Here is a 46,516-nt window from a genome sequence, read left to right on the forward strand (position 1 = left end):
TCAAGGCGATCGACCGTTTCGAGCTGAGCCGGGGTGTGGAGTTCCCCACCTTCGCGATGCCAACCATCATCGGCGAGATCAAACGTTTCTTCCGTGACACCTCGTGGTCCGTGCGCGTCCCGCGCCGGCTCCAGGAACTCCGCCTCGACCTGGCCAAGGCCGGGGACGAACTGGCCCAGAAGCTCGACCGCGCCCCCACCGTGGCCGAGCTGGCGGAACGTCTCGGCATCTCCAACGACGAGGTCGTCGAGGGCATGGCCGCCTCGAACGCGTACACCGCCTCCTCGCTGGACGCCCAGCCCGAGGACGACGACGCCGAGGGCGCCCTCGCCGACCGCATCGGCTACGAGGACCACGGGCTGGAGGGCATCGAGTACGTCGAGTCCCTGAAGCCGCTGATCGCCGAGCTCCCGCACCGGGACCGGAAGATCCTCTCCCTGCGTTTCGTCGCCGGTCTGACCCAGTCGGAGATCGGCGACGAACTCGGCATCTCCCAGATGCACGTCTCACGACTGCTGTCGCGGACCCTGGTGCGGCTGCGCAAGGGTCTGACGCTGGAGGAGTGAGACCCGCCTGCATCGGGAGACCGGAGTCCAGTGCGGTCCGCGCCCGGGTGAGCAGCACGGTCTGCCCGCCCGGGCGCGGGCGTGCCCCGGCACGGAGGCGGGTCGATGTACGGGTCCTCGCCTTGAGCATTCGGGGTCTTCAACCTGAGCGCGCGGGCCCTCACCCTGAGCGCGCGGGCCCTCACCCTGAGCGCGCGGGCCCTCATCCTGGGACGGGCCGCTGTCCCGGCCCGCTGTCGCCGCTTACGCTGAGCCGGTCCTCCGGCCCGCGGTGGGCGCACCGCCGACCGCCGCGAGGAGCACGATGCCCGCCGCCACCCCCGCCCGTCCCGGCCGGCTCGCCGACCTGCCCGTGCTGCTGGTCGCCGTGGTGTGGGGCTCCAGTTATCTCGCCGCCAAGGGGATCACCACGGCGGACACGGTCCTCGCGGTGCTGGTGCTGCGGTTCGCCGTCGCGCTGCCGGTGCTGGCCGTCGTGGGGTGGCGGCGGCTGCGCGCGCTGAGCGGGGCGCAGGTGCGCGGCGCGGGGCTGCTCGGGCTGATCCTCGCCGGGATCTTCCTGCTGGAGACGTACGGGGTGGTGCACACCTCGGCGACGAACGCCGGTCTGATCATCAGCCTGACGATGGTGTTCACGCCGCTCGCGGAGAGCCGGGTGCGCGGGGTGCGGCTGCCGGGGTCGTTCCTGGCGGCGGCCGGTGTGTCGGTGCTCGGCGTGGCGCTGCTGACGCAGGGAGCCGGGTTCACCGCCCCGTCGGGGGGTGATCTGCTGATGCTGGGGGCCGCGGTCGCGCGGACGGTGCATGTGCTGGCCATGGCGCAGATGGAGTCGGTACGGGGTGCGGACGCGCTGTCGCTGACGACCCTTCAGCTGGGCGGCGCGGTGGCCGTGTTCGCGGTGCTGGTGGCGGTGCCGGGGACGGGCGCCTCGCCGTGGGCGGCCGCGGGGGCGTTCGACGCCGGGGACTGGCTGGGGCTGGCCTACCTGGCGGTGTTCTGCACGTTGTTCGCGTTCTTCGTGCAGATGTGGGCGGTCCGCCGCACCTCCCCGTCGCGGGTCAGCCTGCTGCTGGGCACGGAACCGGTGTGGGCGGCGGCCGTGGGCATCGCCCTGGCGGGGGACCGGCCCGGTCCGCTCGGGTTCCTGGGCGCGGTGCTGGTGCTGGTGGGGACCGGGTGGGGGCGGACGGTGGCGGACCGGGGGCGCGCGGTGCCGGAGGCGGGCGCTCAGACCACGCGTACGCCGCGCCGCCACACCTGTGACACCAGCGGCACGCCCGGCCGGTAGGCCAGGTGGACGTGGCTCGGGGCGTCCAGGAGGGTCAGGTCGGCGTGGGCGCCCGGGGTGAGGCGGCCGATGTCCGTGCGGCGCAGGGCGGCCGCTCCGCCGGCCGTGGCGGACCAGACGGCCTCGTCGGGGGTCATGCGCATGTCCCGCACGGCGAGCGCGATGCAGAACGGCACGGAGGACGTGAAGGACGAGCCCGGGTTGCAGTCGGTGGACAGGGCCACGGTGACGCCCGCGTCGAGGAGGCGGCGGGCGTCGGGCCACTCGGCGCGGGTGGAGAACTCCGCGCCGGGGAGCAGGGTGGCGACGGTGTTCCCGCCGGCGAGGGCGTCGACGTCGGCGTCGGTGAGGTGGGTGCAGTGGTCGGCGCTGGCGGCGTCCAGTTCGACCGCGAGTTGCACGCCGGGGCCGTAGGAGAGCTGGTTGGCGTGGACGCGGGGGTGCAGGCCCCTGGCCCGGCCCGCGGTGAGGATCGCGCGGGCCTGGTCGCCGTCGAAGGCGCCCTCCTCGCAGAAGACGTCGATCCAGCGGGCGTGCGGGGCGCAGGCGTCGAGCATCTCGCCGGTGACGAGGGCGACGTAGGCGGCGGGGTCGCCGGCGTGGTCCGGCGGGACGATGTGGGCGCCGAGGTAGGTGACCTCGTCGGTGTGGCGGGCGGCGATGCGCAGGGCGCGGGCCTCGTCGGCGACCGTCAGGCCGTAGCCGGACTTGGTCTCGAAGGTGGTGGTGCCCTGGTGCAGCGCCTCGCGGAGGTAACGGGTGAGGTTGGCCTCGAGTTCCTCGTCGCTCGCCGCCCGGGTGGCCGCGACGGTGGTGCGGATGCCGCCCGCGCCGTACGGCCGCCCGGACATCCGGGCGTTGAACTCCTGTGTCCGGTCGCCCGCGAAGACGAGGTGGGAGTGGGAGTCGACGAAGCCGGGGACGACCGCCCGGCCTCCCGCGTCGACCCGATTGTCAGTGGCGGGTGCTTTGCTGTGGTCACCGGTCCACACGACGCGGTCGCCTTCGATGACGACGGCCGCGTCCGGGATCAGTCCGAGGGGGGATCCGTCACCTAGGGAGGGGTCGTTGGTGACCAGGGCGGCGATGTTGGTGATGAGCGTGCTCGCGGTGCTCGCGGAGTGGGCGGGGCTGACGGTCGTCGCGTTGCTCATGGCGTCCTTGCTGGCCTGGTCGGCGGTGGGGTCGGGTTCGGGGGCGGGGGCGGGCCGTGCGGGTGGGGGGCCCGCGGTCATCCGCGCAGGGCTGCGACGGCGTCCGCGAGGGCCTTCGGCACATCCGGCACGAGGGAGTGGACCCCGTCCCGGACCACGTGCCGGCCTCCCACGACCGTGTGCGACACGTCCGCTGCCGACGCGGCGAATACGGCCGTCTCGGCCCCGAGCCGCGGAAGCGGCCCTGCCGTCCTGACCGAGTCGAGCACGATCGTCGTGAGGTCGGCGCGCGCGCCGGGCTCGATGGTGCCCGTGTCGTCCCAGCCGAGGGCCGCGTGACCGTCGGCCGAGGCCGCCCGCAGGAGGGCCGCCGCCGTCCAGTGGCCTCGCGTGCGGCTGCGCAGGCGCTCGTTGAGCTCCATGGCGCGCGCCTCCTCGAACAGGTCGATGACGGCGTGGCTGTCGGAGCCGAGGGAGAGCGGGGAGCCTTCCCTTTGCAGGGCGACGGCCGGTCCGATGCCGTCGGCGAGGTCCCGTTCGGTGGTCGGGCACATGCAGGTGCCGGTGCCGGTGCCGCCGATGAGGGCGATGTCCCCGGCGGTGAGGTGGGTGTTGTGGACGCCGGTGGTGCGCGGTCCGAGGACGCCGTGCTCGGCGAGGAGCTGGGTCGGTGTGCACCCGTGGGCCTCGCGGCAGGCGTCGTTCTCGGCGGTCTGCTCGGACAGGTGCACGTGCAGCGGCGCCCCGCGCTCCTCAACCCACCGCGCCACGGTGGCCAACTGCCCGGCGGGCACGGCCCGTACGGAGTGGACGGCCGCTCCGATCCGCGCGTGATCCCGTTCCTTGAGAAGTGAACAGCGTTCGGCCCAGGCGTCCGCGCTGCCGTCGGAGAAGCGGATCTGGTGGGTGTCGGGCGGCTGTCCGAAGCCGGAGGAGAGATAGGCGGTGTCGAGGAGGGTGATGCGGATACCGGCTTCGGCGGCGGCCTCGACCAGGGCCTCGCCCATCGCGTTCGGGTCGGCGTAGGGGGTGCCGCCGGGGGCGTGGTGCACGTAGTGGAACTCGCCGACCGCGGTGATGCCGGCCAGTGCCATCTCGGCGTACACCGCGCGGGCGAGCGCGTGGTAGGTCTCCGGGGTCAGCCGGTCGGCGACCGCGTACATGACCTCGCGCCAGGTCCAGAAGGTGCCGGAGCCGATCTGGACGGTGGAGCGCAGGGCGCGGTGGAAGGCGTGGCTGTGGGCGTTGGCCAGGCCGGGGAGGGTGAGGCCGCGCAGCACCTCCGCGCCGGGCGGCGGGGCGGGCGTGCCGGTGCGGACGGCGGTGATCCGGCCTGCCGCCGTCTCCACCACGACGCCCGGCTCGACGCGGGTGCCGAGCCAGGCGTGCTCCAGCCAGTACGTCCGTGTCGACTGCGTGGGGGTCACGTGCAGGCCAGTCCTTCCAGTACGTCGGCGAGTGCGCGCACCCCGGCCAGGCAGTCGTCCTCGGCCGCGAACTCGGCCGGGGAGTGCGAGACGCCCGTGGGGTTGCGCACGAACAGCATGGCGGTCGGGACGCTCCCGGAGAGGATCCCGGCGTCGTGTCCGGCGCCGGTGCCCAGGACCGGGACCTTCAGGCCGGTGTCGTGGCCCAGGATGCGGGCGAGTTCGTCGCGCAGGGCGTGGTCGAACTCGACGACGGGGGTGAAGGACTCGCGGACGACGTCGAGGTCGACGCCGTGGGCGTCGGCGTACTCGCGGGCGGCCTTCTCGATGCCGACGACGACGGTGCCGAGGCTCTCCTGGTCGGCGGCGCGGGAGTCGAGCCAGCCGCGCACCAGGGAGGGGACGGCGTTGACGCCGTTCGGCTCGACGGAGATCTTGCCGAAGGTGGCGACGGCGTCGGCGAGGCGTGCCTCGCGCCGGGCGGCGAGCACGGTCTGCGCGTACGGCAGCATGGGGTCCCGCCGGTCCGCGAGCCGGGTGGTGCCGGCGTGGTTGGCCTCGCCCCGGAAGTCGAACCGCCAGCGTCCGTGCGGCCAGATGGCGCTGGCGACGCCCACCCGGTCGCCGCTGAGGTCGAGGGCCCGCCCCTGTTCGACGTGCAGTTCGACGAAGGCGCCGATGCGGGCCAGCCGCTCCGGGTCGGGTCCGATGGCGTCGGGGTCGTAGCCGGCGGCCTCCATGGCCCGCGGGAGGGTGACGCCGTCGGCGTCGGTCAGCCGGTGGGCCTGTTCGACGGTGAGCCGGCCGGCGGTGAGCCGGGAGCCCACGCAGGCGAGGCCGAAGCGGGCGCCTTCCTCGTCGCCGAAGTTGACGACGGCGAGGGGCCGGGTGAACGTCGCCCCCCGGGCGCGCAGTTCGTCGAGGGCGGCGAAGGAGGACACCACTCCGAGGGGCCCGTCGAAGGCGCCTCCGTCGGGCACGGAGTCGAGGTGGGACCCGGTGACGACGGCGTCGCCGGCGGTGGGATCCCCGAGCCAGGCCCACTGGTTGCCGTTGCGGTCGACCTCGTGGGTCAGCCCGCGGGCCTCGGCCTGCCGGGTGAACCAGGCCCGGCACTCGGCGTCGGCACCGCTCCAGGCGAAGCGCCGGTAGCCGCGGGACTCGGGGTGCCGGCCGATGGGCAGCAGCTCACACCACATCCGGTGGAACGACCCGCCGGCCGGCCCGGGCCACGGGTCGTCGTTCCGCGGGGCGGTGGGGGTGCCTGCGGCCGGGCGGGACCGGAGGGAGGGGCCGGGCCGGGAGGCGGGGCGGGTGGGCTCGGCCGGACCGGCAGCCGACGGCGACGGCGACGACGGCGACGGCGACGGCGACGGCGACGGTCCGGAACCCACCGGGCGGTCGCCTCCGTTCCCGCTCTCGGGCCGGCTCACGCGTCGCCACCTTCACGCCCCTGGTGCACCTCACGGCCCCCGCGACCCGCACCGTCCGAACCACCCTCGCCGCCCTCGCCGCCCGGACCGCCCTCGCGCATGGGAACGCGTACGCCCCGCTCGTCGGCGACCGACTCGGCGATGTCGTAGCCTGCGTCGACGTGCCGGATGACGCCCATGCCGGGGTCGTTGGTCAGCACCCGCCGGATCTTCTCGCCGCCCAGCTGGGTGCCGTCGGCCACCGTGACCTGGCCGGCGTGCAGGGAACGGCCCATGCCGACGCCGCCGCCGTGGTGCAGGGACACCCACGACGCGCCCGAGGCCACGTTGACCATGGCGTTGAGCAGCGGCCAGTCGGCGATGGCGTCGGAACCGTCGAGCATGGCCTCGGTCTCGCGGTAGGGGGAGGCGACGGAGCCGCAGTCGAGGTGGTCGCGGCCGATGGCCAGCGGGGCGGCCAGCTCCCCGCTCGCCACCATGTCGTTGAACCGCTCGCCGGCCTTGTCGCGCTCGCCGTAGCCGAGCCAGCAGATCCGGGCGGGCAGGCCCTGGAAGTGGACCCGCTCCCCCGCCAGCCTGATCCAGCGGGCCAGGGACTCGTTCTCCGGGAAGAGGTCGAGGATCGCCTTGTCGGTCTTCGCGATGTCGGCCGGGTCGCCGGACAGCGCCGCCCAGCGGAAGGGGCCCTTGCCCTCGCAGAAGAGGGGGCGGATGTAGGCGGGGACGAAGCCGGGGAAGGCGAACGCCCGGTCGTATCCGGCCAGTCGGGCCTCGCCGCGGATCGAGTTGCCGTAGTCGAAGACCTCGGCGCCGGCGTCGAGGAAGCCGACCATCGCCTCGACGTGCCGGGCCATGGACTCACGGGCGCGGGTGGTGAAGCCCGCCGGGTCCTTGGCCGCGTACCCGGCCATGTCGTCGAAGTCCACGCCGGTGGGCAGGTAGGCCAGCGGGTCGTGGGCCGAGGTCTGGTCGGTGACGATGTCGATGGGCGCCCCCGTAGCAAGAAACTGCGGGACGAGGTCGGCGGCGTTGCCCAGGACGCCGATCGAGAGCGGGCGGCGCGCGTCACGGGCCTCGACGGCCAGGCGCAGCGCGTGCTCGGGCGAGTCGGCCCGCACGTCGAGGTACCGGTGCTCGATACGGCGTTCGATGGCGCGCGGGTCGCAGTCGACGCAGATCGCCACGCCGTCGTTCATGGTCACGGCGAGCGGCTGGGCGCCGCCCATGCCGCCGAGGCCGGCGGTGAGGGTGATCGTGCCGGCGAGGGTGCCGCCGAACTTCTTGGCGGCGACGGCGGCGAAGGTCTCGTAGGTGCCCTGGAGGATGCCCTGGGTGCCGATGTAGATCCAGGAACCGGCCGTCATCTGGCCGTACATGGTCAGTCCCAGCTGTTCCAGCCGGCGGAACTCCTCCCAGGTGGCCCAGTCGCCGACGAGGTTGGAGTTGGCGATCAGGACGCGCGGGGCCCACTCGTGGGTCTGGAGGACGCCGACGGGGCGGCCGGACTGGACGAGCATGGTCTCGTCCTGCTTCAGGGTGCGCAGGGTGCGGACCATCGCGTCGAAGGAGCGCCAATCGCGCGCCGCCTTGCCGGTCCCGCCGTAGACGACGAGCTTGTCGGGGTGTTCGGCGACCTCGGGGTCGAGGTTGTTCTGGAGCATCCGCAGGGCGGCCTCCTGCTGCCACCCCAGGGCGCTCAGTTCCGTGCCGCGCGGCGCTCGTACGGGGCGGGGTCCTGACATGGTCTGCCTCCTCGTGGCGGGACGGGCCCGACGGATGTTACTTCCGTTATTCACATCCTGACTTTATGAATAGAGCTAGTCAATACGAGGGTGCGGCAGGAGAGGCGGCGGACGCGCCGCCATGGGTTCCACTGTTCACGGGTTCCGGACCGGGGAGTGCACCGAGAGGGGGCGCACGGCAGCACCCTCACCACACCCCCCACACCCCCACTCCCTTGCCACGCTCCCGCGCACGCTGGTGAAACAGGAGGGACGACAGGGACAGAAAATGAGGGCAGTCGACCCACCCTAGTCACGCGGCGCATGTTCCGCTGGAAAATGCCAATTCCCTCACCCCCTCGTGCCTACGTTGCGTAGCGTCTCCCTCACTCAGCCGAACCGCAGGCGGGAGGGGAGCCAACGGTGCCCGGAATCGACGAGTGCCTACTGGAGGCCATGCGGCTGCCCGGGGCCCGGGGAGCCGCACTGGTCGACTGGACCAGCGGACTGGCCCTGGGCACGGTCGGGGAGTTCCCGGGCGGAGACCACGAGGCCGCGGCCGCCGAGGCCGCGGAGGTCGCGCGGCTCACGGCCGAACAACGGGCGTTCACGCCCGACGACCAGGACGCGGCCGGGGCCGCCGACCCCCCGGTCGAGGACCTGATCATCAGCAACCGGGACAGCTACCACGTCCTGCGGTTCGTACCGACGTCCTTCGACAGCAGCGTGTTCCTGCACGTGTGGCTGGCCCGGCCGGACGGCAATCTCGCGCTGGCCCGCATACGGCTGGGCGAGATGGCCGGACGGCTGGTGCTGGGATGACCGTCGTGGGGACGACTCCGCCTCCCCGGCTGCCGCTGCGGGACAGAGCGGCGGCCCGGGACCACGCCGGCGGCGGGGTGTCGCCGATGCTGACGCGGCTCGCCGCCGAACGGGCCACCGGTGTCCTGGAACGCGAGCACGGCGCCCTCCACCTCGTCGAGGGTCGCGTGACGCACGCCGAGAGCCCCTACGCCCCGGGCCTCGACGTGCTCCTGCCGGCCCACGGCACGCTCGCCGCCGCCGTCTGGCGGGAGGCGGTGGAGCGGGCCGACGAGCGCAACGGCGCCGCCCGGCTGCTGCTCGACGCCGGGCGCATCGGGCAGGGCGCGCTGGAGGTGTGCCACCTGGGGGCGCTGTACGACGCGGCGTACTTCGCCCTCGCCCCCAGCAGCGCGCCGGGCCGGTTCCACTACGGCACCGGGCACTGGTTCGGGGTGCTGCGGCCGGTCACGGTCGACGCCCTGGAGCGGGAGACGCTGCGCCGCCGTGAGCTGCTGCACCGGCTGTGGCCCGACCCGCTGCCGGACACCGCGCCGCTGCTGCGCACCGAGCCGGTCGCCGCACCGGGGCTCACCGCCCGGCAACGGGCGGTGCTGGCGCTGGTGGACGGGGTGCGCACCGCGTCGGACATCGCCCGGGCGCTGGGCCGGCAGGCGTTCGCCACGCTGGTGGACGCCCGTCGGCTGGCGGCCGCCGGCCTGGTGACCGCGCGGTTCCCGCCACCCGCCCCCCTGGCCCCGCCCGGCCTGGACCTGCCCCGTGTCGACGACGCCGACATCACCTTGCTGAAGAGGCTCAGGGATGCGCTGGAGGCCCTTTGAACGGCAGCGACCGCGTGCCGAGAGGAGGGCGCTGATGGCGGCCGAGCCGGAGATACGCGCCGAGCTGCGGCGGCTGCGGGCCCGGGTGCCCCAGCTGACCGGAGCGCTCGCGGCGGGCGTGGACGGCCTCGTCCTCGCCCACGACACCACCGGCGTGGAGCCGGAGGGCATGGCCGCGCTCACCTCCACCGCCCTCGCCGTCGCCACGCGCATGGCGGACGCGACCGGCCGGGGCGCCTTCCGCGAGCTGCTCGTCCGCGGGGTGCACGGCTACGTCGCGACGTACGCGGCCGGGGAGGGCGCCGTGCTGACGGTGCTCGCCCAGGACCGCGTCAACGTCGGCCGGCTGCACCTGGAGGGGCGCCGGTCGGGAGCCCGCATCGGGGAGCTCGTCGACGCCGCGGCGCCACCCACGGCCGCCCCGGCCAAGCCCGCCCCCCGCACACGGAGAACCACCGGCGCCACCGACACCAGCGACACCGGCGACACCACCGGCACCACCGGCACGGCCAGCACCACCGACACGGCCGCCGCGCGTCCGAGGGGCACGCGCACGGCACGCACCACCACCGCCAACACCCCCACCACCACAGAGAGTTGAGAGGAACCAGTCATGGCCAACACCGAAACCGCACTCAAGGAAGCGCTCGCCTCCATCGAGGGCGCCACCGGCGTCGCCCTCGTCGACTACACCAGCGGCATGGCGCTGGGCACGATGGGCGGCGGCAAGAGCTTCGACCTCAACGTCGCCGCGGCGGGCAACACCGACGTGGTGCGCGCCAAGATGCGCACCATGGAACACCTCGGGCTCAAGGCGCAGATCGAGGACATCCTGATCACGCTCTCCGACCAGTACCACCTGATCCGCCTGATCAGCGGCCGCGGCGGCAACGGGCTCTTCCTCTACCTGGTGCTGGACGCCAAGCGGGCCAATCTCGCGATGGCCCGCCACCAGCTGAAGAAGATCGAGGAGGACCTGGAGGTCTGAGCCGGCAGGCCCGTCCCCCCAGGTCCGAAGAGCCCGTCCCCCGGGTCCGAAAAGCCCGTCCCCCAGGTCCGAAGATCCCGTCCGCCCGAAGGGGCCTACACGAGTGCCGCGGTGCGGCGGCGCGCCCCGCCCGGGGCCGCGTCGCCCGCCGCGATACCCGTACTGCGGTAGGCCTTGACCTGCTTGCCGGCCGGACGGCCGCCGTTCCCGGCGAGCCAGTCGACCCGCACCCACAGCAGCGCGTCCTCGGCCCGCTCCAGCCGGCCCAGCCAGGCCGCCTTCAGCCGCAGCCCCGTGCCGCACCCGGCGAGCAGCAGGCCGGCCGCGGCCGGCACCACGAACGCGCTGCCCAGCGCGGCGGCGAACGCCAGCAGCAGCCACCAGCGGTGACCGCGCCGCCAGACCCGCACGGTCACCCCACGATCCTGCAACACGTCGTGCCGGCCCGCGCGGGCGGCCCCCCGGGCGAGGGCGGCGTACCGCTTGCGGCGCGGCAGTGCCACGGCCACCACCGCGACGACGAACAGCGCTGCGCCCGCCATCACCCCGATCCTCCGGCCCGTCACGCCCGGAACCAGCAGGCCGATGCCCGCCGCGAACGCACCGAGCCACCACATCGGCGCGGCTCCGGCCCGCACGACGACGGCCACCCGAGCCAGTCCCTGACCTCCACGTGCCACGTTCCGCCTCCTCGTCGCCCCGACGACACACCTGGAATCTCTGGTCGAGGAGAGTAGCGAGCGAACGTGAGACCAGTCTGAGAACGCGTCATCTTCCGTGAGAACGCGCGAACCCGCTCCCGTGAGAACGCGCATGCCCGCTTTCGCAAGAACGCGCGTTTCGTGCGGCCGCCACGGCCTGCGGCGGCCGTCACTCCACGAACAGCCCCCGTGCCGCCGCCCTGCTGTCGAACTCCTCCAGCCGTGCCTGGGCGTCCGGCAGGTCGTCGCACATCGCCTCCAGCAGCACGCGTCCGAGCAGCATCGGCGCGCACGCGGTGTCGAAGGCGAGCCCCGTGCCGACGGCGGCGGGCAGCAGCAGGTCGGAGACCTTGGCGACCGGCGCGAACGCCGAGTCGGCGACCGTCACCACGGTCAGCCCGGCCTCCTTGGCGTAGGAGAGGGTGTCGAGGACCTCGCGGGGGTGGCGGGGCAGCGCGAAGCAGAGCAGGGCGGAGGCTCCGGCGCGTACGGCGGCGTCGACCCGGTCGTGCACCATCGACCCGCCCTCGTGCAGCAGCCGCACGTCGGGGTGGACCTTGGCGGCGAAGTACGCGAAGCCGTACGCCTGGGAGGCGGCGGCCCGCAGGCCGAGCACGGGGAGCGGCCGCGAGGCCGCCAGCAGCTGTCCCGCCCGCCGCACGGGACGGGGGTCGGCGAGGAGCTCCGCCAGGTGCCGGAGGTTCTCGATCTCGGCCTCGACGGCCTGCTGGTACTCGTTGTACGACCCCGCGTCCGCCGTCTGCTCGGCGGGCGCGACCTCGCGCAGGTGCTTGCGCAGGGCCGGGTAGCCGTCGAAGCCGAGCGCGACGGCGAACCGGGTGACGGAGGGCTGGCTGACCCCGGCCAGCTCGGCCAGTTCGACGCTGGAGAGGAACGGCACGTCGGCGGCGCGCCGCACCATGCTGTGTGCGATGCGCCGCTGGGTCGGCGTGAGCCGGTGCCCCTCGAAGAGCGCTTGCAGCCGTGCGGCCGGGCTGTCCGTCCCGCCGGTCGCCGCGTCCTTGTCCACGCTCACGCCTCGCTCCCCCTCCGCCCCGCGCCCGTCCGGCCGCGCCTATTCAGTCAGCAAGAACTGTGCATGACGCTATACAGCGAGGCAAGCCGTCCCCTGGCACCCCGCCCCGGCCGCCCGCGCGGCCCCCCACACCGGCACCCGCCGTCCGCCGCAGCCACCACCCCGCCACCCCGCCGCCCCTGCACCTTTCTGCCCCGCCGCCCCTCCGCCCCTCCGCCCCTCCGCCCCTGCACCCTTCTGCCCCGCCGCCCCTCCACCCCGACCGGCCGAACACGGGGGCTATCCCCAGTGCCTCCCCCGCGCTCCGTCCCTAGCGTGGACGGTACGACGTGACGGGAGATCACCATGGACACGCGGGACGCCGAGCTGAAGAAGGAACTCAACGCCACCCTGCACGCCCGCAGGGAGCTGGGCGAGGAGTACGAGTCCGCGCTGGTGGACTCCTTCCTGGAGAAGGTCGACCAGCGTATCGACGGCGCGGTGGAGCGCCGGGTGCGCCGGCAGTTCGCGGAGCAGCAGATGGTCGCCGCACGCGACGGCCGCTCGCCCGGGGCGACGGACTCCTGGGGCGAGCGCTTCGGCTTCGGCATCGTCTCGCTGGTGCTGGCCGTCCCGCTGTCCGCGATCGGCGTGGGCGCGGCGGACCTGCCGGGGCTGCTGGTCTCCTGGGCCGGCATCGTCGGCGTCAACGTGGTCCAGGCCGCCCGCACGCAGCCCGGTCTGTTCGGCGGGCTGCGCCGCCGGTCCTCCGGGGACGGTGACTGGAAGGCCTGAGGCACGGGCCGGGGAGCGCCGGGACGGAGACGCGGCAGATGGGTGGGGAAAAGGCTGTGCGCGGGGACCGCCGCACCCCCGTCACCGGGGGGCGGGACGACGGCGGTCCCCGCGAGGGACGCGGGCCGGGCGGAGCCGGGCTTGCGCGTCCTGGCGTCTGTGGAGGTCCGGGAGCCGCTCCGGAGGTCCGTGACGCCGTTTCGGTGCCGGCCGGGGCGGGGAGCCGCTCCCGCCCTGCCGACACCCACTAATGTGCCGGACCCGTGTTAAGCGTGTGCTGCGCGGACGTGACGCGCGCGTACCACTTCCGCGAAGTCCACCTCTTCGGTAGACAAACGGAAGTTCACCGCCGCCGGGCCCGGTTCACCGCAGGTTTGCCCGGAGTCGGCCCGCGCGACCCGTGGAAGCTACTTCCCGCCCTTGGCCAGGAACGCCAGCAGGTCCTGGCGGCTGACCACCCCGCTGGGCTTGCCCTCGACGAGGACGATCGCCGCGTCCGCCGCGCCCAGGACGGACATCAGGTCGCCGACCGGTTCGCCGGAGCCGACCTGCGGCAGCGGGGCGGACATGTGCTTCTCCAGCGGGTCCTCCAGCGAGGCCTTCTTGCTGAAGAGGGCGTCGAGCAGTTCGCGTTCGACGACGGAGCCGACGACCTCGGCGGCCATCACGTCCGGGTGGCCGGCGCCCGGCTTCACCACCGGCATCTGGGAGACGCCGTACTCGCGCAGGACCTCGATGGCCTGGCCGACGGTTTCCTCGGGGTGCATGTGGACCAGGGACGGCATGGCGCCGGCGGCCTTGTCGCTGAGGACGTCGGCGACGCGGGCGCTGGGGCCCTCGTCCTCCAGGAAGCCGTAGTCGGCCATCCACTCGTCGTTGAAGATCTTGCTGAGGTAGCCGCGGCCGCTGTCGGGCAGCAGAACGACCACGACGTCGTCCGGGCCGAGCCGCTCGGCGACCCGCAGCGCGGCGACGACGGCCATCCCGCAGGAGCCGCCGACCAGCAGCCCCTCCTCCTTGGCCAGCCGCCGGGTCATCTGGAAGGAGTCCTTGTCGGACACGGCCACGATCTCGTCGGCGACGGTCCGGTCGTAGGCGGTGGGCCAGAAGTCCTCACCGACGCCCTCGACGAGGTACGGCCGCCCGGATCCGCCGGAGTAGACGGACCCCTCGGGGTCGGCGCCGACGACCCGCACCCGGCCGTCGCTGGCCTCCTTCAGATAGCGGCCGGTGCCGGAGATGGTGCCGCCGGTGCCCACGCCCGCCACGAAGTGGGTGATCCGGCCCTCCGTCTGCTCCCACAGCTCGGGGCCGGTGGAGTGGTAGTGGGAGAGCGGGTTGTGGGGGTTGGAGTACTGGTCGGGCTTCCACGCGCCCGGCGTCTCGCGCACCAGCCGGTCGGAGACGTTGTAGTAGGAGTCCGGGTGCTCCGGGTCCACGGCGGTCGGGCAGACGACGACTTCGGCGCCGTACGCCCGCAGCACGTTGATCTTGTCGGTGCTCACCTTGTCGGGGCACACGAAGATGCACTTGTACCCCTTCTGCTGCGCCACGATGGCGAGCCCGACGCCGGTGTTGCCGCTGGTCGGCTCGACGATGGTGCCGCCGGGCTTCAGCTCCCCGCTCCGCTCCGCCGCCTCGATCATGCGCAGGGCGATGCGGTCCTTCACGGAGCCGCCCGGGTTGAAGTACTCCACCTTGGCCAGAACGGTCGCCTGGATGCCCTTGGTCACGCTGTTGAGCTTCACCAACGGGGTGTTGCCGACGAGGCTGATCATCGAGTCGTGGAATCGCACCGTTGTCTCCGGTCGCTTGCAAAAACAGTGGTCTTGGTGGTGCCGCCAGCGTACGGCGCGGACCGCGGACAGGACGCATGTTCACTCGCCGTGAAGATTGGACGACGGTCAGTACGGGGCAAGGAGTGGGTGTACGGACTCGAGGAGGTGGCGTCGAGGCATGACGAGCATGTCCAGGGCACGAGTGGCCCGACGCATCGCGGCCGGCGCGGCCTACGGCGGCGGCGGGATCGGACTGGCCGGCGCGGCGGTGGCCGGACTGCTGCTGGCGGAGGCGCAACTGGCCCGGCGCCACGTCAACGGCAACGGCTCCCCTCCCCGCGTCCCGCAGGCGGACGGCCTGTACGGCCGGAGCTTCACCGCCCCGGGCGTGGAGGCCCTGCGGCTGACCCTGCTCGGCGACTCCACGGCGGCGGGGCAGGGCGTCCACCGGTCGGGGCAGACCCCGGGGGCCCTGCTGGCCTCCGGTCTGGCGGCGGTGGCGGAGCGCCCGGTGAAGCTGCGGAACGTGGCGCTGCCGGGCGCCCAGTCCGACGACCTCGACCGGCAGGTCGCGCTGGTCCTCGGCAACACCGGCCGGGTGCCCGACGTCTGCGTGATCATGATCGGCGCGAACGACGTCACCCGCCGCATGCCCCCGACCCGTTCGGTGCGCCACCTCGCGGCGGCGGTACGGCGGCTGCGCACGGCCGGCGCGGAGGTCGTCGTCGGCACCTGCCCCGACCTGGGCACGATCGAGCCGGTCGGCCAGCCCCTGCGCTGGCTGGCCAGACGCGCCTCCCGCCAGCTGGCGGCCGCCCAGACGATCGGCGTCGTCGAGCAGGGCGGCCGCACGGTGTCGCTGGGCGATCTGCTGGGGCCGGAGTTCGAGGCGAACCCGCGCGAGCTGTTCGGGCCCGACCACTACCACCCCTCGGCGGAGGGGTACGCCACGGCGGCGATGGCGGTGCTGCCGACCGTGTGCGCGGCGCTGGGCCTGTGGCCGGCCGAGGAGGAGCGCCCGGACGCCTCCCGCCGCGAGGGGTTCCTGCCGGTGGCGCGGGCGGCGGCGGAGGCCGCGTCCGAGGCCGGTACGGAGGTCACGGCGGCGATGCCGACGGGGCCGCGGGGCCCGTGGGCGCTGCTGAAGAGGCGCAGGCGGCGCCGGGTGGCCGAGCCGGAGACGGCCACGGCGTCGCCCGGCAGCCGGTCGGGGATCTGAGCCGGGGATCCGAGCCGGGGAGCTGAGGGGACGCACGCCGGGCGGGTTCCCGCCGGGTACCCTCCGAGCGACCCAAGCAAGCGCTTAGAAAGTGCGGCCAGGGTCACACCGCCGCGCCCGTGACCCTGACCATACGTACAGGTAACTTCCCAGACAGCCGTGCCGGAAGTTCTCCGTACCCTCGACGTCCCTGGAGCCGTGATGCCCGAAGCCGTCATCGTCTCGACCGCCCGCTCCCCCATCGGCCGCGCCGGCAAGGGCTCCCTCAAGGACCTGCGCCCGGACGACCTGACCGCCACGATCATCCAGGCCGCCCTCGCCAAGGTCCCCGAGCTGGACCCGAGGGACATCGACGACCTGATGCTCGGCTGCGGCCTCCCCGGCGGCGAGCAGGGCCACAACCTCGGCAGGATCGTCGCCGTACAGATGGGCATGGACCACCTGCCCGGCTGTACCGTCACCCGCTACTGCTCCTCGTCCCTCCAGACCAGCCGCATGGCCCTGCACGCGATCAAGGCCGGCGAGGGCGACGTCTTCATCTCGGCCGGCGTGGAGACGGTCTCCCGGTTCGGCAAGGGCAGCTCCGACGGCCTCCCGGACACGCACAACCCGCTCTTCGCCGAGGCCGAGGCCCGCACGGCCGCCGTCGCCCAGCAGGAGGGCACCACCTGGCACGACCCGCGCGAGGACGGCCTCGTCCCGGACGCGTACATCGCGATGGGCCAGACCGCCGAGAACCTCGCCCGCCTCAAGGGCGTCACCCGCCAGGACATGGACGAGTTCGGCGTCCGCTCCCAGAACCTCGCCGAGGAAGCCCTCAAGAACGGCTTCTGGGAGCGCGAGATCACCCCGGTCACGACGCCCGACGGCACGGTCGTCAGCAAGGACGACGGCCCGCGCGCCGGCGTCACCCTGGAGGGCGTGGCGGGCCTCAAGCCGGTCTTCCGGCCCGACGGCATGGTCACCGCCGGCAACTGCTGCCCGCTCAACGACGGCGCCGCCGCGCTCGTCATCATGAGCGACACCAAGGCCCGCGAGCTCGGTCTGACCCCGCTGGCCCGGATCGTGTCGACCGGCGTCTCCGGCCTCTCCCCCGAGATCATGGGCCTCGGCCCGGTCGAGGCGAGCAAGCAGGCCCTGCGGCGCGCCGGCCTCACCGTCGACGACATCGACCTGGTCGAGATCAACGAGGCGTTCGCCGCGCAGGTGATCCCCTCCTACCGCGACCTCGGCATCGACCTCGACAAGCTGAACGTCAACGGCGGCGCCATCGCCGTCGGCCACCCCTTCGGCATGACCGGCGCCCGGATCACCGGCACGCTCATCAACTCCCTCCAGTTCCACGACAAGCAGTTCGGCCTGGAGACGATGTGCGTCGGCGGCGGCCAGGGCATGGCGATGGTGATCGAGCGCCTCAGCTGATCCGCCCGGCGGCCGAGCCGTTGACCCCTGGGTAGCCGCCGGGGCACGCGCCGTGAGCCGTTGGCCCGGAGTCCGGGACCCACCCGGACTCCGGGCCGTTTCGTGATCCAATCTCCCCCAGGATGTGACCTATCTCCCCCGCGGTGGGGATTCGCCCAGGTCAGAGCCGATCCGCCGACACACCCCGACCCGAAAATTCTGTCCGTTTCGTGACGTTACGCACTGACAGCTCGATAGTCCGCCCTTCAAGCTGATGTAGGAAGTCGGGGGTCGACCTTGAACCGGGAGTACGTCAGTGAGCGCCATGCCGATCGCCCTGCTGGTCACCACGGCCGCCACCGGTGCCGTGGGCGTCGCCGTCCTGCGCACCCTCGTGCAGTTGCGCCGCCAGATCGCAGGTCTGCGCGCCGAGCTCACCGGGACCCGCGCCGTCGGGACGCCCGTGTTCGTCCCGGCCGCCCGCACCACGGCCGACACCGACGAGATACGTGCCGCGGTGGCCGCGGCGCTGGCCGAGGAGCGGGAGCGGGAGCTGGCCGAGGCGCGCGCCTTCTGGGCGGCCCAGGAGTCCCGTGACGCCGCCGACGCGCCGTCCCTGCTGGGCCTGTCGGACAGCGAGCTGTTCCTGCCCCGCCCGGCCGACTTCGCGGGCCTGGAACCGCTGGAGCCGGTGACCGAGCCGCCCGCGGACACCGAGGAGTTCGCCGGGGAGTCCGCCGAACTGGCCGCGGCCCGCCGACGCCACCCCTCGCACCCGGACTTCGTCCCCGTCCAGTCCCCGGTCGTCGACGACCACGAACGCACGGTGACCGCCCTGGAGGAGCTCGCCGCCTCCCGTACCGGACTGACCGACGTCCGCCCGGGCCCGCTGGGCACCCTGGACGTCTATGTCTTCGCCGACGGCACCACCTTGTGCATGACCCCGGGCCACCGCGAGACCGCCGAGCGCCTGGCCGCGGCCCTGACCGCCGGTGAGACCCCGTACCTGCTGGGTGGATCGGGCATCTCGGGCGCCTACACGCTGACCTTCGCCTGCGGCGAGGAGAACGTCTACATCCTGGCGGACCGGGTCATCGCGAGCCTGTAGGGGCCGGGCGTCAGACGCCCGCGCGCTTCTGCGCCTCCTCGACGAGGGCGACCGCCTCGGCGACCTCGTCCGCGCTCCGCAGGACGACCTCCAGGTCGTGCCCGGCGACGGTGATCTGGTCGGCGGCCGCGAACATCCCGGCGTCGGGCATCTGCCGGGGCTCGGTTCCGGGCTCCTCGATGCGCTGCGCCCACCGGGCCAGCTCCCGGGCCAGTTCCAGGGCCTCGGCGGCGGCCCCTCGCTGGAGCCGGCTCTGGGGCGCCGCCCGCAGACGGTCGGCGAAGTGGTCCACCGCACGGGAGAGAGACGTCGTATCCACCACGCGGTGAGCGTACGCGCCGTACCCGCACTGTTGCCAACGGGCGAACGCTCAGGCACGGTGACCTGAAGGACCGGCTTACAGCCCATTGCGTTCGGAGGCGCCGATGTCCCAAGTCTTCTCCGCGGAGACCCATCGCAACCTGCTGGCTCGTATCCCCCACTGCACCGGTCGTGAGGTCTCCGACTGGCTGCGCACCGTCGACGAAGGCCCCGCTCTCCGCTTCGAGGAGAAGGTCAGCTGGCTGCGCCACGAGTACGACCTCGCGTACGGCCACGCCAAGGCGATCATCCACGAGTACGACCTGAGGAGGGCCGCGCGCAAGTTGCGCTAGCGCGCCCACGGCACCCCGTCCCGGACAGGACACGGACACACGCGGCACACGGCGAAGGGCCCCGGGAAGACCCGGGGCCCTTGTGCCGGCGGCGAGCCGGTCGCGTCAGCGTCGGTCGCTGCTGTGCGCGTCAGTCGCTGCTGTTCAGGATGGACAGGAGTCGCAGGAACTCCATGTAGATCCACACCAGCGTCAGGGTGAGGCCGAAGGCGGCGAGCCAGGCCTCCTCGCGGGGCGCGCCGTAGGCCACGCCGTCCTCGACCTGCTTGAAGTCCAGGGCGAGGAAGCAGGCACCGAGGATGATGCCGATGACCCCGAAGACGATGCCGAGGGCGCCGCTGCGGAAGCCGAGGCCGTCGCCGCCGCCGAAGACGGTGAACAGCAGGTTCACGGCCATCAGCAGGACGAAGCCGAGCGCGGCCGCCATGACGAAGCCGTAGAAGCGGCGGTTGACGCGGATCCAGCCCGCCTTGTACGCCACGAGCACGCCGGCGAAGACCGCCATGGTGCCGAGGACGGCCTGGGCGACGACCCCGTCCGCGATGTACGTGGACACCGCGCTGGAGATGACGCCGAGGAAGACGCCCTCGAGGGCGGCGTACGCCAGGATCAGCGCGGGCGACGGGCGGCGCTTGAAGGACTGGACGAGCGCCAGCACCATCGCGACCAGACCGGCACCGACCGCGATGCCGTACGACTTGTTGAGGTTGGCCTCGTCGACGGGCAGCAGCAGCCACGACAGGACGGCGGTCAGGACCACGGTGCCGAGCGTCGTCGCGGTGCGCGCGACCACGTCGTCCATGGTCATCGCACCGGCGGTGGTGACCGGGGCCTGCGGGGCGCCGTACTGCACGTCCTGCTGGGCGTAAGGGTTCTGCGCGTAAGGGTTGCCGGCCGGCTGGGCGTAAGGGTTGCCCTGCTGCGTGCCGACAGCGGGTCCCCCGGCCTGCGGCGCGGCGTTGAAGCCCGCGTAGCCGTTGTCGCGGCTGAACCCCCGTCGCGAGAAGACCGGGTTTCTGCTCCTCATTTCACTCCTCCATGGCCACACAGCGCGGCCTTGGCATCAAGAGTAATAGGTAGGCAAAGGATTGACCCTAGTGCTTGGGGAGGATCTTTCCCTCGTCGTGCTGCGCAACACGCTACGTGGATCGCTGATTCCCGGCACCGGGCGGATCCATTCATGACCGACCCGGTACACGCCCGGAACCTGCCGGAGATCACCCGCCCGCGTCAGCCCGGAGATCACCCGCCCGCGTCAGCCGATCGGGAAGCCCGTGTACGCCTCGGCCAGGTCGGTCCCGGCGGCCCGGGAGGAGGCGATCCGCTCCGGGCGGGCGACCTGGAGGGGGGCTCCGATGCGCACCACCGTCGGACCGCATCGCCCTCCGGTCGCGGAGGGCGTGCCCCGGAGGCAACGGGAGAGCGTGCCCCGGAGGCAAGGAGGGGGGCGAGGAGGGAGGCGTGGGAGGTGCCCGGAACCGGACTCGAACCGGTACGCCCGCGAGGGGCAGCGAGGTTTAAGCTCGCCGTGTCTGCATTCCACCATCCGGGCAGGCCATGGGCCCCGCATCGAAGTCCTGAGCCTATCGGGACGCGTCCCCCGAACAGCGGAAGAGCAGCCCGATGTTGTCTTATTTTATTGGCGTCTGAGGGTGCATCAGGCCAGGGAGCAGGCCATCCGCACTTGCCAGTAGGCTCGCGCGCGGCGGGTGGCCGCGCATGCGGAATGACGGAATTTCACCGCCCGAACGAGGGTGCTCCACCGGTTCTCGACGTTTTCACCACCGGACGGCGTCTCAGGGACGGGTCTCATCCCCTGGTATGACACGGGCACTCCGCGGTCCGACCCCAGTCTGTCCCCGGAACCGGAACAACGGCTGACTACACGGCGGCGGACCGCCGGGACGATGGTTCACGTCCCCCAGTGCAACGACGTCCCCCCGACAGGAGTCACCCCGTGCCCACCACCTCCCTCGCCGACCGGACCACCGCCGTGGCCGCACGCGCCACGGACCTGTCCAAGATCTACGGACAGGGCGAGACCCAGGTGGTCGCCCTCGACCGGGTCTCCGTCGACTTCCGGCAGGCCGAGTTCACCGCGATCATGGGCCCGTCCGGCTCCGGCAAGTCGACGCTGATGCACTGCGTCGCCGGCCTGGACACCTTCTCCTCCGGCTCCGTGCGGATCGGCGACACCGAGCTGGGCTCCCTGAAGGACAAGCAGCTCACCAAGTTGCGCCGCGACAAGATCGGCTTCATCTTCCAGGCGTTCAACCTGCTGCCCACGCTGACCGCCCTGGAGAACATCACCCTCCCGATGGACATCGCCGGCCGCAAGGCGGACAAGGAGTGGCTGGACACCGTGATCGGGATGGTCGGGCTGGCCGGCCGGCTCGGCCACCGGCCCTCGCAGCTCTCCGGCGGCCAGCAGCAGCGCGTCGCCGTCGCCCGCGCGCTGGCGTCCCGGCCGGACATCATCTTCGGCGACGAGCCGACCGGCAACCTCGACTCCCGCTCGGGCGCCGAGGTGCTGGGCTTCCTGCGCAACTCCGTACGGGAACTGGGGCAGACGGTGGTGATGGTGACCCACGACCCGGTGGCCGCCGCCTACGCGGACCGGGTGGTGTTCCTCGCGGACGGCCGGATCGTCGACGAGCTGAACGGGCCGACCGCGGAGACGGTGCTGGACCGCATGAAGCAGTTCGACGCCAAGGGCCGCACCAGCTGATCCCCCGTCAGGACCACCGGCCCCACACACCGGACCGACAAGACCGGTCCGAGAAGACCGGGCTGAGAAGACCGGACCGAGAAGAGAAGAACCCCATGTTCCGCACTGCCTTGCGCAACGTCCTCGCGCACAAGGCCCGGCTCCTGATGACCGTGCTCGCCGTGATGCTCGGCGTGGCCTTCGTGTCGGGGACCCTGGTCTTCACCAACACCCTCTCCAACGCCCTCCAGAACAGCTCCGCCAAGGGCTTCGACCAGGTCGACGTCGCCGTGACCGCCGAGACCCCCGAGGACACCGGCGACCGCATCGGCCGGACGCCCGAGCTGACCGAGGACCTGCGCGAGCGGAGCGCCGAGGTGCCGGGCGCCGCGTCCGCCGTGGGCGTCGTCACCGGCTTCACCGCCCTCGCCGACAAGGACGGCAAGCTCGTCGGCGGCGGCTTCCAGTCCCAGGGCGGCAACTACTGGGGGACCGAGGACCCCCGGTACCCGCTGGAGGAGGGCAGCGCCCCGCACGGCGCGAACGAGGTCGCCATCGACTCCGAGACCGCCCGGCGGGCCGGCTACGAGGTCGGCGACACCGTGCGCCTGTCGGTGGACGGTCCCGTACTGACCCCGAAGATCACCGGCATCTTCACCACCGACGACGGCAACGTCGCCGCCGGTGGCAGCCTCGCCCTGTTCGACACCGCCACCGCCCAGCAGCTGTTCGGCAAGACCGGCGCGTACGACGAGATCGACGTGAAGGCCGCCGCCGGCACCTCGCAGGCCGCGCTGAAGGCCGCGCTGGACAAGGCGCTGTCCGAGGACCGCGTCGAGACCACCACCGGCACGCAGCTCGCCGACGACCAGGCGGAGACGATCGCCGCCTCGACGAGCGGGCTGAAGCAGGTCCTGCTGGTCTTCGCCGGCATCGCGCTGTTCGTCGGCACCTTCATCATCGCCAACACCTTCACCATGCTGGTCGCCCAGCGCACCAAGGAACTGGCGCTGCTGCGCGCGGTCGGCGCCTCCCGCCGGCAGGTCACCCGGTCGGTGCTGATCGAGGCGTTCGCGGTCGGCGCGGTCGCCGGGGTGGCCGGTCTGGTCGCGGGCATCGGCATCGGCGCCGGGCTGCGCGCCCTGGTGGGCACCCTGGGAGCGACGATCCCGGACGGGCCGCTGGTGGTCTCGCCCGGCACGGTCGCGGCCGCCCTCCTCGTCGGCGTCGTCATCACCGTGCTGGCGGCCTGGCTGCCGGGCCGCCGGGCCGCGAAGATCCCGCCGGTCGCCGCGATGAGCAGCGTGCACGCCACGGCGTCCACCAGGTCGATGGTCCTGCGCAACACCCTCGGCGCCCTGTTCTCGGCCGCCGGTGTCGCGGTCGTCCTGACCGCCACGACGATGGACGGCTCCGACGGCCAGGCCCCCATGGGGCTCGGCGCGGTCCTGCTCATCATCGGCGTGTTCGTGCTGACCCCGCTGCTGTCCCGCCCGCTGATCGCGGCCGCCGCGCCCGTGCTGCGCGTCTTCGGGGTGTCCGGCAAGCTGGCCCGGCAGAACTCGGTGCGCAACCCGCGCCGTACGGCGGCCACGGCCTCCGCGCTGATGATCGGCCTGACCCTGATCACCGGCATGACGGTGATGGCGGGCAGCCTCCAGACGTCCATCGACAAGATGGCGTCCGCGGCGATCGAGGCCGACTACGTGGTGTCGATGGCCAACGGCAACGCCCTCTCCCCCGACGTCGAGAAGAAGCTGAGCTCCACCGCCGGGGTGACCGCCTCCAGCCCGCTGCGCAACGCCCCCGCGCGCATCGACGGGAAGACCGAGTACCTCACCGGCGTCACCGGCTCCGCCATCGGCGAGCTGACCGACCTCACGGTCGACGACGGTTCCTTCGAGGTCGGCGGCGCGCGGGTCGTCGTGGACGGCGACACCGCCGCGTCGCACGGCTGGAAGGCCGGCTCCGCGTTCACGGTGACGTACGAGGACGGGCAGAAGCAGCGGCTGACCGTCGCCGGGGTCTACCAGGGCAACCAGATGATCCGGGGCATCATGCTCGACAACACGGCCCTCGCCCCGCACCAGGACGACCCGGCCGACATGCAGGTCATGGTCAAGACGTCCGGCGGTGTGTCGGACGCGACGCAGGACGAGCTGGAGAAGGCCCTCGGCTCCAACCCGGCCATCAGGGTCCAGAGCAAGCAGGACCTCTCCGACCAGATCTCGCAGATCTTCACGCTGATGCTGAACATGCTCTACGGCCTGCTCGCGATGGCGGTGATCGTCGCGGTGCTCGGGGTCATCAACACCCTGGCGATGTCGGTGTTCGAGCGCTCCCAGGAGATCGGCATGCTGCGGGCCATCGGCCTGGACCGCAGGGCGGTCAAGCGGATGGTGCGCCTGGAGTCGCTGGTGATCTCCCTCTTCGGCGGGGTGCTCGGCATCGGGCTCGGCGTGTTCTTCGGCTGGGCGGCCGGCGAACTGCTCGGCACGAAGATGGCGACGTACGAACTCGTCGTGCCGTGGGGGCGGATGGCGCTGTTCCTGGTGCTGGCCGCCGGGGTGGGCGTGCTCGCGGCGCTGTGGCCGGCGCGGCGGGCGGCCCGGCTGAACATGCTGGCGGCGATCAAGTCCGAGTGACCGCAGGGCGGCGGGGCCCCGGTGCGCGGTGGCGTGCCGGGGCCCTTCGTCGTCGGGGCCGGTTCAGTTCCAGGTGCGGGCGCGCAGCGGCAGCCCGGAGGTGCCGGTGTCCGGGGTGCGGACGGCCAGGACCTGGTTGACGCCGATGCGGTTGCGTTCGAAGGCGAGGGCGGAGGCCGCCATGTACAGGCGCCAGACCCGGGCGCGGCCGGGCGAGGTGAGCCGCGCCGCCCGCGCCCGGTCGGCCTCCAGACGGTCGACCCACCGGCGCAGGGTGAGGGCGTAGTGCTCGCGGATCGACTCCACGTCGCGGACCTCGAAGCCCGCGCGCTCCAGCTGGGTGACCGTGGTGCCCACGGGGGCGAGTTCGCCGTCCGGGAAGACGTACGCGTCGATGAACTCGTCCACGTGGTAGTCGGACTCGTCGCGCTGGGGGCGGCGGGCGATCTGGTGGTTGAGCAGCCGGCCGCCCGGCCGGAGCAGGGCGTACAGGGCGTTCGCGTACTCCAGGTAGCGTTCGGCGCCGACGTGCTCGGCCATGCCGATGGACGAGATCGCGTCGTAGGGCCCGTCGGTGACGTCGCGGTAGTCCTGGACGCGGATCTCGACCCGGTCGGTGAGGCCGGCGTCCGCGACCCGCTTGCGGGCGTACGTCGCCTGCTCCTGGGAGAGCGTGATGCCGACGACGTGCACGCCGTGCTCGCGGGCCGCGTGGACGGCCATCGAGCCCCAGCCGCAGCCGACGTCCAGCAGGCGCTGCCCCGGGGCCAGGGCGAGCTTGCGGCAGACCAGTTCGAGCTTGTCGCGCTGGGCGGCCTCCAGGGTGCTGTCGGGGGACTCCCAGTAGGCGCAGGAGTACACCATGGACGGGCCCAGGACGAGTTCGTAGAAGTCGTTGCCGACGTCGTAGTGGTGGCTGATGGCGCGTCTGTCGGTGCGGCGGGTGTGCAGATGGCGGGCGCGGCGGACCTCCTCGCGGGGCGGGGCGGGAGGCAGCGGCGGGCCGGCGAGCTTCAGCAGACCGCGGACCGCCGAGCGGAAGCGGGGGTCGCGCAGCGCCTCGGAGAGGGTACGGGCGTCGTCGCCGCGTTCCCAGATGAGGCCGGAGAGGAGGCCGAGGGTGGTGTAGAGGTCGCCCTCGATGTCCAGGTCGCCGGCCACCCAGGCGCGGGCCAGGCCCAGTTCGCCGGGTTTGAACAGGAGGCGGCGCAGGGCCCGGCGGTTGCGTACGACCAGGGTCGGCGCGTCGGGCGGACCCGCCTGCGAACCGTCCCAGGCCCGGACGCGGACCGGGAAGGGGGCGGCCAGCAACTGTTCGACGAGGGCATGGAGCCGCGACGCGGCGTCAGCCATGGTGCACACCTCCGTGGGAGTGATCCCGGAAAGTCCTGACACCACGTAAACACCTGAGGGGGCCCGTCGCAGTCCCCCACGCGTGTCATGACTGGGCAAACCATCCGGGGGAACGCCGAAGGGGCCGCCCGCACCACGGATGGCGGGCGGCCCCTTCGGGGCGTTCGGTGAGCGGAGGTCAGGAGGCCTTCGCCTTCTCCTCCGTCTTGCCGGAGACCGGCTTGGCGGCGACCGGGGCCGGCTTGGCGGCCTCGTAGAACTCCTCGCGCGGGGACTCCAGGGCGCCGAGGGCGACGACCTCACGCTTGAGGAACATGCCGAGCGTCCAGTCGGCGAAGACGCGGATCTTGCGGTTCCACGTCGGCATCGCCAGGCCGTGGTAGCCGCGGTGCATGTACCACGCCAGCCGGCCCTTGAGCTTGATCTTCATCTTGCCCATGACGATCATCGCGACGCCCTTGTGGAGGCCGAGGCCGGCCACCGCGCCCTTGTTGGCGTGCGCGTACTCCTTCTGCGGGAAGCCCCGCATGCCGGAGATCACGTTGTCGCCGAGGACCTTGGCCTGACGCAGCGCGTGCTGCGCGTTCGGCGGGCACCAGGCGTTCTCCACACCGGCCTTGCGGGCGGCGAGGTCGGGGACCTGCGCGTTGTCGCCGGCGGCCCAGATGTAGTCCGTGCCCTGGACCTGGAGGGTCGGGGCGCAGTCGATGTGGCCGCGCGGGCCGAGGGGCAGGCCGTAACGGGCGAGGGCCGGGTTCGGCTTGACGCCCGCCGTCCAGACGATCGTGTTGGAGTCGACCTCGAGGCCGTTCTTCAGCACGACGTGGCCGTCGACGCAGGAGTCCATGGAGGTGGAGAGGTAGATCTCCACGCCGCGGCTCTCCAGGTGCTGCTTGCCGTACTGGCCCAGCTTGGGGCCGACCTCGGGGAGGATCTTGTCGGCGGCGTCGACCAGGATGAAGCGCATGTCCTCGCGGGACACGTTCTTGTAGTACTTGGCCGCGTCGCGGGCCAGGTCCTCGACCTCGCCGATGGTCTCCGCGCCCGCGAAGCCGCCACCGATGAAGACGAAGGTGAGCGCCTTGCGGCGGATCTCCTCGTCGGTGGTGGAGTCGGCCTTGTCGAGCTGCTCGAGGACGTGGTTGCGCAGACCGATGGCCTCCTCGATGCCCTTCATGCCGATGCCCTGTTCGGCGAGGCCGGGGATCGGGAAGGTGCGGGAGACCGCGCCGAGCGCGACGACCAGGTAGTCGAAGGGCAGCTCGTACGCCTCGCCGACCAGCGGGGCGATCGTGGCGACCTTGCGGTCCTGGTCGATGGTGGTGACCCGGCCGGTGAGGACCTCCGCCTTGGGCAGCACGCGTCGCAGCGGGACGACGACGTGGCGCGGGGAGATGTTGCCGGCGGCGGTTTCGGGGAGGAAGGGCTGGTAGGTCATGTACGACCGGGGGTCGACGACCGTGACGGTCGCCTCGCCGTAGCGCATCTTCTTCTGGATGCGCCGAGCCGCGTACAGGCCTACGTACCCACCGCCTACTACGAGGATCCTGGGACGCTCCGTGGTGCTCATGCCATCGAGTATCCACCCGCCTCAGGGGGGTCGCTCGTGCGCCCCTTCACAAGCAACAACATAGGGTGTGCTATCCTCCGCGATCCGCGTGACCCAGGTCATGGCGCGAAAGGGGAACCCGCGTGTAGGGCGGGGCGTTGTCAATGCCGCGTGAGCTGCCTCTCCGGGCCGCGCGGGCTCGCGTGAGGCCTTCGAAACACCTCCGCCCCGGGCTCCGCGAAACGTCCGCGCGCGCCTCTTTTGAACACGTTCACACGGGCTCAGGGGCCCCAGAAGGGTCAACTGGGGGGCGCGTGTCCTCCGACGGGGCCGAATTCCTTGTGAAGAACTTCACGAAGTTTTCCGACGGGGTGTCGCCGAAGGGCCCCGGACGGCCCTTCCGACGCGCTCATACGGTGTTCGTACTGCTCAGGAGAGTGCCGGGAAGGGCCGTCGCGGGGTCGGCGCGGGGTCGGCGCGGGGTCGCGCGGGGTCGTCGCGGGGGCCGGGCGAGGGGGTCAGGCCACCGACCACGCTATGCCGTCGAGGATGTCGTGCTCGCTCACGACGACCTCCTCGGCGCCCGTCCGCTCCATGATCGAGAGCAGGACGAGGGCGCCCGCGGCGATCACGTCCACCCGGCCCGGGTGCATCGAGGGCACCGCGGCGCGCTCTGCGTGCGTGGAGCGCAGCAGCCACTCTGTGATCTCGCGGACCCGCTCCCGGGAGACACGGGAGTGGTGGATGGCCGCGGAGTCGTACTCCGGCAGTTCCTGCGCGATCGCCGAGACCGTGGTCACCGAGCCCGCCAGGCCGACCAGCGTGTGTGCCTCGCGCAGCGGCACGGTCCGCTCCGCGACGTCCAGGGCGTGCTCGATGTCGGCGCGCATCGCCGCGATCTGCTCCGCCGTGGGCGGGTCGCTCACCGTGCCCTCGTGCACCAGGTGGCGCTCGGTCATCCGGACGCAGCCGACGTCGACCGAGCGGGCCGCGCGGACGTGGTCGTCGCCGACGACGAACTCCGTGGAGCCGCCCCCGATGTCCACGACCAGGTAGGGGCGGGCGAGGTCGTCCCGGCCCGACAGTTCCTTGGTCGCGCCGGTGAAGGAGAACTCCGCCTCCTGGTCGCCGGAGATGACCTCCGGTTCCACGCCCAGGATGTCCAGCACCCCGCGGACGAAGTCGTCCCGGTTCTCGGCGTCCCGGGAGGCGGAGGTGGCGACGAAGCGCAGCCGTTCGGCGCCGTACCGCTTGATGACGGCCGCGTACTCCCGGCAGGCCGCGAAGGTCCGCTCCAGTGCCTCGGGCGCGAGCCGCCCGGTGCGGTCGACGCCCTGGCCCAGGCGGACGATCGTCATCCGGCGGTCCAGCTCGACCAGTTCACCGGTCGACGGGTCCGCGTCGGCGACGAGGAGACGGATGGAGTTCGTGCCGCAGTCGACGGCGGCGACCCGGGTCACTTCTCGTCCTCCTCGGACTCGACGGACTCCACGGACTCGGCGGGCTCTACGGGCTCGTCGGACTCGGCGGGCTTGACGGGCTCGTCGGACTCGGCGGACTCTGCGGGCTTGAAGGCGAACCAGCCGGAGTCGCCGGCCTCCACCTGCCACCCCTCCCCGGAGGGCGGTCCCGACGGCACCACGCACGGCCCCTTGCGCCACCACTCCGGCAGCATCTCCAGCGCCTCGTCGCCCAGGGGGTTGACCCCGGGGCCGGCCGCCAGGGAGTGGGCGACCAGGACGTGCAGGCACTTGACCCGGTCCGGCATGCCGCCCGCGCTGGGGAAGCCCTTCAGCTCCTCGATCTCGTCCCGGCGCCGGACGTAGTCCTCGTGGGCGGCGCGGTAGGCGGCGGCCAGCTCCGGGTCGGTCTCCAGGCGGGCCGTCATCTCCTTCATGACGCCGTTGGCCTCCAGGGTGCCGATGGCGGAGGAGGCCTTGGGGCACGTCAGGTAGTACAGCGTCGGGAACGGCGTGCCGTCGGGGAGGCGGGGGGCCGTCTCCACGACGTCCGGCTGGCCGCAGGGGCAGCGGTGCGCGATCGCGCGCAGGCCGCGGGGCGGGCGCCCGAGCTGCTGCTGGAAGGCCTCGACGTCCGCGTCGGTGGGCTCGGTGCGCGGAGTGGGCGGCGGGGGCGTTTTCATGCCTGTCTTTCTATCGGCTCTGGGGTTCGGCTCTGGGATCTCAGGGAGCGAGCTCCGCGGTCTCACGGGTCGGGCCCGGCGCGGTCTCGTGTCGGGTCGAGCCCGGCGCGGTCTCGTGTCGGGTCGAGCCCCGTGGGGTCCCGCAAGACCTCACGGGTCACTGGTCGGAGGCGTCGGACCGGTCGACGCCGTCCCAGACGTTCGCGTACCAGGGGCGGTCGGCGGCCCCCAGGTCGGCGCGGGTCTGCCGGGCGGCGGCCGGGTCGATGACGATGAAGCCGGTCTCGCCCGGCATGACGTAGTGCAGCCGCTCCCGGATCTGCTGCTCGGCGTACGCGTCGTCCTGCCAGCGTGCCTTGAGGTCACGCAGTTCTTCCACCCGTTGCCTGGCCTGTTCCTTCTCGCGCTCCAGATCGGCGATGTCGGCGCGCTGCGAGACGTACTGCCGCATGGGGTAGGCCAGGGCGACGATCATCGAGCACAGCACGAGCGCGAGCAGCGCCGCGCGGCCGGTGAGGCGCGAGCGGCGGGCCTGCCGTTTGGTCTGGGAACGGTAGACGCGGGCCGCCGTCTGCTCACCGAGCAGCCGGATCCTGGTCGCGGTCGAGAAACGGTCCCGGTCCTTCACGGCCACCTGTCCCCGCCTCCCGTCTCACACGTGCGTACGTCCCCGGACACGGTACGGGACCGAGTACGGGGACGTACGTACGACTGGCTGAGCCTCACCCGGGGGCGGGTCAGCCCTTGGAGACCTCGCGGAAGCGCGGGAAGGCGCTGCGGCCGGCGTACACCGCGGCGTCGTCGAGGATCTCCTCGATGCGCAGCAGCTGGTTGTACTTGGCGACGCGCTCGGAGCGGGCCGGGGCGCCGGTCTTGATCTGGCCGCAGTTGGTGGCGACGGCCAGGTCGGCGATGGTGACGTCCTCGGTCTCGCCGGAGCGGTGGGACATCATGCACTTGAAGCCGTTGCGCTGGGCCAGCTCGACGGCGTCGAGGGTCTCGGTGAGCGAACCGATCTGGTTCACCTTCACGAGCAGCGCGTTGGCGGCGCCCTCCTCGATACCGCGGGCGAGGCGCTCGGGGTTGGTGACGAACAGGTCGTCGCCGACGAGCTGGACCTTGTCACCGAGCTTGGCGGTGATGGTCTTCCAGCCCTCCCAGTCGTCCTCGAACAGCGGGTCCTCGATGGAGACGAGCGGGTACGCCGCGACGAGCTCGGCGTAGTACTCGGTCATCTCGGCGGCCGTGCGCTCCTTGCCCTCGAAGGTGTAGGAGCCGTCCTTGTAGAACTCGGACGCGGCGACGTCGAGCGCCAGGGCGATCTGCTCGCCGGGGGTGTAGCCGGCCTCCTTGATCGCCTCGAGGATGAGGTCGAGGGCCTCGCGGTTGGAGCCGAGGTTCGGGGCGAAGCCGCCCTCGTCGCCGAGGCCGGTGGACAGGCCCTTGCTCTTCAGGACCTTCTTCAGGGTGTGGTAGACCTCGGTGCCCCAGCGCAGGGCCTCGGAGAAGGACTCCGCGCCGATGGGGGCGATCATGAACTCCTGGATGTCCACGTTGGAGTCGGCGTGCGAGCCGCCGTTCAGGATGTTCATCATCGGCACCGGCAGCAGGTGCGCGTTCGGGCCGCCCAGGTAGCGGAAGAGGGGCAGGTCGCTGGCCTCGGAGGCGGCGTGGGCGACGGCGAGGGAGACGCCGAGGATGGCGTTGGCGCCGAGGGAGCCCTTGTTGTCGGTGGCGTCCAGGTCGAACATCGCCTGGTCGATCAGGCGCTGCTCGGTGGCGTCGTAGCCGACCAGCTCCGGGCCGATCTGCTCGATGACGGCGAGGACGGCCTTCTCGACGCCCTTGCCCTGGTAGCGGTTCGGGTCACCGTCGCGGAGCTCGATGGCCTCGAAGGCGCCGGTGGAGGCGCCGGACGGGACGGCGGCACGACCCGTGCTGCCGTCGTCGAGGCCGACCTCGACCTCGACCGTGGGGTTGCCTCGGGAGTCCAGGATTTCCCGGGCTACGACGACGTCGATGGACGGCACGAGCATCTCCTTCATGGGATGTGACGCTGGTTGTGCGGGGCACGTGGGCCGCGGGCGGCCCTTGTTGATCCCTTGATGTGGCCTTGCGACTAGAGCCTAACCGTCCCGGGGCCGCCGACAGCCGACCGACCGCCCCGTGGACAGGCTGACGGTACACATTGTTCCCACCCGGAACAAAGAGGGTGACCAACAGGCGGATGGCGGGCGGGCAAAGAAATGCCCCGCCCCGGCGCGTACGGGGGAACGCGCGCCGGGGCGGGGCGCTCGTGGGGACGGGGGGGACCCTCACGAGGTCTTCAGTGTGCGGACCACGCCTGTGCGGGGGCTGTGGCCGCGCTGGGAGCCAGGTGTCACTTCAGGTGCAGCTGCTGGCCCGGGTAGATGAGGTCGGCGTCGTCGACGATGTCCTTGTTGAGCTGGAACAGCTTCTCCCAGCCGCCCGTGACGTCCTGCTCCTGGGCGATGGAGCTGAGGGTGTCGCCGGTGACCACCTTGTACTCGCCGTCGCCCTTCTCGACCTTCTCGCCGGTCGGGGTGGTGACCGTCTTCTGGCTCTGGGCGGCCGGGCGCTCGGCGGAGCGGGAGGCGCTCTGCTGCTCGGTCGAACGGCTCGTGGTGCCGGAGTCCGAGGAGCCGGAGCCGCTGGAGGCGGAGCCGGAGGAGGCGGCCGAGGAGTCGGAGGAAGAGTCCGAGGAGGAGTCGGAGGAGGAGGAACCGCCGGCGTAGGCGGCGCCGGACAGGCCCTTGCCGCAGACCGGCCAGGCGCCCTTGCCCTGGCTCGCGAGGACCTTCTCGGCGATCTGGATCTGCTGGGACTTGGTGGCCTTGTCGGCGGTGGCGGCGTACTGCGTGCCGCCGTTCGCGGCCCAGGTGGAGGCGGAGAACTGGAGGCCGCCGTAGTAGCCGTTGCCGGTGTTGATGGACCAGTTGCCGCCGGACTCGCACTGGGCGACCGCGTCCCACTCGGAGGCGGTGGCGGCGGAGGCGTTGCCGGCCGCCATCAGCGGGGCGGCGACGGCGGCGCCGGTGACACCGGCGACGGCGATGGCGCGGGTGGCCTTGGACGGACGACGGTGCTTGCCCTTGCCGGAGAACAGCATGGATCGATCCCCTCACCGACGCCTGCGAGGTGAGCTGTCGGGTTCGGGCCGGTTGAGTTGCCCGGCCACGCCTCCCCGGGAGGCATGGCTTCACCCCTAGCCGCGTCCGTCGACCACCCGGTGCGGCACTTACCTTGGGTCCCCCGCTCCTGCCTGCGGCGCTTGACGCGACGACTGTTCCCGGGTGGCCGCTGGCAGGATTCGGCGTTGCGACGGCCGGGGCTCGGGTTGCCGAGCGGTCATGACCGTAGGCAGGCGATCGGGGGAATTTCAAAGACGATCAGGGCTTCTGAGACTCATCCCACACTTTCACCGAACCGGACATTCGACGCGAAGCATGACGTGAACTCCCCCCGTTTTCGCGGCTTTTACGCCCTATTCAGCCCCTGTCGCAAGCGTCTGACCGGGCACGATGTTGCTCGGGTCGGCGCCGATGACGTCCTTGTTCTCGGCGTAGAGCGCACGCCATCCGCCGTCGAGGCCAAGGGAGTCGGCGATGGTGACGAGGGAGTCGCCCGCCTGGACGGTGTAGGTGGCCGCCGTGCCGCTGAGGGTGTCGGCGGCGTGCCGGCCGGAGGAGGCGGTGGTGGTGCCGTCGGCCGTGCCCTCGTCGGCGCTGCCGCCGCGGTGGCGGCCCGAGCCGGTGGACGCGGCATCGTCGGACGCGGTGTCGTCGGACGTGGTGCCGCTGGACAGCGCGTCGGCCGAACCGGTGTCGACCAGGCTCCAAGAGCCCGCGTCCTGGGTCGGGTTGTCCGAGGCGTCCGCCTCCGGGGTCGCGGTGGACGAGCCGCCGCCCGCCGCGGAGCCGCTCGCACCGGAACCGGTGGACGTGCCGGACGTGCCGGACTTGCCCGACGTGGAGGAGGAAGAGGACGAAGGGGACGATGCGGATGCTTCCGGAGACTCCGTGGCGGATCCGGTGGCCGCGCCGGTGGATTCCTCGCCGGAATCCGCCGAGGAGTCGGAGGACTCGGAGGAGGGACTGGAGGAGTCCGACGAGCCGGACGACCCCTTGGACAGGTCGGACAAGCCGGACGTCACGGAGGAGTCGGACGAATCCTCGGCCACGCCGGTGTCCAGGTCCGCCGAGCCGGAGTCCGCGCTCAGACCGGACGTCAGCCCGCACGTGCCCCACGCGCCGACACCCTGGTCCGCGAGGACCTTCTGGGCGACGGATATCTGCTGGTTGCGGCTGGCCAGGTCCGGGCGCGGGGCGTAGTCGAGCCCGCCGTACGCCTCCCAGTTCTCCTGGGTGAGGGACAGGCCGCCGTACTCGCCGCCGCCCTCGTTGGCGCTCCAGGAGCCCCCGGTCTCGCACTCCGCCACCGTGTCCCACACCGTGTTGTCCGCGGCGCTCGCGCCGGTGGCGCCGAGCAGCGGGATGGCGATGGCCGAGCCGGTCACGCCGGCCGCGACGAGGAGGGCCGGGGCCTGGCGGGGGCGACGATGACGACCGTTCCCGGTGAGCATGCGGGGGGCCTTTCTCGAGACAGCATTGACCCGCGCGACGGGTGGTGCCGAGGCGTCGCGCTGACGAGTGAACGTATCGGCACACGATCACTTGTCACAAGTTAATGCCGCGCGGATCACGTGAAGATCACAGAGTCGAGAAGCCGACACCTCCGCTTCGCCGTTCCCTCACATGACGGTCGGTCAGCGGACGGCTGCGGGGTGTGGGTGGTGAGTGGTGGTCGGCGGGGCGTGGGTCGCTCACCGGGCGCGTGGGTCGCTCACCGGGGCGTGGGGGGCGTGAACTCCACGGGGAGGGTGCGCAGTCCGCGCATGATGAGACCGCCGCGCCACCTCAGGTCGGCCGGGTCCGCCGCGAGGCGCAGGTCGGGCAGCCGGGTGAGGAGGGTGGCGAGTGCGGTCCGGCCCTCCAGCCGGGCGAGCGGGGCGCCCAGGCAGTAGTGGATGCCGTGGCCGTAGCCGAGGTGCTGGTTGTCGCGGCGGGAGAGGTCCAGGGTGTCCGGGTCGGTGAAGCGCTCCGGGTCGCGGTCGGCGGCCGCGAGGACGACGAGGACGGGGTCGCCGGGTGCGATGTCCTGGCCGCCGATGGTGAGCGGGTGGGTGGCGAAGCGCCAGGTGGCGAGCTCCACGGGGCCGTCGAAGCGCAGGAGTTCCTCGATGCCGGTCTCCAGCAGGCCGGGGTCGCCGGCGGCCAGGGAGTCCTGGAGCCGTCGGCGCTGGCCGGGGTGGGTGAGCAGGGCGTAGGTGCCGTTGCCGATGAGGTTGACGGTGGTCTCGAAACCGGCGAACAGCAGGATGAAGGCCATGGCGGCGGCCTCGTTCTCGGTGAGGTGCTCACCGTGGTCGGAGGCGCGGATGAGGCCGGAGATGAGGTCCTCGCCGGGGGTCGGTTCGGCGGGGAGAGCCTCACGCTTGCGGTGGATGAGCTCGGACAGGTAGCCGCGCATCTTCTTCACCGACCGTGCGACACCGCCGCGCGGTCCGCCGCCGTGCCGGATCATCATCCCGGCCCAGTCGCGGAAGTCGTCCTGGTCCTCCCTGGGGACGCCCAGCAGGTCGCAGATGGCGTAGATGGGGAGGGGGAAGGCGAAGTCGTGGATGAGGTCGGCGGTCCCCCGGGCGGCGAACCGGTCGATGAGCTGGTCGGTCAGCTCCTGGACGCGGGGCGCGAACTCGGCGACGCGGCGGGGCGTGAACGCCTTGCTGACCAGGCGCCGCAGCCGGGTGTGGTCCGGCGGGTCGATGTTCAGCAGATGCGTCATCAGCTCGGCCTTGCGCTCGCCGGGGATGCCGGTCCTGCCCCTGGCGTGCTCGGGCTCGTCGTGGTGGGCGGGGTTCTTCGACAGCCGCTGGTCGGCGAGGGCCTGCTTGGCGTCCGCGTACCGGGTGACCAGCCAGGCCTCCACTCCGCTGGGGAGCCGGGTGCGGTGCACGGGGGCGTGCTCGCGCAGCCAGGCGTAGGCCGGGTAGGGGTCGGTGGCGAACTCCCAGGTGAAGAGCTCGGGGGCCGGCGGGGTGTCGGGGTCGCGGCGGGGTGGGGCGTCGGTGTCGCGGCGGGGCTGGTCGGTCACTCCTCGACGGTAGCCCGGTCGCCGGCGAGGGCTGCGCGGAGGGCGGTGAGCTGCCCGGCGGCGGACGTCGAACCGGCTTCGGCGGAGCGGGCGAGCCAGTGTTCGGCCCGGGCGAGCAGGAGCGGGCCGAGGTCGTGCACGGCACGCTCGTGGCCGGCCCCGGCCGCCTTCATGAGGTAGGGGACGGCTTCGTCGTCCTCGCCCCGTCCCAGGAGATACTCGGCGAAGGGCTGGGCCAGCCTCGGGACGAGCTCCGCGAGTCTCCGGTACCAGAACCGGGCGTCGGTGTCGTCCCCGGCCAGGGCCGCGAGGTCGGCGAGGGACCACACCGCGTACTCGTCGTCCGCCTCCGCCCACCCGCGCAGCGCGGCACGGCCCGCCCGGACCACCGCTTCGAAGTCGTCCGGGCCGTGCTCCCGGGCCGTCTCTGCGGCGAACGACCACCGGTCGGGTCCCGGGGGCGGCAGCTCGGTGGAGCGCAGGGCGTCCGCGACCAGGGGCCCGCTCGCCCGCCAGGTCCCGGCCCGCTCCCCCGGGACCAGCAGGCCGACGGCGCCGAGCCGGGGTCTGGCCGCCCAGTCCAGGTCGGACGCGGGGAAGGACCGTGCCGTCCGTTGCTCGAACTCCGCCAGGGGCACGGCCGCCGTGAGCCCGCAGCGGGCCAGGTCGACGGCGAGGCGCACCAGGAGGTGTCCGCCCGGCTGTGCCCCCGGCCGTTCGGCCCGCCGCCACTCCTGCCACAGTTCCGGGCCCACCGCGAGGAACTGGGTGACGCCGAGGGCGCCCCGGTACCGCCGTGCGTCCGCCAGACGCGGGTCGGCGGCCCCGGCCAGGCGCGTCAGTTCGCCCGCGCTCCAACGGCACGACAGCCCGGCCGTGGGCGCCCCGCTCAGCACACGGGCGGTCGGTCCGTCCCCGAAGCGGTGGATGTCGTACGCGTCGTCGCGCATCGTCGCCAGGACGAGGACGCCCTCGTGCACGCACTCCGCCAGCAGGCCCGCCGTCAGGCCCTCGGCGCCGAGGTGGCCTTCAAGGTCGTCCAGCCAGAGGACGTGGTGGCAGGAGCGGTCGCGGCCGCGCAGGGCGGCGGGCAGTCCGCGCAGGTCCGCGCCCGGCTGGGCGATGTGGACGCGCGTCCCGGCGCCGCCGGCGCGGCGCAGTGCCGCCCAGGCCGTCCTCGACTTGCCCGAGAGCGCCTCCCCGGTGACCACGGCCAGTCCGCCGGTGCGCAGCCGGTTCCTGACGATCCGGTCGAGCGCGTCGTCCACGTCACGGCGCACGTACGGCGGCAGCGTCGGCTCCTCACCGAAGCGGCGGGCCGGGCGTATGCCGAGGGTGAGACGGCGCACGGCGCGCAGCCGGGGCCAGGTGTCGGCGGGAGCGAGGGGGGCGGGCACCGCCGGCGCGTAGGTGTACTGGGTCCCGATCACGGGGGCGTGGAAGGTGGCGTGGCGGAAGTCGACGTGGTCACCCGCGGGACCGGCCGCCCGCCCGGCGGTCCCCTCCTCCTGCTCCGGCTCCCGCTCCATACGAACCCCCCGTGCCGTCCCCCGACGGAATCAAGACCCCGCCACCGTACTGATCCCCCCGGCCCTCACTGCTCCCCCACGCCCTCGACCGCACGGATCGTGTCCCGGTAGGTGCGCGCCGCCGCTCTGAGCGCCGCCTCCGGATCCACTCCCTGCGCCTCGGCACGCGCCGCCAGGGCGAGCAGTTCGTAGCCGATTCCCCCGGTGGGCGGCACCGGCACGTCCAGGGCCGCCGACCGCACCCGGGATGCCAGCTTGGCCGCCAGGGCGAGGGCCGGCTGGTGGAGGGGGATGCCGTCGGTGACCGAGTCCCGGCGCTTCTCCACCGCCTTGGTGCGCAGCCAGTGCTCCTTGACCTCCTCGGGGGTGGTCGCGGTGGCGTCACCGAAGACGTGCGGGTGGCGGTGGACGAGTTTGGTGACGATCGTGCCCGCCACGTCGTCGACGGAGAAGGGGGACTCCTCGTCCTCCTCGGCGATCCGGGCGTGGAAGACGACCTGGAGGAGGACGTCGCCCAGCTCCTCGCGGAGTTCGTCGCGGTCGCCGTCCTCGATGGCCTCGACGAGTTCGTACGCCTCCTCGATGCCGTACTTCGCCAGTCCCTTGTGGGTCTGCCGGGAGGACCAGGGGCATTCGGCTCGGATGCGGTCCATGACCTGGACGAGGTCGAGGAGGCGGGCGCCGGGGAGGTCGTAGGAGGCGGGGAGCAGCTCCAGTTCCGGCATCGCGACGCGTCCGGAGCCCGCCAGCCGGGCGAGGCCGTCCGTCAGGGCCGGTTCGCCCTCGCCGGCCGCCACGACGACGACCGTGCGGCCGCCGGCGGAGGCGGTGACCAGGTCCTCGGCGGTCGGGGAGGCCTCCTCGATCCGTATGCCCGCCTCGCGCAGATACGGCAGCTGGGGATGTGAGGTGTCCGCGCACAGCACGCGGTCGGCCGTGCGCAGCGCCTGCCAGGCGGGCCAGGAGAGCAGGCCGGGGGCGACGCGGTGGCTGGTCGTCAGCAGGACGACCCGGCCGGGGGCGTCGTCGTGCACGGCCTCTGCGGAGCTGCTGGTTGCGTTCACACCCCGAACGTAACCCACGCCGCCGACAGGCCGGCCGGTTGTCCACAGGGCCCCGGGCGGTTGTCCACAGGGAGGGGGGCTGGAGAGGGGTGGGGCTGGAGAGGGGTGGGGCTGGGAAGGGCTGAGCGCGGGCAGGTGCGGGGGAGCGGGGCCGGGCGACCGGTGCTCGGCGGGTGCGGGCCGGTCGCCCCTCTCGGGTCACGTCGTCTGCTGGTTCCCGGCCGCGGTGACCTCCCGCACCCACGGCGTCTTCGCGTCGACGCGGCTGACCTTGCGCGCGTCCCAGTCGCCGTAGCGCGGGTTGAGGTCGACGCCGAGGTCCTGGGACGCCTTGGACAGGGCGCTCCAGAAGGCGGGCTGGCTGGTGTCGGTGCCGAGCGCCGCGGCGAGTTTCTGGGCCTCGAGCTGGAGGCGGAGGTTGTCGTCGAGGCGCTGCGGCGGGATGCCGTACTGCTGGAGCCAGGTCATCTCCAGGCCCTGCGCGCCGCCCGCCTGCTGTTCGAGGCCGGCCCGCATCGCCTGGACCTCCTTGCGGCTGACGGTGACACCGGCGTCCTCGGCGGCGCGGTGCAGGACCCGGTCGAGGACCATGCCGTGCAGGGTGTCGCGGGTGAGGCTGCCGGTCTGGGCGACGGCCTGCGCGTACTGCGCGTCGTCGGTGACCGCGGCGCGCTGGGCCGCGCGCACCTCGTCGACCCGGTTCTCCAGTTGGGAGACGGTGATCCGCTGGCCGCCGACCACGGCCGCCGCGCCGGGGTGCGCGTCGTTGCCGCAGGCGGTGAGGAGGGGGCCGGCCGCGACGATCGCGGCGGACAGCAGGAGCGCGGTGCGACGACGGCGGCTGTGCAAGGAAGCCTCCCGAGGAGATTGTGCGACGGTGCACAAAGTCTTGCGGTGATCGATGGTAGGCAGTGGTGCGGCTGTGGCCAACCCATTCGACCAACGATTCACCGCCGCTTACGGCACCGCCGCGCCCGTCCCCGCTCCGCGCGCCCCCGCGCAGGGGTGCCGGCGGGCTGCGGCGGACGTCGGCTGCCGTGCGGTGGCGTGCCCTACGCTTGCCCTCTGGCGACTTGGGGGGCGGACATGACGATGGGGGCGACGATGGGGCCGGAGAAGAGGCTGGAGGGCGGCTGGTTCCAGCGGCTCGCCTGGGTGGTCCTGGCGTGGGTCTCGCTGGGCATCCTGGTGTGGGTGCCGTTCCTGTACGTGGCGGTCCGGCGCGGCCGGGCCTCGGACTGGTTCGCCTTCGCCTCGTTCGCGCTGTACGAGTGCGTGACCCTGCCGTGGCTGGCGACGGACGACAGCGCGGACGGGGGCGAGTTCGTGGGCCTCGCCATGATCGTGACGATGCTGAACGCGGCGTGGATGCTGCTGTTCGCCGTGTTCGACAAGAAGCTGGCGGCGCCGGCGATGGCGTACGCGGCGGCACCGGCACCCCAGGGGCATCCGTACCAGCAGGGCTACCCCTACGGGCGGTAGACGGGGCCGGTCCCGTCCAGCGGCGCCGCTTCTCCGGCGAGGCCGGCCACCGTCATCGACGCCGGTGCCACCCGCTCGGTGTTCAGTCCGCGTGGAAGCGTTCCGGTGCCTTCGTCGGGTTGCCTCCCGTGGGCAGTTTCTGGTCGGGGCACCCGGAGAGGACCTTCTCCATCGCGGCCTTCTCCGCCGCGGTGACCCACAGTCCGTACTTCTTCTTCACGGCGACCTGCGCCGCGACGTACGTGCACCGGTACGCCTTGTTGGGCGGCAGCCACGTCGCCGTGTCGCCGTCTCCCTTGGAACGGTTGGTGCTCGCGTCGACGGCGAGGAGGTTGAGGGGGTCGTTGGCGAGGGCTATGCGTTTGCTGGCGTCCCAGGACCGGGCGCCCTTCTGCCAGGCGTCGGAGAGGGCGACGACGTGGTCGATGTCGACCTGGCTGCTGCCGCGCCGGTAGGTCACCTCCTGCCCGGAGTACGGGTCGGACTCCAGGACTCCGTAGGACACCTTGCAGGTGCCTCCGGTGAAGCGCACCTCCTCCAGGTCGCGTTTGAGTATGTCGTCGCGGGTGCCGCAGTCGTTGGAGTCCGTGTCCGCCCAGGGGCTGCCGAACTCGTCGCGGTCGTAGCCCGTCTTCGGGCCCCGTCCCTTCACCGTCAGCGACTCGGCGGCGGCCAGGGCCGCTCCCCCGCGCGCGGTCGGTCCCGGCCCGGCGGTTCCGGTACCCGTGGTCGCGTCGGTGCAGCCGGCCACCGAACACACCAGCACGACGGCGATCGCCGCCCCACCCCTCAGACGCCTCACCCTGCGCCCCTCCCCTTGCCCGACCGTCGACACCCCGTACGGGGCGGCTTCCCCGGCCGGGATCGCATACACCGTAGGCGAGGGGGCGCGCGAGGACGGACGGGAGGGCGCTCAGGAGGTACAGACCACCCGGGCTCCAGGAGGCATAGGGCGTAAACCGCGCATATCGTCGGTGGTGAGTCAACTCTGGAAGGAGTTCCGCATGGGCATCTTCGACAGGTTCAAGAACCAAGGGCGGAACAAGGCCAAGGACATGTCCGACGCCGCGGAGCGGCAGGCCAACGAGAAGACGGGCAACAAGTACGAGTCCCAGATCGACTCGGCACAGCAGCAGGCACACCGGCGGCTCGGCATGGACGAGGACCGGCCCGACCGGCCCGAACAGCAGCCCTAGGGCTCGCCGGACGGTGGGCCGAGGCCGGCGGGCCGGCCCGGCGCGCCGGCCTTTTTCTTCGCCCCCGCCCTCGGCCACCCCCTCGGCGCCGCTGCCCCACCGGGCCCTCGCCCTCCGGACGGGCTCCGGTGTCGGTCACGCCGTGCCGGTCACGCCTTGCCTATCCCCAGCGTCGACTCCGAGGGGAGCAGTCCCGACGCGAGGACCGCGACCCAGTAGTCACCGAGGAGCACGGCGAGCCGCTCGGCGTCCTCCGCGCCGATGGCCTGCCACGGCGTGAGGGCGAGCCGGTCGGTGTCCTGCTCGACACGCCGGCGCAGGTCGCGGCCCGCCTCGGTGGCCACCCCGTCGGCGTCGACCAGCCCCCGTACCCGAAGGCGCTCCCGGGCCGCCGCCCATTCCTCCGCCGTCCAGCCACGGCCGGCGAACCGCTCCACGGACGCGGCGCCTGTCGCGGCGAACGACACCAGCGCCTCGGCGGGGTCGAGTCCCGCGGTCAGCAGAGCGGCGAGATGGCCGTCGCCACGGTGTTCGCGCAGGATCGTCGCCGCCTGCCACAGCTGGAGGTGGGGCTCGGCGGGCCACTCCAGCGCGGCGTTGGCGGCGGCGAGGGGGCGTCCCGCCAGGTCGGCCGCTTCGGCGGCACGCCGGGCCAGGGCGGCCGCCTCCGCCAGCCCGGGGTCTGCGACGCGGGCGCCGAAGAGGCCGCGGTAGGTCCGGTCGATCCCGCGCAGCCGGGCCGCCAGTACCGCCTCCGGAGAGGCGGTCCGCCAGGCGTGGTCGGTGTACCGGGCGACCGTGCCCGGCTGGAAGCTGTAGAAGGCGGAGGCCACGGCCCTGCTGCCGACCGGTCCCATCGGGGCGGCGCGCAGCGGGAAGTAGCTCGCCCAGCGGTTCTCGGCGGAGTAGCCGAGCCTCTCGGCTTCCTCGAAGACTTCCGGCGCGAAGTGCAGCACCGCGTGCAGCGGCTCCAGCAGGTGCCAGAGGCGGCGCACCTGATCCGCCGGAACCGTCGGAACCACCGGAACCGCCGACACGCCGGTCACCTCGCGGTCCGCCTTCCGCTCCCCCGCCGCCCGGGAATCCACCCGGCTCGCCACACTTTCGGACATGACATCTCCCCGTCGTCCCGTTCGACTCCCGCCATAACTTGACACTGACAAGATTGCCCGGCCGGCACGAACTTGTCAATGCCTAGATGCGGCGTACGCTGCTGTCCATGAACGACCGCCCGTACCACCACGGCGACCTGCGCCGTGCCGTCCTCACCGCCGCGCTCGACGTGATCGCCGCCGACGGCCCCTCCGGTCTGAGCCTGCGCGACCTCGCCCGGCGCGCAGGCGTCTCGCACGCGGCACCGGCCCACCACTTCAAGGACCGCACCGGACTGCTGACGGCGATCGCCGCCGAGGGGTTCGGTCTGCTGGCGGCCACCGTCAACGAGGCCACCGACCTGAAGGACGCGGGCGTGCGCTACGTCCGCTTCGCCCGCGAGCACCCCGCGCACTTCCAGGTGATGTTCGCCCCCGGCCTCCTGCGCACCGACGACCTGGAGCTCACCACGGCGCGCGCCCTGGCCACCGACGCCCTGCGCACGGCCGTGGCCGAGGTCCGCCCCGCGGAGCAGGGCGACGACGCCCGCCTCGCCGGTGTCGCCGCCTGGTCACTGGCCCACGGCTTCGCGACCCTGCTCCAGAGCCACAACCTCGACGGGGCGGTCGGCGGCCGGGACCCCGAGGAGGTCTTCCGGACGCTGTCGGGCCTGCTGTTCCGGCAGGGCTAGGGCGCTTGTGACGGGGCTCCGACGCCGCGAAGATCCGTCCGAAGCGCCCTGAGGGCCTGTCGTTCGGCCGCCGGCCCCCACGCTCGGCTGCGCTGCCCGGAACAACCAGCCCCCGCCCCCTACGACCCCAGCACCGTCGTCAGGAACTCCCCGACCCACCCGAGCAGTTCCCGCCCGACCAACGGCTTGCCGCCGACCCTCGCGGTCTTCGGGCGGGGCACGAGGACCTGATGGGCGGCGGACTTGATGACGCTGCCGGGGTAGAGCCGCTTCAGCCGCAGTTCCTGCGACTCCCGCAGCTCCACGGGCGCGAAGCGGATGTTGGTGCCCTGGAGGACGATCTCACCGGCCCCGCACGCCCGCGCCAGCATCCGCAGGCCGGCCACCAGCAGCAGGTTCTCCACCGGCTCGGGCAGCTTGCCGTAGCGGTCGACGAGTTCCTCGCGTACGGCCTTGATGTCCTCCTCCGTGTTGGCGGAGGCGATGGCACGGTAGGCCTGGAGGCGCAGACGCTCGCCGGGCGCGTAGTCGTGCGGCACGTGCGCGTCGACGGGCAGCTCGATCTTGACCTCCAGGGGCGGCTCCTCCTCGACGCCGCCGGTCTCCAGCTGCCGCCGGTAGTCGGCGACGGCCTCGCCGACCATGCGGACGTACAGGTCGAAGCCGACGCCCGCGATGTGGCCGGACTGCTCGCCGCCCAGCAGGTTGCCCGCGCCGCGGATCTCCAGGTCCTTCATCGCCACGTACATGCCCGCGCCCATCTCGGTGTGCTGGGCGATGGTGGCCAGACGCTCGTGGGCGGTCTCCGTCAGGGGCTTCTCCGGCGGGTAGAGGAAGTAGGCGTAGCCGCGCTCCCGGCCCCGGCCGACCCGGCCGCGCAGCTGGTGCAGCTGGGACAGGCCGAAGGTGTCGCCGCGCTCGACGATCAGCGTGTTGGCGTTGGAGATGTCGATGCCGGACTCGACGATCGTCGTCGAGACGAGCACGTCGAACCGCTTCTCCCAGAAGTCGACGACGACCTTCTCCAGCGCCGCCTCCGACATCTGGCCGTGCGCGGTGGCGATGCGCGCCTCGGGGACGAACTCGCGCAGACGGGCGGCCGCCCGGTCGATGGACTCGACCCGGTTGTGGATGTAGAAGACCTGGCCCTCGCGCAGCAGTTCGCGGCGGATGGCGGCGCCGATCTGCTTCTCCTCGTACGGGCCGACGAAGGTGAGCACCGGGTGGCGCTCCTCCGGTGGTGTGGTGATCGTCGACATCTCGCGGATGCCCGTCACCGCCATCTCCAGGGTGCGCGGGATGGGCGTGGCGGACATCGTCAGGACGTCGACGTTGGCCCGCAGCTTCTTCAGCTGCTCCTTGTGCTCGACGCCGAAGCGCTGCTCCTCGTCGACGATGACCAGGCCCAGGTCCTTGAACTTGGTCTCCGAGGAGAACAGGCGGTGGGTGCCGATGACGATGTCCACGGAGCCCTCGCGCAGCCCCTCCAGGACCGCCTTCGCCTCCGTGTCGGTCTGGAAGCGGGAGAGGGCCCGCACGTTCACCGGGAACTGCGCGTACCGCTCGCTGAACGTGCCGAAGTGCTGCTGCACCAGCAGCGTCGTGGGCACCAGCACCGCCACCTGCTTGCCGTCCTGGACGGCCTTGAAGGCGGCGCGGACCGCGATCTCCGTCTTGCCGTAGCCGACGTCGCCGCAGATCAGCCGGTCCATCGGGACCGACTTCTCCATGTCGTCCTTGACCTCGGCGATGGTGGTGAGCTGGTCGGGCGTCTCCGCGTAGGGGAAGGCGTCCTCCAGTTCGCGCTGCCAGGGCGTGTCCGTGCCGAAGGCGTGCCCGGGGGCCGCCATCCGCGCGCTGTACAGCTTGATGAGGTCGGCCGCGATCTCCTTGACGGCCTTCTTCGCGCGCGCCTTGGTCTTCGTCCAGTCGGCGCCGCCCAGGCGGTGCAGGGTGGGTGCCTCGCCGCCGACGTACTTGGTGATCTGTTCCAGCTGGTCGGTGGGGATGTAGAGGCGGTCGCCGGGCTGGCCGCGCTTGGCTGGCGCGTACTCCACGACCAGGTACTCGCGGGTGGCGCCCTGCACGGTGCGCTGCACCATCTCGATGTAACGGCCCACGCCGTGCTGCTCGTGGACGATGTGGTCGCCCGCCTCCAGGGTGAGCGGGTCGATGGTCTTCCTGCGGCGCGCGGGCATGCGCGCGCCGTCCTTGCCGGCCGCCTTCTGGCCCGACAGATCGGTCTCCGTCAGGACGGCGAGCCGGAGCGCCGGGTCGACGAAGCCGTAGTCGATGCAGCCGCAGGAGACGTGGACGAGGGACGGGGACAGCTCGGTGAGGTCCGTGTCCAGGCGGGCCGCGACGCCCTCGCCGCCGAGCACCTCGACCGTGCGGGCCGCCGGGCCGTGGCCCTCGGTGACGAAGACGACGCGCCAGCCGTCGGCCAGCCAGCCCTTGGTGTCGGCGAGCGCCTTCGCCGTGTCGCCGCGGTAGGTCTCCGGGGCGTGCATGCCGAGCTGGAGGGTGTCCGCCTCCAACTCGAGGTCGGCGGCGAACGGGGACACCGACCACCACATCATGTCCAGCTCGCGCGCGCGGTCGCGCACGTCCGCGATGGACCACAGGGAGGCCGCGCCGACGTCGATGGGCGCCTCGCCGCCGCCCGCGGTGGCGGCCCAGGACGCCTGGAGGAACTCCTGCGAGGTGGCGACGAGATCGGCGGCCCGCGTGCGGACCCGCTCCGGGTCGCACACGACGGCCATGGCGCCCTTCGGCAGCACGTCGAGCAGCAGCTCCATGTCGTCGACCAGGACCGGGGCCAGGGACTCCATGCCCTCCACCGCGATCCCCTCGGCGATCCTGCCGAGCAGCTCGCCCAGTTCGGGGTGCTGTTCGGCGAGGGCACGCGCGCGCGTGCGGACGTCGTCGGTGAGGAGCAGTTCCCGGCAGGGCGGGGCCCACAGGCCGTGCGGGGCGACTTCGAGCGACCGCTGGTCGGCGACCTTGAAGTAGCGGATCTCCTCGACGTCGTCGCCCCAGAACTCGATGCGCAGGGGGTGTTCCTCGGTGGGCGGGAACACGTCCAGGATGCCGCCGCGCACGGCGAACTCGCCGCGCTTCTCGACCAGCTCCACGCGCGCGTACGCGGCGGCGGCGAGGGCTTCGACGACCTCGTTCAGGTCGGCGGTCCCGCCACTCCGGAGCGCGACGGGCTCCAGGTCGCCGAGGCCCTTGACCTGGGGCTGGAGCACCGAGCGGACGGGAGCCACGACGACGGACACCGGGCCGGTCTCGGGGTCGTCGGCGCTGGGGTGGGACAGGCGGCGCAGAACGGCGAGGCGGCGGCCGACGGTGTCGCTGCGGGGGCTGAGGCGCTCGTGCGGGAGGGTCTCCCAGGAGGGGTACTCCACGACGCCGTCCGGGGGCAGCAGTGAGCGCAGCGCCGCGGCCAGGTCCTCGGCCTCGCGGCCGGTCGCCGTCACCGCCAGGACGGGGCGGCCGGTCTCGCGGGCCAGGGCGGCGATCGCGAAGGGGCGGGCCGCCGGGGGGCCGACCAGGTCGACGTGCATGCGGTTGCCGTCGGCGGCGGCCGGGATCGCTTCCGCGAGGGCGGTGTCCTTGACTACGGCGTCGAGCAGACCGTGCAGGCTCATGGAGGGCTTTCCGTCCGAGGGACCGGGCGCCGGGTGCGCCGGTCCGGGGTGGGCAACGCGAAGGGCCCGACGCGTGTCACGGGCCGGGGGTGTCCAGAGTACGACGGGGCGGGGCGGTGTGCTGGGGGCTGTGGACGACACGGGGGCTGTGGACGACACGGGGGTTGTGGACGACACGGGGGTTGTGGACGACACGGGGGTTGTGGACGACTCGGAGGTTGTGGACGACTCGGAGGTTGTGGACGACTCGGGGCTGGGGGGACGGGAAGGGGCGGCGGGGGTCTTCGCCCCCCCCGCCCCATACCGTCCCGTCCCCCGGGGGGGGCGCCCCCCCGGACCCCCCACGGG

Annotated in this window: 40 protein-coding genes, 1 tRNA gene and 1 riboswitch (1 of these 42 running past the window's edge); of the genes, 16 read left to right on the forward strand and 25 right to left on the reverse strand. The window is 72.7% G+C overall.

What is annotated here, in order from left to right:
• On the forward strand, positions 1-566 hold the 3' portion of the coding sequence (locus ACFYWQ_RS34635; RefSeq protein WP_389522131.1) for an RNA polymerase sigma factor SigF. The gene continues 382 nt to the left of window position 1, outside the view; only the last 566 of its 948 coding nucleotides appear in the window; the start codon falls outside the window, past its left edge; it ends in the stop codon at positions 564-566.
• Positions 567-870: 304 nt separating this feature from the next.
• Entirely contained in the window at positions 871-1,854 is a 984-nt protein-coding gene (locus ACFYWQ_RS34640; RefSeq protein WP_389522133.1) for a DMT family transporter, read from the forward strand.
• On the opposite strand, the gene hutI is transcribed toward ACFYWQ_RS34640, so the two are convergent.
• The 4 genes from hutI to hutU form a co-directional block, all read right to left on the reverse strand.
• Complete coding sequence (gene hutI, locus ACFYWQ_RS34645; RefSeq protein ID WP_389522135.1) at positions 1,794-3,089, reverse strand: imidazolonepropionase; 1,296 nt, start codon at positions 3,087-3,089, stop codon at positions 1,794-1,796. The genes ACFYWQ_RS34640 and hutI overlap by 61 nt on opposite strands.
• Positions 3,086-4,435, reverse strand: coding sequence for a formimidoylglutamate deiminase (locus ACFYWQ_RS34650; protein WP_389522136.1), 1,350 nt, complete (start codon positions 4,433-4,435; stop codon positions 3,086-3,088). Before ACFYWQ_RS34650 ends, hutI begins: the two co-directional genes overlap by 4 nt.
• Positions 4,432-5,634, reverse strand: a complete 1,203-nt coding sequence (locus tag ACFYWQ_RS34655; protein WP_389522138.1) for an allantoate amidohydrolase — start codon at positions 5,632-5,634, stop codon at positions 4,432-4,434. Before ACFYWQ_RS34655 ends, ACFYWQ_RS34650 begins: the two co-directional genes overlap by 4 nt.
• 230 nt (positions 5,635-5,864) lie before the next feature.
• Positions 5,865-7,610 (reverse strand): urocanate hydratase, encoded by a 1,746-nt coding sequence (hutU, locus tag ACFYWQ_RS34660; protein ID WP_389522139.1) that lies wholly within the window; start codon positions 7,608-7,610, stop codon positions 5,865-5,867.
• A gap of 402 nt (positions 7,611-8,012) precedes the next feature.
• Between hutU and ACFYWQ_RS34665 the strand changes: the two genes are divergently transcribed.
• From ACFYWQ_RS34665 to ACFYWQ_RS34680, 4 genes are read left to right on the forward strand one after another with little or no spacing between them, the layout of a single operon-like run.
• Positions 8,013-8,411, forward strand: coding sequence for a hypothetical protein (locus tag ACFYWQ_RS34665; protein ID WP_389522141.1), 399 nt, complete (start codon positions 8,013-8,015; stop codon positions 8,409-8,411).
• The gene (locus ACFYWQ_RS34670) at positions 8,408-9,232 is read left to right on the forward strand and encodes a transcriptional regulator (RefSeq protein ID WP_389522143.1); all 825 of its coding nucleotides are present in this window, start codon (positions 8,408-8,410) and stop codon (positions 9,230-9,232) included. The genes ACFYWQ_RS34665 and ACFYWQ_RS34670 overlap by 4 nt, the downstream gene beginning before the upstream one ends.
• A gap of 34 nt (positions 9,233-9,266) precedes the next feature.
• Positions 9,267-9,833 carry a roadblock/LC7 domain-containing protein gene (locus ACFYWQ_RS34675; protein ID WP_389522145.1) on the forward strand — a complete coding sequence of 189 codons (567 nt, stop codon included), beginning with the start codon at positions 9,267-9,269 and terminating at the stop codon, positions 9,831-9,833.
• A 12-nt stretch (positions 9,834-9,845) separates the two neighbouring features.
• Positions 9,846-10,220, forward strand: coding sequence for a hypothetical protein (locus ACFYWQ_RS34680; RefSeq protein WP_189934487.1), 375 nt, complete (start codon positions 9,846-9,848; stop codon positions 10,218-10,220).
• A gap of 95 nt (positions 10,221-10,315) precedes the next feature.
• Here the strand turns inward: ACFYWQ_RS34680 and ACFYWQ_RS34685 are convergent, their stop codons facing one another.
• Complete coding sequence (locus tag ACFYWQ_RS34685; RefSeq protein WP_389522147.1) at positions 10,316-10,900, reverse strand: hypothetical protein; 585 nt, start codon at positions 10,898-10,900, stop codon at positions 10,316-10,318.
• Between the two features lie 190 nt (positions 10,901-11,090).
• A complete protein-coding gene (locus tag ACFYWQ_RS34690) occupies positions 11,091-11,957 on the reverse strand; it encodes a MurR/RpiR family transcriptional regulator (RefSeq protein ID WP_389522148.1) in 867 nt (288 codons plus the stop codon).
• Positions 11,958-12,302: 345 nt separating this feature from the next.
• Here ACFYWQ_RS34690 and ACFYWQ_RS34695 point away from each other — a divergent pair, with 345 nt between their 5' ends.
• The gene (locus ACFYWQ_RS34695) at positions 12,303-12,731 is read left to right on the forward strand and encodes a hypothetical protein (RefSeq protein ID WP_389522150.1); all 429 of its coding nucleotides are present in this window, start codon (positions 12,303-12,305) and stop codon (positions 12,729-12,731) included.
• Positions 12,732-13,138: 407 nt separating this feature from the next.
• Here the strand turns inward: ACFYWQ_RS34695 and ACFYWQ_RS34700 are convergent, their stop codons facing one another.
• Entirely contained in the window at positions 13,139-14,527 is a 1,389-nt protein-coding gene (locus ACFYWQ_RS34700; RefSeq protein WP_389522152.1) for a cystathionine beta-synthase, read from the reverse strand.
• A 160-nt stretch (positions 14,528-14,687) separates the two neighbouring features.
• Between ACFYWQ_RS34700 and ACFYWQ_RS34705 the strand changes: the two genes are divergently transcribed.
• From ACFYWQ_RS34705 to ACFYWQ_RS34715, 3 genes are all read left to right on the forward strand, one after another.
• Positions 14,688-15,728: an SGNH/GDSL hydrolase family protein gene (locus ACFYWQ_RS34705; protein WP_389522154.1), complete on the forward strand. Its 1,041-nt coding sequence runs from the start codon at positions 14,688-14,690 to the stop codon at positions 15,726-15,728.
• Between the two features lie 201 nt (positions 15,729-15,929).
• The gene (locus tag ACFYWQ_RS34710) at positions 15,930-17,150 is read left to right on the forward strand and encodes an acetyl-CoA C-acetyltransferase (protein ID WP_389522156.1); all 1,221 of its coding nucleotides are present in this window, start codon (positions 15,930-15,932) and stop codon (positions 17,148-17,150) included.
• A 304-nt stretch (positions 17,151-17,454) separates the two neighbouring features.
• The gene (locus ACFYWQ_RS34715) at positions 17,455-18,237 is read left to right on the forward strand and encodes a hypothetical protein (RefSeq protein WP_389522395.1); all 783 of its coding nucleotides are present in this window, start codon (positions 17,455-17,457) and stop codon (positions 18,235-18,237) included.
• A gap of 10 nt (positions 18,238-18,247) precedes the next feature.
• Here the strand turns inward: ACFYWQ_RS34715 and ACFYWQ_RS34720 are convergent, their stop codons facing one another.
• The gene (locus tag ACFYWQ_RS34720; RefSeq protein ID WP_389522158.1) at positions 18,248-18,559 is read right to left on the reverse strand and encodes a hypothetical protein; all 312 of its coding nucleotides are present in this window, start codon (positions 18,557-18,559) and stop codon (positions 18,248-18,250) included.
• A 103-nt stretch (positions 18,560-18,662) separates the two neighbouring features.
• On the opposite strand from ACFYWQ_RS34720, the gene ACFYWQ_RS34725 reads away from it, so the two are divergent.
• Positions 18,663-18,890 (forward strand): DUF4287 domain-containing protein, encoded by a 228-nt coding sequence (locus tag ACFYWQ_RS34725; RefSeq protein WP_389522160.1) that lies wholly within the window; start codon positions 18,663-18,665, stop codon positions 18,888-18,890.
• 130 nt (positions 18,891-19,020) lie between these two features.
• Here the strand turns inward: ACFYWQ_RS34725 and ACFYWQ_RS34730 are convergent, their stop codons facing one another.
• Both ACFYWQ_RS34730 and ACFYWQ_RS34735 read right to left on the reverse strand, forming a co-directional pair.
• A complete protein-coding gene (locus ACFYWQ_RS34730) occupies positions 19,021-19,917 on the reverse strand; it encodes a Bax inhibitor-1/YccA family protein (protein WP_389522162.1) in 897 nt (298 codons plus the stop codon).
• A gap of 442 nt (positions 19,918-20,359) precedes the next feature.
• A tRNA-Leu gene (locus ACFYWQ_RS34735) sits at positions 20,360-20,442 on the reverse strand.
• Positions 20,443-20,847: 405 nt separating this feature from the next.
• Here ACFYWQ_RS34735 and ACFYWQ_RS34740 point away from each other — a divergent pair.
• Positions 20,848-21,618 (forward strand): ABC transporter ATP-binding protein, encoded by a 771-nt coding sequence (locus ACFYWQ_RS34740; RefSeq protein WP_389522164.1) that lies wholly within the window; start codon positions 20,848-20,850, stop codon positions 21,616-21,618.
• Between the two features lie 95 nt (positions 21,619-21,713).
• Positions 21,714-24,242, forward strand: coding sequence for an ABC transporter permease (locus tag ACFYWQ_RS34745; protein WP_389522166.1), 2,529 nt, complete (start codon positions 21,714-21,716; stop codon positions 24,240-24,242).
• A gap of 63 nt (positions 24,243-24,305) precedes the next feature.
• On the opposite strand, the gene ACFYWQ_RS34750 is transcribed toward ACFYWQ_RS34745, so the two are convergent.
• From ACFYWQ_RS34750 to ACFYWQ_RS34805, 12 genes are all read right to left on the reverse strand, one after another.
• Complete coding sequence (locus ACFYWQ_RS34750; RefSeq protein WP_389522169.1) at positions 24,306-25,595, reverse strand: class I SAM-dependent methyltransferase; 1,290 nt, start codon at positions 25,593-25,595, stop codon at positions 24,306-24,308.
• A gap of 178 nt (positions 25,596-25,773) precedes the next feature.
• Entirely contained in the window at positions 25,774-27,165 is a 1,392-nt protein-coding gene (locus tag ACFYWQ_RS34755) for an NAD(P)/FAD-dependent oxidoreductase (protein ID WP_385069343.1), read from the reverse strand.
• A gap of 497 nt (positions 27,166-27,662) precedes the next feature.
• Complete coding sequence (locus tag ACFYWQ_RS34760; RefSeq protein ID WP_389522171.1) at positions 27,663-28,604, reverse strand: exopolyphosphatase; 942 nt, start codon at positions 28,602-28,604, stop codon at positions 27,663-27,665.
• Positions 28,601-29,287: a DUF501 domain-containing protein gene (locus ACFYWQ_RS34765; protein WP_389522173.1), complete on the reverse strand. Its 687-nt coding sequence runs from the start codon at positions 29,285-29,287 to the stop codon at positions 28,601-28,603. Before ACFYWQ_RS34765 ends, ACFYWQ_RS34760 begins: the two co-directional genes overlap by 4 nt.
• 157 nt (positions 29,288-29,444) lie before the next feature.
• Positions 29,445-29,921: a septum formation initiator family protein gene (locus tag ACFYWQ_RS34770; RefSeq protein WP_389522175.1), complete on the reverse strand. Its 477-nt coding sequence runs from the start codon at positions 29,919-29,921 to the stop codon at positions 29,445-29,447.
• A 103-nt stretch (positions 29,922-30,024) separates the two neighbouring features.
• Positions 30,025-31,317, reverse strand: coding sequence for a phosphopyruvate hydratase (eno, locus tag ACFYWQ_RS34775; protein ID WP_389522396.1), 1,293 nt, complete (start codon positions 31,315-31,317; stop codon positions 30,025-30,027).
• A gap of 350 nt (positions 31,318-31,667) precedes the next feature.
• A complete protein-coding gene (locus ACFYWQ_RS34780) occupies positions 31,668-32,417 on the reverse strand; it encodes a transglycosylase family protein (RefSeq protein ID WP_389522177.1) in 750 nt (249 codons plus the stop codon).
• Between the two features lie 4 nt (positions 32,418-32,421).
• Positions 32,422-32,588: riboswitch (cyclic di-AMP (ydaO/yuaA leader) on the reverse strand.
• 204 nt (positions 32,589-32,792) lie between these two features.
• Complete coding sequence (locus ACFYWQ_RS34785) at positions 32,793-33,890, reverse strand: transglycosylase family protein (protein WP_389522178.1); 1,098 nt, start codon at positions 33,888-33,890, stop codon at positions 32,793-32,795.
• 260 nt (positions 33,891-34,150) lie between these two features.
• Entirely contained in the window at positions 34,151-35,461 is a 1,311-nt protein-coding gene (locus ACFYWQ_RS34790) for a cytochrome P450 (protein WP_389522179.1), read from the reverse strand.
• Positions 35,458-36,990, reverse strand: a complete 1,533-nt coding sequence (locus ACFYWQ_RS34795; RefSeq protein ID WP_389522180.1) for a sel1 repeat family protein — start codon at positions 36,988-36,990, stop codon at positions 35,458-35,460. The genes ACFYWQ_RS34790 and ACFYWQ_RS34795 overlap by 4 nt, the downstream gene beginning before the upstream one ends.
• A gap of 65 nt (positions 36,991-37,055) precedes the next feature.
• The gene (locus tag ACFYWQ_RS34800) at positions 37,056-38,054 is read right to left on the reverse strand and encodes a nucleoside triphosphate pyrophosphohydrolase (protein WP_389522182.1); all 999 of its coding nucleotides are present in this window, start codon (positions 38,052-38,054) and stop codon (positions 37,056-37,058) included.
• 198 nt (positions 38,055-38,252) lie between these two features.
• On the reverse strand, positions 38,253-38,903 hold the full coding sequence (locus ACFYWQ_RS34805) for a SurA N-terminal domain-containing protein (protein WP_389522184.1): 651 nt from the start codon (positions 38,901-38,903) through the stop codon (positions 38,253-38,255).
• A 237-nt stretch (positions 38,904-39,140) separates the two neighbouring features.
• On the opposite strand from ACFYWQ_RS34805, the gene ACFYWQ_RS34810 reads away from it, so the two are divergent.
• Positions 39,141-39,536, forward strand: coding sequence for a hypothetical protein (locus ACFYWQ_RS34810; RefSeq protein ID WP_389522186.1), 396 nt, complete (start codon positions 39,141-39,143; stop codon positions 39,534-39,536).
• Positions 39,537-39,618: 82 nt separating this feature from the next.
• Here ACFYWQ_RS34810 and ACFYWQ_RS34815 read toward each other — a convergent pair whose 3' ends face one another.
• Entirely contained in the window at positions 39,619-40,338 is a 720-nt protein-coding gene (locus tag ACFYWQ_RS34815) for an HNH endonuclease family protein (protein WP_389522188.1), read from the reverse strand.
• 202 nt (positions 40,339-40,540) lie between these two features.
• On the opposite strand from ACFYWQ_RS34815, the gene ACFYWQ_RS34820 reads away from it, so the two are divergent.
• Positions 40,541-40,732 (forward strand): antitoxin, encoded by a 192-nt coding sequence (locus ACFYWQ_RS34820; RefSeq protein ID WP_389522190.1) that lies wholly within the window; start codon positions 40,541-40,543, stop codon positions 40,730-40,732.
• A 149-nt stretch (positions 40,733-40,881) separates the two neighbouring features.
• Here the strand turns inward: ACFYWQ_RS34820 and ACFYWQ_RS34825 are convergent, their stop codons facing one another.
• Positions 40,882-41,844 (reverse strand): hypothetical protein, encoded by a 963-nt coding sequence (locus ACFYWQ_RS34825; protein ID WP_389522192.1) that lies wholly within the window; start codon positions 41,842-41,844, stop codon positions 40,882-40,884.
• A gap of 107 nt (positions 41,845-41,951) precedes the next feature.
• Between ACFYWQ_RS34825 and ACFYWQ_RS34830 the strand changes: the two genes are divergently transcribed.
• A complete protein-coding gene (locus tag ACFYWQ_RS34830; protein WP_389522194.1) occupies positions 41,952-42,515 on the forward strand; it encodes a TetR/AcrR family transcriptional regulator in 564 nt (187 codons plus the stop codon).
• A gap of 119 nt (positions 42,516-42,634) precedes the next feature.
• On the opposite strand, the gene mfd is transcribed toward ACFYWQ_RS34830, so the two are convergent.
• On the reverse strand, positions 42,635-46,168 hold the full coding sequence (mfd, locus tag ACFYWQ_RS34835; RefSeq protein WP_389522195.1) for a transcription-repair coupling factor: 3,534 nt from the start codon (positions 46,166-46,168) through the stop codon (positions 42,635-42,637).
• Positions 46,169-46,516: the final 348 nt, after the last annotated feature.

It is taken from the genome of Streptomyces sp. NPDC003247 (genome assembly GCF_042888135.1).
GTDB lineage: Bacteria > Actinomycetota > Actinomycetes > Streptomycetales > Streptomycetaceae > Streptomyces.

Coding starts and splice junctions, on each gene's coding strand:
- ACFYWQ_RS34785 (WP_389522178.1), bottom strand. CDS start 33,890: ATGCTCACCGGGAACGGTCGTCATCGTCGCCCCCGCCAGGCCCCGGCC.
- ACFYWQ_RS34640 (WP_389522133.1), top strand. CDS start 871: ATGCCCGCCGCCACCCCCGCCCGTCCCGGCCGGCTCGCCGACCTGCCC.
- ACFYWQ_RS34780 (WP_389522177.1), bottom strand. CDS start 32,417: ATGCTGTTCTCCGGCAAGGGCAAGCACCGTCGTCCGTCCAAGGCCACC.
- ACFYWQ_RS34725 (WP_389522160.1), top strand. CDS start 18,663: ATGTCCCAAGTCTTCTCCGCGGAGACCCATCGCAACCTGCTGGCTCGT.
- ACFYWQ_RS34745 (WP_389522166.1), top strand. CDS start 21,714: ATGTTCCGCACTGCCTTGCGCAACGTCCTCGCGCACAAGGCCCGGCTC.
- ACFYWQ_RS34820 (WP_389522190.1), top strand. CDS start 40,541: ATGGGCATCTTCGACAGGTTCAAGAACCAAGGGCGGAACAAGGCCAAG.
- ACFYWQ_RS34750 (WP_389522169.1), bottom strand. CDS start 25,595: ATGGCTGACGCCGCGTCGCGGCTCCATGCCCTCGTCGAACAGTTGCTG.
- ACFYWQ_RS34810 (WP_389522186.1), top strand. CDS start 39,141: ATGACGATGGGGGCGACGATGGGGCCGGAGAAGAGGCTGGAGGGCGGC.
- ACFYWQ_RS34755 (WP_385069343.1), bottom strand. CDS start 27,165: ATGAGCACCACGGAGCGTCCCAGGATCCTCGTAGTAGGCGGTGGGTAC.
- hutU (WP_389522139.1), bottom strand. CDS start 7,610: ATGTCAGGACCCCGCCCCGTACGAGCGCCGCGCGGCACGGAACTGAGC.
- hutI (WP_389522135.1), bottom strand. CDS start 3,089: ATGACCGCGGGCCCCCCACCCGCACGGCCCGCCCCCGCCCCCGAACCC.
- ACFYWQ_RS34695 (WP_389522150.1), top strand. CDS start 12,303: ATGGACACGCGGGACGCCGAGCTGAAGAAGGAACTCAACGCCACCCTG.
- ACFYWQ_RS34715 (WP_389522395.1), top strand. CDS start 17,455: ATGCCGATCGCCCTGCTGGTCACCACGGCCGCCACCGGTGCCGTGGGC.
- mfd (WP_389522195.1), bottom strand. CDS start 46,168: ATGAGCCTGCACGGTCTGCTCGACGCCGTAGTCAAGGACACCGCCCTC.
- ACFYWQ_RS34825 (WP_389522192.1), bottom strand. CDS start 41,844: ATGTCCGAAAGTGTGGCGAGCCGGGTGGATTCCCGGGCGGCGGGGGAG.
- ACFYWQ_RS34705 (WP_389522154.1), top strand. CDS start 14,688: ATGACGAGCATGTCCAGGGCACGAGTGGCCCGACGCATCGCGGCCGGC.
- ACFYWQ_RS34670 (WP_389522143.1), top strand. CDS start 8,408: ATGACCGTCGTGGGGACGACTCCGCCTCCCCGGCTGCCGCTGCGGGAC.
- ACFYWQ_RS34680 (WP_189934487.1), top strand. CDS start 9,846: ATGGCCAACACCGAAACCGCACTCAAGGAAGCGCTCGCCTCCATCGAG.
- ACFYWQ_RS34655 (WP_389522138.1), bottom strand. CDS start 5,634: ATGTGGTGTGAGCTGCTGCCCATCGGCCGGCACCCCGAGTCCCGCGGC.
- ACFYWQ_RS34675 (WP_389522145.1), top strand. CDS start 9,267: ATGGCGGCCGAGCCGGAGATACGCGCCGAGCTGCGGCGGCTGCGGGCC.
- ACFYWQ_RS34765 (WP_389522173.1), bottom strand. CDS start 29,287: ATGAAAACGCCCCCGCCGCCCACTCCGCGCACCGAGCCCACCGACGCG.
- ACFYWQ_RS34830 (WP_389522194.1), top strand. CDS start 41,952: ATGAACGACCGCCCGTACCACCACGGCGACCTGCGCCGTGCCGTCCTC.
- ACFYWQ_RS34710 (WP_389522156.1), top strand. CDS start 15,930: ATGCCCGAAGCCGTCATCGTCTCGACCGCCCGCTCCCCCATCGGCCGC.
- ACFYWQ_RS34730 (WP_389522162.1), bottom strand. CDS start 19,917: ATGAGGAGCAGAAACCCGGTCTTCTCGCGACGGGGGTTCAGCCGCGAC.
- ACFYWQ_RS34795 (WP_389522180.1), bottom strand. CDS start 36,990: ATGGAGCGGGAGCCGGAGCAGGAGGAGGGGACCGCCGGGCGGGCGGCC.